This is a genomic window from Trichocoleus sp. ST-U2 (assembly GCF_039961875.1).
In the GTDB taxonomy this organism is placed as follows: Bacteria; Cyanobacteriota; Cyanobacteriia; order Cyanobacteriales; family FACHB-T130; genus FACHB-T130.
Genome location: NZ_JAMPJY010000043.1, coordinates 1 through 51,325 on the forward strand (window position 1 = coordinate 1; position 51,325 = coordinate 51,325).

Sequence of the window (51,325 nt, forward strand, 5' to 3'; positions counted from 1 at the left end):
ACATCATTTGCCAAAATTTCGTAAGGAATATCACCAAGCGCTTCCTTGACTCCAGATAAGACAGCTTCAACGTCAAAAGGTGCTAATTGAAACTTACCGATATTAGAGGGACTTGCTACTAGCACAAGGGCATGTAAGTCACGCCGTCCAATCGGGGGGAAGCGGCGATCGATAATAGTAGGAATGTACAGGGAAAAGGGAACGCGCTGATCGCGAGCTAAGAGATGCCAACTTCCGTCAGTATCAATCGGGGCGCACAGCCTTTCCCAATGCAATATTTTGAGTTCGTCATTTTCAGCCGCTTCAATCGATAGCAGAATTCGCAAGGGGGAGTCCTGGCTGCTTTTGGATAAAGCACGAATAAATGTTTCGCGCACCTCCCCTTGAAACAGGGCTTTGCCTAGTAAGGTACCGTATTCTTTCTCGTTTTCTTGCTGTTGGGTGAGTTGGTGAAAGTTATCCTGACTTAGCTGTAGGGTTTCTTTTGAATGGATAGTTAGTCCGTCCGGTTGCTTACACCTGACAACAATAGGCCAGCTACTAACACCTGACTTGCTCTGAATGGTAATCTCGAACTCAAAGGCGTTCATGCGTCATTTCCTTGTGATTATTTCTCGCTCTCCAGATGTCGGAAAACAAATATTCTGCGGGTATTATGAGACTATAAGTACAGTGAGTAGTTCTTTTGTGTCACTTTAGATAAAAGAAAAATAATATAGCAGTTCTCATTTGTATACAGTACACTTTTGCTCTTTGTTTGGAATCAGAGATAGGCTTAGAAATTAGCCCCTTGCTCGATTCCGGGAACTCTGTTGGAAGTTAGGCATTGAGTGTAGTTGACTCAATCGAGAAGCACTATAACGCTTTTTTGCCACTATCAGCAGAGCAAAATTTTAACCCCCTTGCAACGAGATACTTTTACTATATTTTGGTCTGGGTTTGTCTCAGTTTCCCCTCGCTTAAATAATTTTTAATAATAGTTTTTGTTAATCAGATGGATTGTTGGCTTTTCAACTTCATTAAAAATAATAACAGACAAGTTGATAATCGCTTAATTATTAAAGGTTAGGCTTATAAAAAATGGGTTTATTAAAACCGAAACCAGTTGAAAATCATGTCAATTGTCTGATCATAATTCCCCTCATGGCTATATAGATAAAAACCTCCGAGGTTTCGGGTAGTCTTTGATAATCGCCAGCTAAACACACGTTAGGTTGCGCTTAGTATGCTTTAGTCATTCGCGTGCGCGTGGTACTGATATTTGCAATTTCAGCTTCAGCCTTGTGAGCTTTTTTACAACTACCCCTACCTTTTAAAGCATCCTTTAAAAAGAGAGGGGAGTTCAATTCTTCTCCCTTCCCTTATCGAGAATCACACATCTTGCACCAGTTGCATTGCAATAACCCGCCGAGAAATAAATTTCTGGGTGGGTTTTGAGGCTGACCCTTGAAGAGTGCAAGAGGTCAGGAACTTTAATATGGGGTTAGATTTGTCCGCTCGGAGAAAGTATTGAGCTATGATCGACTTTACAGTTTGGGATGAGCTACTGCGCCGATACGTGGATCTAGAAGGTCGCGTCGATTATCATGCTTGGTCTTCAGAGCGATCGCAAGCGCTTTCACAATGGCTGAATTCCTTGCAGGAAGTAGATTTGGGGGATTATCCCAACCTAGATGAACGGTTAGCGCTGTGGCTGAATTTATATAATGCGATCGCGATCGATCAAGTTCTAGCACGCTATCCCATCCCATCCATCCGACCGAAGATTTTAGGAATTCCCAACTGGCTTATCTTCCTGTTGTTCTTCATCCGTCCCGTCTATTCCTTTGCAGGTAAACGCTACAGCCTCAACCAAATCGAACATGGCATCCTCCGCCGCGAATTTGACGAACCCCGCATCCACTTCGCCCTTGTTTGTGCATCCATCGGTTGTCCGTTGTTGCGAAACGGTGCATATTTTCCTGAATCGGTGCGGACTCAGTTAGAGGATGACGCCAGTCGTTTTATCAATAATCCCGATAAAGTTCGCTACGATTTCCAAACGGGAACGCTTTACTGTAGCAAAATTTTCAAGTGGTACAAGAGCGATTTACTGAAAGTCGCACCTTCAATTCCTGAATACATCCGCTTGTATTTAAAAACCGACGTGCCTCTTGACGCTTCAACGCCGATTTCCTATCTCTATTACGACTGGAATCTGAATGAAAAAAAGAGTTATTAGTTGTTAGTTGAGCGACAGCAGATGCACTTTGATATCAAATTCAGTAATTACCCACTCCCCGGAACCCCACCCCGCCAACGCCTGCGGCTCTGGCTCCCCTCCCCGCTTGCGGGGAGGGGTTGGGGGGTGGGGTTCTTTTATTATGGAAAATTAAACAGATTCTATAACTAATAACGAATTAGCGAATTTCCTCATAAAACTTTTTCAGGTAAGTTGCTTCAACGCCGATACCCCAAAGAAAGCCGATGTAGAGATATATCGCGGTAGCCTTCAGCGAACCCCATTTTGCCACACGGCGATCGCTACTTTGCACAACTCGATTCACTTGACGAATCCGACCTCGTTGCACTAGCTTCAGGCACAAATCTGCTTCCTCCATAATCGGCAATGCTGGATCGAATCCGCCACATTCCCAGAAATCAGCGCGACGACAAAACATCACCTGATCGCCAAATAACAATCGCAACCCCTGAAAAAACAAACGAGGTCGGAAAAGCAGCGGCGCGTAGTAAGTTTTGAGGTAATTGTGCAGCGAAACTCCCCAGCGCGTTGTCTGGGAACCTGTCATCAAAGAAATAAACCCGCCGCCAGCAACGGCTGGATCGGTTAAAGTTTGCTCAACCACTGCCACAAAATCATCTGGAACCGAAGTATCTGCGTGTAAGAAGCACAGGATATCCCCCGTCGCCGCCTCTGCGCCTCGGTTCATCTGCACTGAACGTCCGCGAACATCACAACAGAGGACACGCGCTTGAGATGACGGGGCGATCGCTTGTAAGATCCGCTGGGCGATCGCAACTGTCTCATCGTCACTTCCCCCATCTACCACCAGCACTTCCCAAGCTGGAGGATCTAGCAAATTCAACTGGCGCAGCGTGCGTTCCAAGCACGTCGCCTCATTCAGCGTGGGAATAATAATCGAAACGCGAGACATCTCCGGTTTAACATCCTCATTCAATAAAAAACCGGCGTTACCACCGGCTAAAATCAAGCATCACCAGCACTGCTTGCACATTATGCGATCGCTGGAGTCATTTGCTTTTGTTGCTTTTGTTGCTGAGCCAATTCTACGAGACGACGAATCCGATCCTCAGTCGGGGGATGGGTACGGAAAAGAGATTGCAACCCTTTTGTCGAGATAGGATTGACAATCAGTAGCGGTGACATCGTGGGATTGCCGTTCATCGGAATCTGATGACCCATTGCCTCAAGCTTCTCTAACGCACTGGCAAGCGCCAAAGGATTCCCCGTGATTTCAGCCGAACCCAAGTCAGCAGAATACTCCCTGGTGCGGGAAATCGCAAACTGGATTAGCGCCGCAGTAATAGGAGCCAAAACGATTAGAAACAAGGCACCCAAAGCGTTTCCACCTCGGCGGTCATCGCGGGTGACAGGGCCGTAGAGCGCTCCCAAAGTGAGAATCCGTCCGACAAAAGTAATCGCTCCAGCGATGGTGCCTACAACTGCCTGAGTTAAAGTGTCGCGGTTTTTGACGTGGGTAAGTTCGTGAGCCAAAACACCTTCAAGTTCTTCGCGGGAGAGTAATTCTATAATCCCTTGAGTCACTGCCACAGAAGCATGATCCGGATCTCGTCCGGTTGCAAAAGCATTGGGGGATTTGGTTGGCACTAAAAACAGTTTCGGCATGGGAATCCCCGCCTTTTGGCTCAAAGAAGCTACCATATCGTAGAGTTCTGGAGCCTCCTGACGCTCTAGTGGTTGGGCGCGATACGCCATCAAGGCGGCTTGGTCAGAATAGTACCAGGAGCTAAAACTACTGAATGCAGCAAAAGCCAGACCTAAATATAGCCCCTGCTCGTTGCCGACCAGATAATAGCCACCCAGAACCAGAAGACCGCTGAGGAGTCCCAGCAATGCTGCTGTCTTGATTTGATTTCCAATCATGATTATTAGAAAGCAGTTGTTGAGAATTTTCTTTATTTGTTCTTAAGTTCTCAGATTCTGGAGTGTCTAGGCTCTATCTCATGTATGAAACTTGCCTCTTCCGGCTGGTAGGGAAATGTGTAAAGGGCTTTAGGAGACGCTTATAGTTATCTGCTAGTGCATTGATGGCGATCGCTTCTACCCTGGTTGTCTTCATCTCTTTTCAGGTGAAAGCGATCGCGATTACCAAACGAGCCTTTTTATACCCCGCATCATTGCTTGCAATGGAACTTCCCATAAATGTTCTAAACCCCAGATATATTGTAGATATCTGGGAAAACCTAAAAATTCTAATTTAGAATTATCCGTATTTACTGCTCTTGAATATTGTATATATCTCATTATCAAACCCTCGGAAAATGATTTTCTTTTTCTACTCGTGAGCTGATATTCGCTGCACTCAAATTTAGAAACGGGTATACTCTGTACTTCTTGTAAAATCGACAGAGGGATTGGGGAATATAGGATTTTATGTAATTTTGTCAGTATATTTTGTATGGGCAAAATTAAGCGATATTTTTGTGCCAGAGTTACCAGTCGGTTCCAATCAATTTCTGCTTGGTATGAGTTGAGAAGTATTGCGGCATCAGCTAGCCGACTAATTGGAAAAACAAAATTACTCATTCCTCCATATACACAAACGTACAATAGCTGATCGGTAGGATTTAAAACATAAGTTGATAAGTCATCCAGCTTGGTTAATATCGCACTATCCCAAAAATATTTTTCAGCATCTTCTTGAAAACCATCTGCGAACAGATGCCAGCGAAGATTAAACTGTTGTTTTAATTCATTGTCAAATCCTAGAGTATGAGAGAAGGGCGTAATTGTAACTGGTATTTTTCCTTTGGCTCTCCAGCCAATTTTTTGTAACAGACTTACGGCTGCTAAAGCATCTCCTGGATGAACTAAAAAATCAAAATTATGTATCATTCGTGAGCCATAATCTTTGTAATAATGTATATTCAAAGCTGCATCCTTGAGCAGCATTGTTGTGATACCATCATTCTGAAAACAACTGATAATAGCTGCGACTTGTTGCAACAAAACTTGGGTTTCACACCATGTGCGTCGGTAAACTCCCTTTAGTCTTGCCATATGCAGATCCGTCACGCCATGTGCGGATAAGTTGCGATAAAGTAAAGGCAGCAATCGATAGGATTCTACATCGAGATTCTCAATATCGGCAGATGCTTTCCATTGATTCCAAGAATCAATTGCCTCTTCTCCCTGCAACAGTGCTGCCCGCAAAAGCAATTTTTGCTCGGAATTAAGCCAGTCACAGCTATCCTTATTATATAGATTCATTTTACGCATCTTTTGTAATTTAAAATTTTAAACGATGGTAATCAATTAAGGCACTTTGATGCCTGGAATATTGACTCGAATTTTGTAAACAGAAGTGCCAGCAGTAATATAAAGACTCTGCAAATCATCATCTCCCCAAGCACAATTCGCTGGCACCTCCGGGGTAAGAATTGTTCCTAAATGATTCCCTTCTGGATCGAAAACCCACACGCCTCCTGCACCTGTGCAGTAGAGATGTCCTTGCACATCTACTTTCATCCCATCGGGTAAACCAGGTTTCTTACCATTCATCTTGTAAAAGATGCGGCTGTTAGCAAGTTTACCGTCAGCTTGAACGTCGAACACGCGAATATGACGGCGTTCAGAATCGTCGATATAAAGCTTTTTTTCATCCGGTGAAAATGCTAGTCCATTAGGTTTATCAAAATCATCGGCTACGACTATAATTTCTTTGCCATCAGGCGAGAGGCGGTAAACCCCCTGGATTGGTTGTTCCTGCTGTTCGGGTTTGATGCCATAAGGCGGATCTGTGAAGTAGATAGAACCGTCACTTTTCACGACAATATCATTAGGACTATTCAGTGTATTACCTTGAAATTTATCAGCTAAGACGGTAATCGAACCATCTTTTTCGGTGCGGGTGACGCGGCGCGTTCCGTGTTCACAAGTAATGAGTCGTCCTTGCTTATCTCTAGTCAAACCATTGGAGTTATGGCTAGGCTCTCTAAAGACTTTTACCTCACTATTGGAAGTCAGTTTAAAAATTTTGTTACCCGGAATATCACTAAAGAGGAGATACTTTTCTTCAGCAAACCAAATAGGGCCTTCTGTAAATTCAAATCCCGTAGCCACACGCTCAAAAGTTGCATTTTTAGGGAAAAGACTTTTAACTGCTTGACATTTCGCCTCCAAGTGCCCTGAAAATAATTGCTTTTCTACTTTTCTTTTTACCCATTTTATGATATGAAACATTTGGCTTTCTTTAAAATAACAAGCTTTTTTATTGATTCAGATATTCGGCATAACGATGATTATATAATGACAACCCAGCATCGATTTTGAGAACGGTTCCAGTCGTAAATTTTGAAAAATAGTCGGAGGCTAGGTAAACAGCAGCCCGACCAATATAACAAGGATTGATTGAACTGTTATGCAGTGGAGTATAGCTGTGACGGAGGGAGTTTCCTTGCTCATCTTCCGCTACCCAGCCGGGAGCGATTCCGTTAACTTTTACCCCAGAAGTTGCCAATTCTAGAGCCAATTCTTTGATAATCATTCCTAATGCAGCTTTTGAGGAGCTGTAACTAGGCCAACGTACAAGTTCCCATTGGTGAATAGACGTGATATATATAATCGAGCCATGAATGCGATGATTAACCATCATTTGAGAAATAAGCTTTGTGAGATACATTGGCCCGAAAACATTGGTATTAAAGGTTTTATGCCATTCTCCTAAATCAAGGTTTTTTATCTGGCTCGTCTCAAATTGGATTCCCACATTGTTGACAAGAACATCAATATTTATTTTGTTTTCTAATAAATAATTACATAAATAATCGTTATCTTCAGTCTTAGAAATATCTGACACAAAGGCTCTTGACTTAACTGGATAGCACCTTAATTCTTTTTCTAAATTTTCACATCCTTCCCGAACTAGGTCAGTGAAGAAAATGTTTGCGCCTTGTTTTGCCATTTCAAGAGCAATACTTCTGCCAATATTTCTGGCTGCTCCAGTTATCAGAACATTTTTTCCAGCTAAAAGCTGATTATCGATAACTACCGAAGGCTCTGTTGCTGGTTTTGTAACTACCAACTTTGGAGCTGTGGGCGGATTCACGAAGGCTGTTAAGGCAGCTTTAAGGCGAGTTTTCAAACTCATATTTATTGAGAAAATGAAGAATTATTTTCTGGCAAAGTTGCGGCGCGGCGTCGGTCGAGTGAAGCTTTAATCAGCCGGACATAATCAGTCCGCGCTTCACGCTGGCGAATGCTCAGATTGGTTTCGTGCAACCGCCTTGACATCAAGAGGTCTGGTAACATCTTTTCACGCAATCCCAGCTCTGTTGCACGCGCATACCAACTGATAAATTCTCCCATTTGTAAGTTGGTTTCAAATTTTCCTACCCGAAGAAAAGCTTCCCGTTTAAGCAGCATGGTTCCAGGGTGATATCCCGCCATTAATTCAGGAGGACAGTATATTTTATTCTTGATGCTTTCATCTAATTCGGGACTGTGAAACTGTTGAACGTATCCGAAGACTATATCAATATCGGGTTCGCTCTCAAAAACCTGCATTTGACAAGTCAATTTATCTTTGACCCAAAAATCATCTGCATCGAGAAAAGCAAAGAAATTTCCTTGCGCTAATTCTGTGCCATAATTTCGGGCAGCACCCGCACCGCTTTGGGCTTGGGAATAGTACCGCACTGATGACGCAAAGTGCTTTGCTACTTCTGCACTGTTATCCGTTGAACCATCATCTACTACAATGATTTCCAGTGGCTGATAAGTTTGAGCTAGTACGCTTTCAATCGCTTCAGCCAGATAGCGATCGCAATTATAGACAGGGATAATAACGCTAACTAAAAAAGAATTATTCATTCTTAATCAAAGTCTTTCTTTCTAATTTAAGTTGCAATATCTTTAAATAAATCCATTGAATTGAATCTTTTTGATGTTTTTCATTTGCAAAAGTTTAAGCAGATTCTAGTAAATCTACACTTTTGAAAAAAGTATTTGGGTTTTATAAAACTCTGTTGGCTCTAAATAATGCGATCGCTTCATTGTTGAATTGCATCTTTTTTAATTTTGGCACGACGTTGACGATTAACAGATTGCTTAAGTATCTGCAATAATTCTTGATTGTTTATCTCAGCATTGGATGAGAGATTTTGGGTGTGGACTCGTTTATATAGAAAAACTTCGGGGATAACAGCCATAGGTATATTTTCATCTTTGGCTCTAGCAAACCAATCGACATCGCTAGCAATCACCAGGTTAGTGTTAAATTTACCAACTGAATTTAATAGGGATTTCCGCACTATTAAAGTTCCAGGAATAGGCCCAACAATATCTTTGTCTAATAGATCTTTCTTGAAACCTAAGGGGATAGGACATTCTGGCTCTAAAATAAACCTAAATTTAGCGATCGCATATTGAATTGTTGGATTGTTGATAAGGTAATCAACCTGAAGACTTAATTTATTGGGTGTCCATACATCATCGTGGTCAAGAAAAGCAATAAATTCTCCTTTCGCAGCCTCAATCCCAAGATTCCAAGCGTCAGCAAGGCCCTGACCAGCTTGCCAAATATAGCGAACTCGTTCATAAGACTTGGCAATTTTTTCAGTATTATCTGTTGATTTACCATCAACAACAATAATTTCATAGTCTTCATAAGTTTGCGATAGAACGCTTTCGATAGCATCTGCTAATCGATGTTCTCCATTCTTGACAGCAATAATTACACTGACTAGCGGTAAATATTCCATTGTATTATTTTTTTGAGGATTTTACATTATTTTAGGAATTTCAGGAGAAGTGCCAAGGTACTCATTAATTGGCATATCTAATAAAGAAGCCTTTTGATAATTCCCTCGTTTTCGGCACCGATCTAAATGTTTTTTGAAAATCCTTACAAATCCAAGCTCGACTAAGTTTTTTCCAACGGTCATGTTATCTTCGTGCTTGCGATAAAACAAACTAACCCGTTCTAATACAACTTTTGAAATCCCATTTTCCCACGCTCGGATAAACCAATCGACATCTTCAGCATAGTTAAGTGTTTCATCAAATAAGCCAATTTTATCAAAAACTAACCTCCGATAAATTGCGCTTCCTAAATTTATATAGCTATAAGGATTGTAAGCAGGTTCAAAAAGGGGCTGATTGTTCGTTGTAATTTGACATAGCTTCATTTGTTGAATTAATCCCTGGACAATCTCTACTGAGGGGTTATCTACTAAATAACCTACTTGCAGTTTCAGTTTATCTTCTGACCATAAATCGTCAACATCTAAAAAAGCGATCGCATCCCCTTTTGCCATCTTTAAACCACGGTTACGAGCTGCTGATGGCCCGCTATTAGGCTGATAAACATAGTGAATACTATCTTTATAGCGAGCAGCAACTTCCGCCGTTTTATCTGTTGAGCCATCGTCAACAACAATGATTTCTAGAGGCTGATAGTTTTGATTGAGGATATTTTGAATAGCTTCTGCTAGAAACTGTTCTCCGTTATAGACAGGGATGATCGCACTAACGAAGAATTCCTTATTATTCATGGGCTATTGCTTTGAAAGTAAGCTTAAAATGACTTCAGGAATTTGCTTCAGGTCAGTGCCGAGTTCTAGATAATAACAAGGTAGCTGGCTAACAGTTTTTGTCATCAGCTCACAAGCTTCCTTACCTGCACCGGGCAATTGCAGGATTGTACTAGGAACAAGTGCTGCCAATCCTGCCGCTGATGAGGTAGCTTTCAAGGTGGTATTGCTTCCCCCAGTAATGCGGGGGATTAAGATAGCTTGAAGCGGAAAACTGGGCAAGATTTTTTCGGGAAAATGGTCGTTGATGAAATAAAGCGCTTTTTCCGAATCTAAGCGATCGCTATTGCTAATTGCCTTAGCGAGAAACGGCAATCTTTGAACATCATCGGCATTTTTTTTGCCAGTGCTGTAAATGCTAAAAACAGTTGGAGTGGGGTCGGAAGTAATCAAACTATAGTCGTCGCTGGCATAGAAAAGCTCAGAGTTAAGGCAGGTTAAAGCTGTAGTTGATTTACCAGACCCCCCTTTTCCCACTAGCAACACGCCGCCCCTTGGCATTCCAACTGCACCCGCATGAACCAGTTGCAGTCCCCGCTTACTCATCCAGACGTTAAAAATTGTCCGTAGGGGAGAACCTGCTTCCCAGTAAGGAAGTTGTTCAGTTGTCTCAACCCAATAGATTCCCAGGTTGCGATCGCTATCTAAAATACTTAACGCAAACGCTCCCCATTGGAAACTGGTATGAATGCGCTCATTAGTAAACCCGATAATTTCCCCACGCTTTGGATGATGATGATTTATTTGCCAAGGTGGAGGTGGCATTACGGTGTTTGTCGAGGCGCTATCCCACAAACAAACTGTCAGCGCTGGATCTGAAACGGGTTCTGTAGCTAAATGTCCTAAAGCAGGTGTCATGTAGGAAATTAAAGCTGAACCAGCAAAACGCAACCGAATTTTAAACCCGCCTAAGCAATAAAAACGGTCAATAGAACCAGATGCAGCCTCAGCTTTTTCGTATAATTCATAAACTGTATTAAAAAAAGCTAAAGAGTCTTTCCGTTCTGTTTTGGTAGCAATCTCAGATGCCAACTCGTTAGTCATCATGTTGAAAAAACTTAAGGAATTAGCTGAAACCTAGGGGCAAATCCTGACGACTGCCCCTTCCCAATACACCTTGAAGCTGCTGATAATGATGCCAAATGCTGATTCAATCAGGCTTCAACTTTAACATTAGGCCAGCCCACCACCTCATTCACTTCGTGAATGGGGTCTAAAGCTAGCAATTCTTCCATATCTGTATATTTTTCTAAAGTTGGGGGTGAAAAACTCAGCTTTTCAGGATTGTCGTTTGTGGTGCTTGGTGCGCTGTCTATATTTAAATTTTTAGGATCTTCGGTGCCATCAAGAGTAATGAGTTCTTCTTGCTGCAATCTGGCAATAAAATCATTGACAGTATTTTCAATATTTTGGCGATCGCCATCGTAGCACTGGATTATTTTTTGGATAATATTGCTTTTGGAAGTACCTTTAATAATTTCTTCCCAAATATCAGCCCCAACTTTTACTAAGCTATAATAATCTCCCTTATCCAAGTTGACGATTACAACTTCACCATCAATCGTTTCGTGGACAACTTTAGGAGCATTCGCCTTAAATATCTCTGAATGATTCATGATTTTTTTGCTATACTATCAAGCTTTGTTTCGCTTTTCTTAACCCTAAGCTAACCTTGAGATATTCTAATGTCAAGGTATAACCAATTAGGTTTATTACTAAATTTATAGACTTTATAATGATTCCGCTTATATTATAAACTAACGCTTTTAAATAATATTAATTATCAAACAATACATATTATGAGCTTTTGATTTAGTTTGAATTTAAAGCTCATAATATGTATCCGGTTTAAAATTGAAAAAGATTTATTCCTTACTTACTACCATTTTGATTAAGGAATAAATTTTATAGTTTAAGCATGAAAATCATAAGTTTTTTTTACTCAGCTTGAATCTTTTTAATATTTGCTCTCCTATTAGCCTGAGTGGTCGCAGCAAATAGTAAAGGAAAGCTGGAAATTCCGCCAAAGGTAGTAGCAACCAGTCGGTAGTAGTCGGAGTGATTGCTAATTTCAGAGAGTACCGCAGCCTGTCAATCAGGCGTTCTCTGGCTTTTAAATGGAAGCGGGTGGTTGTCCCGTCTTTAACAGATCCGTCCGACGAACGGAAAAGCTGTTCGCATACTTCAGCCGCCAGCAATTCTACCGTTGGGTCAGCCTGAATCTTTTGCCAAACATCATCTGGCAGGGCAGTTCCCTGAAGACGATGTGCCAGCATTAAACCTAGAAACAACATTCGCTGACCGCCCTTAGCGCTAGCTTGCTGCATCAGTTTGACCCAATCTAGCTGCGGATGGCTGCGGATAAGTTCGGCTACGTCGCAGATTCTTGCCAGTTGCGTCCAACAGTCTTTGGTTCCGTGTCCGCAAATCGTTAGCAACGAATTCTCTGGCGAGAGGTTGGGAACTGTCGTTCCAGCAATGGAGACTGGCTCCAGGTCATCCCACAATTCTTTAGAATCGATGGGAAAAGAAAAATACTTTGGCATTACTCCCCAGTGCAGTTCCACCAACACTCCTTTCTGGTGGTTTCTAAATGGATAGGCGGCTTCGCGTACAAATTGATGAATATGAGGCGATCGCACAAAAGCCGCTTCCTGTTCTTGAGTCACTTCGATGCGCTCGATTTTCATCTGGTATCCTTGAGACAAAAACAGCGCCTTTGCCCTTTCGATGTCTCTTTCTTGCACCAGAATGTCTAAATCCCAGAACTGTCTTCTCAACAAATTACCGTAGGCAGAAGCGGCTAATACTGGCCCTTTGAAAGGTAGAACCGGAATTCCTTGTGCTTCAAATAGATTTACGAGTCTAACCAGTTCGCCGCTCAAAAATAGGCTGCGTCGAGTGAGGATTTGAAAATCAGCCCGCAACTTAGTGAGAATATTCTTGGGAACCGCTTCCGGACAGGTGCTGTTTAGGTTCCAATACAAAAGTGGCATCACCCTATGCTCAGTCGCCATTTGCATCAGTTCTGCCCAATCTATATGATTTTCCTGGAGTAAAGTGACTAGCCGCTCAACTCTTTCCAATTCCATCCGAGTGCTGGCACAGATTAGCAGCACTTCGATTTCAGGGCGAGTACCTACCGATGAAGCTTTAGCAAGTAATGTTTGCAATATCTGGCTCCACTAAATTTAGCTAAGTCTGGTAGTAATATTCACAATTCATCAATTTTTATATACAACTACGGCATTATTTGTATAGTTCTGATAAAAATATAGGAAATTTTAGTAAAGATTTAGTAATTTCTAGTTTTTGTCAGTATTTGTACGATGCTAGCGTCACGAAATTTTCACGAGACGAGAAACTCCAAATTTTAGAACCCTGACGAATCAAGGGTTTAAGAAATTACCTTTAGGGTGAGGTGAAAAACGAACACCATTAACCACTTGTAAGAGAGAGGTTTTCTCCGGTTTAAAGGGAAAGTGAGTCTTATTCAAAAAATATTGCTAAAAAAACCCATTTTCTTGAAGAAAACGGGTTGTAACAGCAGCTATGATTTTGGACGCTCTCTTGCAGGCAGTCTTTCTACTCAGCAGGCGCTGCTTACGCGCCTTTCGCTAACAGATGTTTCCACTACCTGCGTACTATCGGCTGTTCGACAGCATCTCGGAACTGTTGCACGTCTTCAGTGAAGCCAATTGGCAGTACACTCACGACATTTTCATGGGGACGGGGAATGATCACCCAGGATTCTACAACGCCACCATAAACTTTTTCTACTGCGGCAATTCCCGCCTCCATTGAGGTTTTCACTTCTGAAACATCGCCCCGAATATTGACATTAAAACGGGCGCTACCAACTCGGATATATCCGACTAGGGTAACTCTTCCAGCTTTAACCATCGCATCTGCCGCTGCTAGGACAGCAGGAAAGCCTTTCGTTTCTATCGATCCAACTGCCTGTGGCATTGGCTATCTCCTGAATTTGAATTTAATTGAGTTACGTAGAGCTAAGAACTAATTGTACGAATTTTCGATGCACCTTTGGATGGAAATGCCCCTTGCCTTTACTTTCCCACTTTTTGACTTGACAAAAGACCAAACAATCGAGTAAACAAAATCCCAATAATTGCTGGGATAGCTGGCAATGTCTACTCGCAATTAAGTTCCGATTGTTAACCAACTACGACATACGGAACTGTTCAACTTTTTGGGTGAAATGAATGGGCATAACAGTTTCAACATTTTCCGTAGGATTGGGGATGATGTAGTGGGAGATCACTTGACCTCCGTAGACTGTCTCTGCGGCTTTAATCCCTGCCTCAACAGCGATGTTGACTTCAGAAACTTTTCCCCGAACGGAGACCATAAAGTTCCCTTTTTCTACAAGTGCATAATGAACCAGCGTGACTGCACCAGCTTTAACCATTGCGTCTGCTGCTGCTAGTACAGCTGGGAACCCTAACGTTTCAATCGTTCCCACTGCCTGTGGCATAAAATCAGCTCCTTGAGTCCCAGCAATATTCCCAGCAATATTTCATTGTACGAGGCTTGTGATAATATTTTTGATTTTAGATTATAAGATTTATGCTTCTGGAGACAAAGCGAGAAGCGTGGCTGCGGGCAGTATACGCTAGCTATTATCGCTCAGATGCAGCGAAGATAGCGATCGCTACCTTTCATAAAGGACATCCTACTAGATGCCGATAGGCTAGAAGTGGAATGATTGAGTTCGCAATGTCAGCATAATTTTCCTACTGAAGCAGCGACTAAAATTACCTTAGATGCGTTTGTCCTATCAACCTTCCCACATACAGGATGCAAAGCAAACACTTGAAAAAAAACGACTTAAAATTTTATGATTTGAGTGCAGATAGGTGGTGGCAGGAAGATGAGAAAATCTATGCTCTCTATCATCTCAATCAACCCCGATTTGATTTTTTTGACCGCTATGTTTCAAATTGGCAGGGATTGCAAGCCTTAGATGTTGGATGTGGCGGCGGATTTACCTGCGAATTTATGGCGAAAAGAGGAGTAAAAGTCTCAGGAATCGACCAATCTGCTAAATGTATTCAACAAGCTCAAGATCACGCATCTCTAAGCGGACTTCACATTGACTATCAACACGGATATTCTGAAAACCTCCCTTATGGTGCTAATACTTTTGATATTGTTGTTTGTGTTGATGTTTTGGAGCATATTGCAGATTTACGTCAGACACTTTCTGAAATCTATAGAATTTTAAAGCCAAACGGCTTGTTTCTTTTTGACACAATTAATAAAACTTTCGCCTCCAAATTAATAATGATTTGGCTATTAGAAAATATTTTGCAGGAAATTCCTCGTGGTATTCACGATTGGAATAAGTTTATTAAGCCGCAAGAATTGACAAGCTTAATGCATAGCCAGGGATTTAACAGTATAGAAATTAAAGGATTTAATATATTTGGTGAAAGCATTTACCAAAACGTGCTTGCTTATATTCACTACAAAAAAACGGAAAAATTTCAAGTAGAAATTAGTAACAATACTTCAGTTATGTATATTGGTAAAGCAATAAAATCGCCTAAATAATTACTGTTTATTATTGAATTCATGAGCAATTAAAAGAAGCTTGATTGTTTGTAAAATAGTTACTGATTTTGTTTAATTTATTTTCCTACTTAGGTTCAGATTCTAGAGGATAATGATTTTCTGGCGAAGCTGACCATTCCCACATCGAACCTGCATAGTTTTTTACATGATTAAATCCTAAATCAACAAGTACAGCCGTGAAGAAAGCTGAGCGGATGCCGCCTGTACAATAAGTAATAATGGGAGTATGATGCTGAATTCCTAATCTTTCCAACTTATCAATAATCTGGTCACGAGGCAGCAAGTTCCCCTTGGCATCTTTCAAATCTTGGAAGTAGAAATGCACCGCACCAGGGAGATGTCCTCCCCGATGTTCGCCGTAAGCGGGAGTTCCTGCATATTCCCTCGCTTCGCGGGTATCAATGACAATCAAATCTTGGGATATCTCTTTAGCGGAAAGATTGGCTTTGAGTTCATCGCGCTGAATTTCCCATAAGGAAGTTCGCTGTACAAGAAAATCACCAGGTTTGGGTTGAGTCACTCCCCAAACAATCGGGACACCTGCTTTAACAAGTGCTGAATGTCCCCCATCGACAAAGACTGCTTGTGAATGTCCTAGCGTGCGTAACATCCAAACAATGCGCCCTTCTTCACCAAAATTGTGCGCTGGATTGCCAAGGACAACGACAGGTTGATTGTTACAAATGCCGACAGCGCGAAGTTTTTCTTGCAAAATTTCTGTATTCTCAATCAACTTTCCCTTATTCGGAGATTGTTGTTGCGAGAATTGCTGCCAAGTGACATGAACAGCACCAGAAATATGCCCAAGCAACCAGGAAATTGAATTGCGAACATCCAGAAGTGTCGCATCCAGCTTAATCAATTCCTTCGCTTCTTCTGCACTGACTACCCATCGATGGGCAAGAGAATCCTGATTCATAACTTTAACGCTACCCTGAAAACTCCTTTGCGTACCTTTGCGCTAACCTTTGCGTACCTTTGCGTTAACAATAAATCCTACAATTACCTAAAAGCCAAAATATGCTTAGCAGTAATCTCTGGCTGTTCAAATTGAGGAACGTGCCCGCAATTGGCGATCCAAATGAGTTGAGAATGAGCGATCGCTCTCTTAAACCTCTCGGCATCGTCCGTACCCAACATATCATCCGCCTCTCCCCACAGAATCAGCGTCCGCTTATCGATTTGAGGAATTCTATCTGCCAAATTCCAGTAACCACCACTTTTCATAAACGCGATGATTGCTTCGTGCCAACCGGGCATTTCCATGTGCAGCGCCGCACACCGAATCGCCTCAATAGCAGTCGGTTCCAAGTTGCCAAAAGTGCTGCCCCATAACAGCGCTTGGAGTTTGCGCTGACGCCAATATTCGACTGCCAGAAAATCTAAGGGAGGAAAGAGATAGGAGGCAAGCGGGAAGCTACCGCTGAAACCTACACTGTCAATTAACACCAGCTTTTTGACAGCGTGCGGGTAAGTGAGGGTGAAGTCAATTGCCGCTGCACCTCCCATCGAAGCGCCTACCAACATGACTGGCACTTGGATGTAAGTTTTCCAGAAGTAATACAGGTGCGTCTTGATGGCGTCGGGGTTATACAAAATTCCCTGCACTCGATCTGTAAAGCCAAATCCCAACAGATCTACCGTCCACGTTTCATTTTGGGCGGCGAGTAGTGGTAGCAAGCAGCGAAACTCCAGCACCGAACTATCAAAACCGGGTAGTAATAGAATTGGGGTGCCACCGTTCCCCTGATGGACGTAAGCTGTAGCTATCGGTTGTGGCGAGAGAGGAGTTTTAATCGCCTGACGTTCAATTTTTTGAGCAAGGGCGATGGATGCGGACTCGCGCAACTGCTGAACTTGGGAGGGTAAAAAATCGGCAAACATCAGCGTTAGTGTTTCTCCACACTTTGTAGTATGCGAACTCAGTAACTTATTCAGTACACTGCAAAGTAAATAAGTTATTTTCTCCCCTCTTAAAAAAGGAAGGTAAGCCTAACCCCTCTCCCTGCAAGGGAAGCGGGAGCAAAACAGGGGAGAAGCGAACCGAACAGTATTGCCTACAATTCCACTCAACCACTCCCCATGACAGACTCTCTGCCTTTGCGCGATCGCTATCTACAATTAATCGACCAAATTGTACAAACCACCCTCAAAGGGCAGATTCGCTCGAAAGAGCAGGTGTATAAAATGCTCGTCAAGGATGTGACTCCGGGTACGGGCGAAATTTTCGAGCGAGTTTTGGAAGAAACCTTAAGCGCCACCCAGCAACAGGTGGACACTCAAAAGGATGAAATGAAGCTTGCCAAGGCGACTCGTACCTTGAGGGCAATGCAGACGATTCGGGGAGAATGGGAACGGGCGCAGGAAAAAAATCGGGCGACGGATGCGATCGCTACCGCTGTTCAACAAATTATCGCTTCCCCACCAGACGACAAGCTAGCGGCTTTATTACGGGTGATCGACCCTAATTTAGCGCAAGTTTTGAACTTACCGCAGTTGGCATCTGCACTGAAGCAACAAGCGCCAGAAATTACCCATCCCGAACAAGATCGAGATGTGCAGCAACTTGCTGAAGGTCTTACCCGTGGCTTGGAATCTTGGCAACGCCTGGAAGGGCACCTGGTAAGCTGGATCTACGACCAAAATCGCTCCTTAGGATTTGAAGGCACACCGGCGCAAAGTGGCCCTTGGGGAGTTTGGGAAAAACAAGTCAATAGCCCTTATCCTCAGGGATTATTCCACGCACTTGCCTTCAACGAATCATTAACCGAATTGGTCGCAAAACAACCGCCTGACTTGATTTCCTTCGTTGAGTTAGCGGTAATTTTGCAATACTTGCAGCGGGGGTTGGTGAACTGGTTTGACAAACTGGTTTACGACTCCAAAGTGGGCGCAAGGCTGTCGATTTCCACTTTTCTGACTTTTGCCGTGATTTGGTCGCAGTTAGCGAATGGCTTGAATCAGGCGACAACTCTCAATTCTACTTCGCGCGATCGCTTAGTGAATGGCTGTTTTCAAATTACCCTACAAATCCTCAGAACCTTTTCCCAGCGCCAGTATTTCCCCCTCTACGGTGGCATTTTCGCCTCATTTTCCGGCGCATATCTCCGCACGACCCTTGACTATCTAGATGCACCGCTGCGACAAGTGGAAGGCACGCAAGAAAAAGCTCGGATTTTGACATTAATGGGTTATTCCCAGCGGGCGCAAGGTCGATATGCAGACGCGATCGCATTTCACGAGCAAGCCTTAGAAATCGCCAGAAATGCAGGCGATCGCCCTTGTGAAATTGCCAATTTTAATCACCTCAGCCGCACCTGCGTCGCGCAAAAGAACTATGCCGAAGCCATCAGCTATAGCCAACGGGCATTAATTCTCTCTCGTCAGACAGGAGATAGATTAGGAGAAGCCAACGCCCTCGCCAATCTCGGCTACAGTGAAGTCTTCCAAGCTCAACAATTAGAACAAATAGAACCGGAAATTTACGAGACAGCCATCAACTATTTGCAACAAGGATTGCAGTTATCAGAACGATTAGGCGACGGTCAAAGTAAAGCCCTTTGTTGCAGTAGTTTGGGAATTGCTTTGTTGATAGTAGAACAACCCCAAGAAGCAATTAAATACCTAGAATCTGGCTTACAAGCCGCTCAATTTTCCGGCGATTTATACCTGCAAGGACGAAACTTAGCTTACTTATCCGAAGCTCACCATAGTCTGCAAAACATCGATAAAACAATCCTTACAGGTAGCCTGGGAATGTATCTTCTAGAGCAAATTTCTGCGGAAGAGTGGCGGAAAACCGCAGGCTTACTCACCATCTTACAGGGACAACTGGGAGCAGAAGCCTTCCAGAAAAAATTGCAACAATCGCGCCCACAAATCATCGCCCTTATCGGTGTTGATGGCTACGATTATATTCCCCAAATTTTAGAACAATACAAACAATCCATGTAACCATCTCCCCCGTCTTCCTTTGCGTACCTCTGCGCTAACCTTTGCGTATCTTTGCGTTAAAAAAACACCTATGAACTTCTTCGATAAGCTACTTAAAGCAATCGAGCGCAATCAAAGCTTACTGTACGCAGGACTCGACCCAGACATCGAGAATCTCGCCAAGCGCGATGGGGCTAGCGCCATTGTCCCTTTGGTCGATCGCACTCTTCATGGCGATCGCCTACAATTTGCGATCGCTCAAACCGCCCATTTAGTCTGCGCCTACAAACTCACGCTTGGCTTTTATCAAGCACTGGGGGCAACAGGTTTAGAACTCCTTCAGCAAACCCTAGCCGCTATCCCCGCCGACATTCCAGTAATTTTAGACGCCAAGCACAGCGACCTCAACACCAGCACCCTCTTTGCCCAAACCGTCTTTGAAGACTGGAAAGTGGATGCTGTCACCTTGAGTCCTTACCCAGGACTTGATTTAGCGGCTCCCTTTTTGGTCTATCCTGGCAAAGCCGTCTTTGTGGTCTGTACCACTGACAACCCATCAGCCGCCGTGTTGCAAGAATATCCAGGCACCGGGCTACCCTTTTACATCCATTTGATAAAAGAAGCGCAAACTTGGGGCACCCAAGAACAACTAGGGCTAGAAGTAGGCGCTGCAATTCCGGAAACTCTGACTCGCATCCGCAATATCGCACCAGAACGCCTCATATTCGTGCAGGGATGGTCAGAAAACCAAAACTTAACTGAAATGCTAGAGGCTGGCTTAAACACCTATGGAGAAGGGCTACTCCTGCCAGTTCCTCTAGATTTATTAACTGCCGAACACCCCGCTGAGGCTGTCCAAGCCTTACGCGACAGTGTTAATGAAGAACGGCTCAGAATTGTCCAGGAAAGCCCCACCTGTGACTTGTGGCTTCCGGATGTCTGCTTCTTGCAACATTCTCCCAACCGAGATTTGATTTTGCAACTTTACGACCTGGGTTGCATTATGTTTGGCGATCGCGTGCAAGCCTCTGGAGCGATTTTTCCCTACTACATCGACCTGCGCGTCATCATCTCCCAACCGCAAATCTTCCATCAAATCTTGAGTGCTTACGCCGAGATTCTCAAAAATTTGCACTTTGACCGAATAGCTGGAATCCCTTACGGTTCCTTACCCACCGCTACAGGGTTAGCGCTGCGCCTAGACCGTCCGATGATTTTCCCGCGCAAGGAGGTAAAATCTCACGGCACCCAACGAGTCATCGAAGGTCATTTCCAACCGGGAGAAACCATTGTCGTTGTCGATGATATTCTCATCAGCGGCAAGAGCGCTATGCAAGGGGCAATGAAACTCAAAGATGCTGGATTAAATGTCGAAGATATTGTGGTGTTGATCGACCATGAAAAAGGAGTCAAAGATCGGCTTCAGGAAAACGGCTATCGGGGTCATTCAGTGCTACGGATGGGGGAAGTTGCCGAAACGCTGTACGAGGCAGGGCGGATAAATTCTGAGCAATTCCAAATTTTGAGCCATTAGCCCCGCCCATTGGAGGTCATCATATAAATGCGTCTACGCATCGTTTAACAGTCTCAAGTACCGATGAAGAAAGGCTCTCCAATTCATAGCCGCCTTCTAAACCAAATAATATTTTGGGTGTAATCTCTAAACAATAATCAGTGATGATGCTGTAATCTTGGGGCTGTAAATTGATTTTAGAAAGCAAGTCTGTTTCATTCGCATCATACCCAGCACTGATGATTAAGATATCAGGACAAAAATCTTTGAAAAAGGGAATGACGCTCTCCTCGAATAACTTACAGTAATTCTGTATATTGCTGCCTGGAGCAATCGGAAGATTCAATACATTGTTATACTTACCCCGTTCATCAGGCTTTCCAGTATGGGGATAGCCAGGTGATTGATGAATGGAACAGAAAGCCATGTTAGGGATATTTTCTACGGCTGTTTGGGTTCCATTCCCGTGATGTACATCCCAATCAAGAATTCCAACTCGCTGAATTCCTATGGATTGAGCGTAAATGGCAGCGATCGCTGCATTGCAGAAAATACAAAAACCCATTCCTTCATCTTTGAGGGCATGATGTCCAGGTGGTCTTGCCAGAACAAAAGCTGGACGTTTTAACTGCGAAACCACATCAATACCATCTAACCAAGCACTGGCTGCAAGGCAAGCAACATCAAAGCTTTGAGGCGAGATTTGAGTTGATTCAAAACACCCCCAACCCCGCTCAGAATAACTACGAACTTCCTGAATGTAATCAGAGGAATGAATTTGTTCGATCGCAGCGATAACATTTCTTGAGTTAGAAGGATTCAGCCATCGGATTTGATCGGCTACAGTTGAGCTTCGCAATTTATCGACAATAGCAGTGAGTCGCTCTGGCTGTTCAGGATGCATATATCCTGTTTCATGCTGAAGAAATTTATCTGAATAGAAGATGGTAATCATTCAGTTGTTTCCACAATTTTGAAATTACCGCTAGACCCTTCAGGTTGGGGTTGAACGACCGCCTGCATACCAAATCTATGAGAGGCTAGCTGATTGGCAATCCCACTACTTGTTATACACGGTGTTGAGGCTTAGTCAAGCTCACCGTCTCTCAAACTTTCTCATTTGACTTGTACTTCACCTTTCTTCCGGTATGCACATCGAATAACTTGCCAGAAGAATTAGTCCCTTCTCAAATTTTGAAAGCTTTTAAATTAGGACTAACGCAGAGATCCCACTAACTCCCCGATAAATTGGGGGTGAGTGAGGATATAGGTTTCAAGCTTTCAGTATATAAGTCCTGTAAATAATTTTCTCATCCGTAATCCTACTGAAATCCAATCGAATGAGGTGCGCGTATTAACTGTAAGTTACTGATTTATGAATGAGGAGACACCAACATGGAGAGGGAAAATACCTTCGCCAAAAGATTCTTGCGTCCCAGCAAAACATTCTCACGGCGTGGGATTATGGTGGCGGGGACTGTAACTGGCGTAGCGAGTGCCTTAGGGTTGACCGCGATCGCTGACCGTGCCAGTGCTGCCTCTAGAGACGATAAAAGAAATGATGCTGCCATCCTCAACAAAGCGCTATTTTTCGAGCATCAAGCCATCTGGGCGTATGGTTTTGCGGCAACGAAGCTGAGTGATACAGATGTGGGCAAAGCTGTTTTGGCGTTGGCACTCCGCAACCAAGCCGATCACAAAACGCATCGGGATACTCTAGCATCGGTGGTGAAAAGTTTGGGTGCTACCCCAGTGACGGCAAAATCTAGCTACGATCTCTCGTCCTACATTAAGGCAGGAGAAGGCAACATCGACTCAGATGTGAATATTGCCAAGCTAGCACTCGCTCTGGAGACTGACGCAGCGATCGCTTATACCAGGGAAATTGCAAAGCTAAAAACCCCAGCCTTAATTACCGCAGGCGCAAGCATTGGTTCCGATGAATCTGCCCACGCGACAGCAATTCGCGCCGCTTTCAAGTCACTAGGCGTTGATATCGAAATCGTTCCCGCATCCTTCGTCAGTGCTGATACTCGCAAAGACTGGGTGCTGAAAGTCTAATTCAACCGTAGCCTCATGAAGCCTGTAGGCTTCATCTGTTAGCCTGAGTGCGATTCCACAATCCGCACTCAGGCTATATAGGAAGCGGTTTGATATTCAACTTAAGAAATTCCCAGAGTAATATAAACCCTTAAAAAAATCTCTTTAATTTTAATTTTCTAGTAAAAAGCATCAAAAACGTCTTGTAATTGATAAAATTTCAAAGCAAGCAGATTCCGAAGCGTCAATTGCGAAAAAAAATTTACCAACGAGCAAATGACTTGGGTGGTGAAGAGAATTGGAACACTTTGAGGTTAGCGAAACCGTCTCCCTCCCCATAGAAACCGTCTGGGAAGCTCACGAGGATGTACATCTGCTAGAACGCATCTCTCCACCGTTTCCAGTCGTCAGGGTATTGGATTCAAACATTATTTGTGGTTTAGGGACGCGCTTTACAATCCGAGTAGAACTTTTCGAGCAGATAGGAATCGACTGGCAAGTGCAAATTACTCGCTGGGAACCTCCGAGAAGATTTATTGATAAACAATTGCGCGGCCCGTTCCAATTCTGGGAACATATCCATCAGTTCATTCCCATTTCTGACACAGAGACACGCCTAGTTGATGTCATTAATTTTGAACTGAACCCGTTTCTGGACAGTACCGCAATCCGCTGGGGTTTAGAGACAATGTTTCAGATGCGGATGAACAACCTCAAACAAACGTTGTTAAACGAAAATTTTCGGACAAATTTGAAGAACTCTGATGAAAGATAAACTCCTCAATTGGCTCAATCTGATTTTAGTCGCGGATGTGTTCCTGGTCTTCCTCAGTTTTGGGTGGCTAGCGATCGCTGTTGTCGGTCACTCAGTCGGCATTCCCCTCGGTCTTGATTTATGGTACAAGCTCTGGCAACCCTTGTTTACCCCAGCGCTTGGGGTTCTCATGGGAGGGGCAATCTTGAGTGGGATAATCAGCCAAATTTCCAAGCGCCTGAACTCTAAAACCGAGTCTTTAGACTTATAAGGACTGGAAACACAAACTTATTGAGTTGGGTGGTTTAAAACACCCCGGATTAACCACAAAGGCACTAAGGAAACACAAAGTTACTTCCCTGTTATTTCTCTTAGTGTCTTTATGGTTCAAAAAAGTGCTTTCCACGGATACCTAGACGGTGACAAGTTAGACGATGACGACGACTCCCCCACTTTCATTTGCCATCTTATCTACCGCGCACACAGCATAAGTTCCCGGCTCAACTGTGGCAAACGTTGTCTCTCTTGAAAGGATTCTTTGCAGCGTCCAAGTTGTGCCAGTTTGCTTATAAAGCGTCCAGGAACGAATATCGGGAGTGCTAGCAAGATTCCATGTCAGCTTGCCATTTCTCAACCCCAGTGCTGTTGGGGGCGGGGGTGGTGTCGTATCTCGCCAGGGCATCGGGGGTGCTAGTGCGGGTTTGGTATAAGTCGAGGTTTTGAATTTCTCATAGATGCCCTGACGATTTTCAACGAAGGCTTCCATACTGAAAAAGATATTCCCCACAGACAAATTCCCGCTCAAGTTGCGAGTAATGTCAACTTGCTTTTCTATCTCCGCAAGCGTCCAAGCCTTGCCATCCAACTGTCCTAAATTATTACCGGCGTAAATATGTCGATCTTTAGGGTTATTCTCCGTCCACCACTTCAGCAATACGGGATAACTTTGTGCGGTTTGGTCGATGCGCCAGTAGAGTTGCGGGGCGAGATAATCAACCCAGCCTTGCTCTAGCCATTTTTTGGAATCGGCATAAAGTACGCTGTAGGCATCTAGTCCCCGAATTTGAGATGGTTGTCCGGGACGATAAATGCCAAAAGGACTAATGCCAAACTTGACGTGTGGCTTGGTTGCCTGAATTCCCCGCGATAGGCGCTGAACCATTTGATTTACATTGTCCCGCCGCCACTCACCTAAAGAAAGTTTCCCGCCAGCCGCCGTATAAGCGGCGTAGGTTTTATTGTCGGGAAAAGATTTGCCTTCGATGGGATAGGGATAGAAATAGTCATCCAAATGGATGCCATCTACGTCATAGCGACGCACCACATCGAGAATGACATTGTATGCCCTGTCCTGAACCACTTTCAATCCGGGGTCCATCCACATCTGATTACCCCATACATAAACTGCTTCGGGGTTAGTGACGGCGATGTGAGGACGGACTGGCGGGGAATTGTTGATAGAGACTCTGGCGCGGTAAGGGTTGAACCAAGCATGAAGTTCAATATTGCGCTTGTGGCATTGGGCGATCGCATACTCCAGCGGATCGTAAAATGGCTCTGGTGCTTTTCCCTGGCTTCCGGTCAGCCAATAACTCCAAGGTTCTAATTGCGAAGCATAAAAAGCATCCCCTTCCGGTCGTACTTGCAAGACTAGCGCATTCATTTTCATCGCTAGCATCCGGTCAAGGATACCGATAAGTTCGGCTTGCTGTTGTGCAGCCGTCAGCCCCGGTTTAGAAGGCCAATCACTGTTCCAAACCGTTGTCACCCAGGCACCCCGAAACTCCCGCTGATGATTGACTTTGACAGTTTGAGGCTGACTGGGTGGAATGGTTTTTGGAGGCACTACGAGGTAGGGAGATTCAATCCGAGGCGCTTCGTCTAGATACACTAAAGCTTGATAAATAAAAGCTGCAACATCGCCACGAGTTGCTGCCAGATTGGGATTGAATAATTTTAGATTCGGGTAGTTTGCTACCAGCCCTGCTTTCGTCGCGACTGCGATTTCGTCGGTGGCATAGCTAGGAATTCCAGCGGCATCTTGATATATCTGTGGCAGTGCCGTTTTTAGGTCAGATTTTACGTTCGCGGCAATTTGCAAGCCGCTGACTAGAGAAACCAAAACTTGCGTTCGGGTAATCCTGTCTGCTGGACGGAAGCGGTTATCGGGAAAACCACTAATAAATAGTGCTTCGTAAGCTTTTTGAATGGCACTCGCCGCCCAGTAAGTAGAAGGAACATCAATAAAGGGGATATACGGTCGTTTTGCCGGTCTGGAAAATGCTGTACTGATGAGGGCTGCAAATTCAGTGCGGGTGATGGATTGATTTGGGCGAAAAGTCCCATCGGGAAACCCGTTAATAATGCGACGCTGAGCTAAAGCTTGAATGAATAAGCGTGCCCAATGACTTTGAATATCAGAAAACTGAGTAGGGGAATTTACCATAGTTGTTGGTAATTGGTAATTGGTAATTGGTAATTGGTAATTGGTAATTGGTAATTGGTCACTAGCAACAGACCAAGGATTCAGGACTACTGGCGATTAACCATTACCGCTTGATAAGTTGTTCCAATGCCTCAGAGAGAACCTGCCGTTGTTCGGAATCGTAACCACGGCGTTCTAAAAATGCTTTGTAGCTACCTTCGCCAGTGACGGCACTTTCCAATAACTTTTGAGACACTTCGTAGACAGAAGGAAGTTCCACCTGTTCGATAATTCGAGTGGTACGCGATCGCACTCTTTGGGATGATTGTGCCATCTCTTCGTTACCATTGCGATGATGGGCAACTGCCATCACCGCAGACATGGCTACATTTTTGACTAATAATTCGGAAACGGTGTCTGGATTTGCCTGCAATGCCCGTATAACAGCAGCAGAGGGATTATCTGCGATTGTCCCCTCTGATGTCAGGTAGGTGACGAAAAAGCCTCTCGCACCATTTTCAGTTTTCACTAATTCTGCAATGGCTGTTTCTATTTCTGCTTCGGATAATTCCCCCGCTTGCATCTGGGAAAGCAAAGATTGAGTCAGCGCGATCGCACTCTCAAAGCTTACTTTTTCTGGAACTGTAAACGCAGATCCACTCATGATTGTGCCTGAAAATCGTTCTCATGCGATGATAGCCAATTTAGAGTTGTACCAGGTTAAGCGATCGCATTCACAATTTACAGATTTGCCGAATATCTACATTCCCCCCGGTGATAATCACACCAATTCGGGCACCCGGTTCTTTCACGACTCCCGACAGCAAAGCGGCGGCGGCTAAGGCACCCGTCGGTTCCACTACGATTTTCAGACGTTCCCACAAGAAAAACATCGTGGTGCGGATGGCTTCTTCCGATACCGTCACCATATCATCGACGTAGTGCAATACGAGTGGGAAGGTAATGTTTCCCAGGCAAGGAGTGCGTGCCCCATCAGCAATCGTGTCAGGATTGTTCGTAGTATGCAGCGTTTTACTGTGAAAAGAGCGTGTCGCATCGTCGGCGCGTTCTGGTTCTACCCCAATCACTCGGCAATTCAGTGAAAGGGTTTTGGCAGCGAGGGCGCATCCTGATAGTAAACCACCGCCTCCGCAGCAAACTAGAAGTAAATCGAGGGAACCGACTTCTTGAAAGAGTTCTAAAGCAGATGTACCTTGTCCGGCGATGACATGAGGATGATCGTAAGGGGGAATTAAAGTTAAACCGCGCCGATCTACCAGACTTTGCGCCAAAGCTTCCCGCGTGGTTTCCTGACGATTGTACAAAATCACCTCAGCACCATAACCGCGAGTTGCCGCTTGCTTCACGACTGGGGCATCATCCGGCATGATAATCGTGGTGTGGATGCCCAGCAATTGCCCGGAGAGTGCGATCGCTTGAGCATGATTCCCTGATGAATACGTCAGAACCCCGCGTGATGCTTGTTCCTCAGATAGCTGTGCCAGTGCATTGTAAGCACCCCGAAACTTAAACGAACCCGTGCGTTGAAAGTTTTCGCACTTAAAGAATACTTGAGCATTGGTGCGCTCGTTGACCGTTCTGGAGGTCACAACCGGCGTGCAGCGGGCAATTCCAGCCAACCGCACCGCCGCAGCTTCCACATCGGCGCTCGTAACAGGTAGGGCAGTGAAATGAATCGCAGACGGGTTGTGTTCTGCCATAACAAAATCCTATCGCCTGTAAAGATGCTTCAGGACAGTCTTCATTGGATTCGATAAACACTTTGCATCATCCAACATCCTTGCATCCCACCGATACCAATCCTAAATGGATTGTAAAACTCTCTCCCTTGTGTCTCTGGAGCGTTCTCTTTGATTCGTGAAGGCAAGATATCCAATTTCTCTCTCGAAATTGGATATCTTGCCTACAACTCAAATAGAACTGTTATAGTAGCCTAAGTAGAATTGCTTATAGATGTTTATCTATAGATGCCACATAAAGCCTTGATGGTAATTTCTAAAATACACTTAAAAATCAAAAAACTTATTTGTTAAAAAATATTTTTACCTATAGACATTTATCTATTAATACCATATGAATTCTTGATGACAACTGCTCTAGGCATAAAAACCTATGATAGCAAAGAGTTATATAAGTTTTTTTTAGATGATTTATCGCTTAATTCTCTAAATCAATTATTCCCTTTTGGTTACTTGAACCATTAAGATAAGCAGAACGCTTAAGAAATTATTAATTCGGCATTCGCCTTACTGCATAGGTTGGTTAGGGAAATTACGGGTTGGCTGAAAGCAACCCTAGCTTTGCTGCAAGTTTGGAGGGAATTCAGTGGTTCAGGCTCTCATCGATACTATTTGGTTAGTCCCTTGCTATGCCTTAATTGGTGCTATTTCCGGGCTATTATGGTCGCCCGGTGTCATCCGCCGCACAGGGCCGCGCCCCGCTGGTTACATTAACTTGCTGATGACCTTTTTGGCATTCGTTCATAGCTTAGTGACTCTGCAAGCGATTTGGAACCAGCCGTCTCAAGAAATAACGTTTACATGGCTGTCGGCAGCGGGTTTGGATTTAAATTTCCCCCTAGAAATCTCAGTAATTAACGTTGCAGCGATCGCTTTGGTAACCGGGTTAAACCTGCTAGCGCAGATATACGCGATCGGCTACATGGAGATGGACTGGGGCTGGGCACGCTTTTATGCCTTGCTGGGGCTTTTTGAGGCAGGGATGTGTGCTTTAGCTTTGTGCAACTCCTTGTTCTTTAGCTATGTAATCCTGGAAATCCTCACCTTGGGGACTTATTTGCTGGTAGGACTTTGGTTTAGCCAGCCGCTAGTGGTGACGGGGGCGCGGGATGCTTTCTTAACCAAGCGGGTTGGGGATTTAATCATGCTGATGCCAGTCATTGCCTTGTATCCCCTGGCAGGAAGTTGGAATTTTAACGATCTAGCAGAATGGGCAAAAACCGCTGATTTAGACCCTACACTAGCCGCGCTATTAGGTTTAGGTTTAATTGCTGGCCCGATGGGTAAATGCGCTCAATTTCCGTTGCATTTGTGGTTGGATGAGGCAATGGAAGGGCCGCTTCCCAGCACGATTTTGCGGAACTCGGTCGTCGTGGCAACAGGTGCCTGGGTGTTGATTAAGTTGCAACCTGTGTTAGCCCTTTCTCCGATAGTGTCGTTGGCGCTGATATCGATCGGTGGTGTGACGGCGGTTGGCGCTTCCTTGATTGCGATCGCGCAAATTGATATCAAACGCGCTTTATCCTATTCCGTCAGCGCCTACATGGGATTGGTATTTATCGCTGTAGGCACTCAACAAGATGATGCAGCTTTGTTGTTGATCTTGACTCATGCGATCGCAATGGCGCTGTTGGTAATGAGTGTTGGTGGAATTATTTGGAACAACATCACCCAAGACTTAACCCAACTCGGCGGTTTATGGTCGCGCCGTCCCATATCCGGGTTAGCCTTTCTGGTTGGGACGCTGGGGTTAATCGCTTTTCCGCCTTTAGGCAGCTTCTGGGCATTGCTGAAATTGGCAGATGGTTTGTGGGCAACTCAATCTTGGCTAGTCGGGTTATTGCTGGTGGTCAATGGTTTGACAGCCTTCAGTTTAACGAGAGTGTTTGGGCTGATTTTTGGCGGAGAACCCAAGCCAATGACTGTACGATCGCCAGAAGCATTTTGGCCTTTAACTTTCCCCATGATAGTTTTGGCCGCCTTCACCCTCCACCTCCCCTTAGTGTTACAAAGCTTGTCGCTACTGCCGAGTTGGGCAACTCTCAATAAAGATATGGCGCTGCTGTTGATTTGGTCTAGTATTTTTGGTTGCAGCCTTGGCGGGATAATTTATCTGAATAAAATGTGGAAAAAACCCGTCCAACTTCCTTGGAAACCCCTGCAAGATTTGTTGGCTTATGACTTTTACACCGCCAAAATTTACCGCGTGAGTATTGTTTTCAGCGTTGCTTTAGTTTCCCGCTTCATCTCTGCCTTTGACCGCTACTTAGTGGATGGCTTCGTTAATTTTGTCGGAGTTGCTTCCCTTTTCGGCGGACAAAGTTTGAAATACAGCACTTCCGGACAATCCCAAGCTTATGCGATGACGATAGTAATGGGAATAATTGTCTTAGGAATGCTATTATACTGGCGCTTCTTTCATGCCGCTTCACCACTCTTTGTAGCACTCGCTCAATAGGTCAAGAGTGGGCGAGCGGTGCCCTACAAAACTAACTGAAAACCCGGTTGGTTTAGAACTTTTTGTCATTAGTCCTTTTTAAATTGCAAAGGATACATAACTAATGACAAAATACAAAGAGATCAAGTCTTTAACCCTTAGGAAGGAAGCTACGAACCAATGAATTCAAAAAAGCAGAAAGGACAATTCTCCAGACGGAATTTGCTGAAATTTAGCGCAGGCGCAGTAGGAGCAGGGGTCGTAACTGCCGGACTCGGAACCAAGTTGGTTTTCCCCGACCAAGCCGTTGCAGAGAATGACATGACCCCCGATCAAGCGCTGCAAAGTTTAATGGAGGGGAATCAACGGTTTATTACCAGAAAAACTAAAAATATCAACCGAGATTTTCAACGTTTGACCGCCGTTGCGAAAACTCAGAAGCCATTTGCGGCGATTCTCAGTTGCGCGGATTCGCGGGTTCCTTCTGAGATTATCTTTGACCGGGGATTTGGAGATTTGTTTGTATGCCGCGTGGCAGGAAATATCGCAACTCCGGAGGAAACCGGGAGCCTAGAATTTGGGGGTTTAATATTAGGAACCAAGGTAATCATGGTCATGGGGCACAAAAGATGTGGGGCGGTAGATGCCACCATTAAAGGTGCCCAAGTACCCGGTCAAATTGGTAGCTTAATTGAGGCAATAAAACCTGGTGTAGAAAATTCAAAAGGCAAACCCGGCGATCGGCTAGAGAATGCTAGCAAAGCGAATGTTTTGGTTCAAGTAGAAAAATTGAAAACCTCTCCTGTCATTTCTCAGTTAATTCAGGAAAATAAACTGAAAGTTGTAGGTGGTTATTACGATTTGGACACTGGCAAAGTCACCTTACTGAGTTAGGTAGAGCTATAGCAATCCTATTTAAGTGGTGAGATGTCTTCGATTAACGAAGCGCGATCGCGTGTTAACGGAGGGAAAAAAGAGAGAAGAATATCTCCTACATAAATTGGGATTGCTATATAGCCAAACCGCCGTTTCTATGATTCTCATTCAGCCGGTCAACAGAAATCAGCAATCAGGAATCAGCAAATAACAAACCATGCTCAGCACTTTTATTTGGCTACCCTTTTTAGGTGCCGCTCTCGTCGGATTCTTACCTAACTTATCTGCTAGTCAACTCCGTTTACTTGCATTAGCGATTATCAGTGGAATTTTATTAGAGACAGGATTTCTTTTAACCCAATTCGACCTGAACAATGCCGGGATGCAATTCTCTGAATTTATGCCCTGGATTGAAAAATTGGGATTGAATTACAGCCTTGGTGTTGATGGTTTGTCTTTACCGCTGTTGGCTTTGAATAGCCTGCTGACATGGATTGTTATTTACAGCACCTCAAAGCAGATTACTCGTCCTCAGCTTTACTATTCTTTAGTGCTGCTGGTCAATGCTGGAATTGCGGGTGCCTTCCTGTCGCAGAATTTGATGCTGTTTGTGTTGTTCTACGAACTAGAACTGATTCCGCTGTACTTGTTAATTGCCATCTGGGGCGGAACTGAAAAGCGTGGCTACGCAGCGATGAAGTTTCTCATTTATACAGCGCTTTCTGGAATTTTAATTCTGGCGGCATTTTTGGGTATAACTTGGCTGGGTAACGCTCCTAATTTTGATTACAATGCCAACATTGCTCAAGGTTTACCGTTACAAGCGCAGCTAATCCTGCTAACAATGCTGGTAGTGGGTTTCGGAATCAAAATTCCCCTAGTTCCGTTGCATACTTGGTTGCCAGATGCTTATGTCGAGGCTTCACCACCCGTAGCCATTCTTTTAGGTGGCATCCTGGCAAAGTTAGGAACCTATGGTTTAGTACGGTTTGGTTTAGGAATGTTTCCCGAAACCTGGACAATTGTGGCACCAGGGTTAGCGATTATCGGAGCGTTTAGTGCCGCTTACGGGGCGCTGAGTGCGATCGCTCAAAAAGATATCAAACGCATGGTCGCTTACAGCTCTATCGGTCACATGGGCTATGTTCTGTTAGCCGCCGCCGCTGCTACACCGCTTAGTTTACTCGGTGCCGTCATGCAAATGGTTAGTCACGGCATCATCTTAGCCATCCTTTTCCATTTGGTGGGTGTTATCGAAAGCAAAGTTGGCACCCGCGATTTAGATGTCTTGAATGGTTTGTTGAGTCCCCAACGCGGCTTACCGCTTACCACTGCTTTGCTAGTTCTAGGCGGAATGGCGAGTGCTGGTATCCCCGGTATGGTAGGCTTTATCGCTGAATTTTTAGTGCTGCAAGGTAGTTTCATCGTATTTCCAATTCCAACCCTAGTTTGTGTGGTTTGTAGCGGTTTAACGGCAGTTTATTTTGTGATCCTCATTAACCGCACCTGTTTTGGCAAACTGAACAATGCCGCAGCCTACTATCCCAAAGTTGAATGGGTTGAGCGTACCCCAGCTTTAGTTTTAGCAGCCTTAATCTTCTTCTTGGGAATCTTCCCCAATTGGCTGGTGCGTTGGAGTGAACCGACAACAGCTGCAATGGTTGCTACCATGCCCGCGACTACTACTCAGCAAGTTGCTATCCACTACCAGTCTTCAGTTCAGCAATAGAAATTACTTTCATTCCTCTCGTTACGGCGCTCAGCCTGGAAACGAGAAACCTAAGCCCCCAGCTCCCTTAAGCGCTAGGGAAGGGGTTGGGGGACAGCTAAAAATACCGTCCTCACAACAAAATAACGACTCATTAAAAAACATTCAGCAATTCACCTAAAAGAACTAAAAATGGTACAAACTCCTCCTAAGCCTTCAACAAAATTACCTCCTTCTAATCATGAATTTGCCGAAATCATTCACCGCTTAGAAGCTGGTGGTGCCATGCTGCCAGATACGCCGGAAAATCTCATGCAAATTATCGGTATTTATAAAGCGTATGCAGTACCGATGGATTTCTACTGGCGCGACCTGCTTTATATTGCCGAGCATGTCTTTTTAAATCCCTTTCCCTTCTTTAAATACTTCCTGCCCAAGGAGTATTTAGAGTTACATAATCATTACGCTGGAGATGATGCAGATTTGCGAATCTGGCGTGGAGAAGCCACTGCTCATCCCGAACTTCTAGAGTTTATGGAGAAGGGCGAAACTTCTAAAATGCCCAAGTTATTCCATCACTTAGGGCATGACCGAATTAATATGGAATTTGCCGAAGCTTGTATGCAAGCAATGCTTTGGCACGGCAGAGATATGGGCTGGGGTAAATTCGATGCCTATCTGGATACTGATGAATATAAAGCGAATGCAGATAGAGCAATTAAGGCTTACTTCAAAGGCAATCCGGCGATGCTGGGATTGTATAAACTGTTCCCTGATATGTTCTTAGAACAGGTGCGCCAACTGTCTTACTACAGTAATTTAGGCTTGTTCTGGGAAGTGATGGCTCCAGTTTTCTTTGAGATGTCCGACCTCTACGATGAGGGGAAAATTACCAGTGTGCCGGAAGCGATGAATTTTCTGGTAAATGGAATTTTTGCGATCGCGGGTCGTCCAATTTATCATCACGTTTACATTCGGGGTGAAAAGTATGAAATTATCCCCAAATCTTGCGGTTTCACATGGCTGTACGAAGCAGCATTACCGTATGTGGAAGCTGTGTTCTACCGCACGGCTCCCTTCCGGGGTACAAAATCTTACAATGCTCAGGCAAAGCAAGTTCCGGAAAATCAGAAAGATTTCCACTATGGAATTCTCTATGCTGATGTATTTCCGGTGGGAACTGCTGGCATTCCGCCGACATTGTTAATGCAGGATATGCTGCATTTCCTCCCACCCTATCTCGTGGATTACTATCGCCAACACTGCCGCGGTGAAGATGATATGTTAATCCAATTAGGGATTACTTTCCAACGCTCGATGTACTGCGTTACTTCTGCTGTTATCCAAGCATTGCGGACGGCACTTCTCTATCCTTTAGATGACTCCAATCCGAAGCATTTACAAGCAAATCGGGAGTTTTTTGAAGCTCAGATGGATCGCTTTAAGCGTCCTGAAGCTCGTTTGCGGGATATTCAGCAGTCGGATTATCGATAGGAGATCCCCCAACCCCCGCGCTAACGTGCCGCTTCGCTAGAAAAAAGGCGGGCTTTTAAAAGGAGCGATCGCACTCCGATTCCTTGATTCCTCCAACACACCTCAAATAGGGTTTTTAAAAAGGGAGCGATCGCTCCCTTTTTTTTATTTAACCCATTAAAATTACCGTGTCGATAACGTGAATCACGCCGTTATCCGCTTCGATATCTGGTGCGAGAACTGTAGCATTTTTCACCTCAAAACCATCAGAACAATCAATTCTGATAGGTGAACCTTCAACTGAGGTGACAGAACTTACTTTCTCTAAATCGGCTTTCATTAACTTGCCAGGAACGACATGATAGGTGAGAATTCGGGCAAGCTGGGGAATATTTTGCACCAAGGTTTGAATCGTTCCGGGTGGAAGTTTGGCAAAGGCATCATCATTCGGTGCAAAGACAGTAAAAGGGCCAGGACTTTTCAGCGTGTCCACCAACCCTGCCGCTTGGACAGCAGTTACTAAAGTTTTGAAAGAACCCGCACCAACGGCAATATCAACAATGTCAGCCATCTGTTCTCACTTAATAGATTGTATGGAAAAGCTCTGATAACAGTGTAGGGTGAGCCTTGCCAATATTATTGGATTGGCTATTTGCGATCGCTTTAAATCTTTAATGTTCGTTAAAAGCAGTTGTAATCTCTTGATCGCAGAGATTTGTTCACGTAGACAGAACCACCTGATTGCGTCCCCGTCGTTTGGCTTCATAGAGAGCTTTATCTGCGGCTTCATTGAGTTGGGTCGCTTCATCTACGTTGGGAAAGACAGCGATGCCACAGCTAAAAGTAACCGAAAACTCAGCGCCGTCAGACTGCTGCCGAACTTGTGCAAAACCTTCGCGGATTCGGTTGAGAACTTGCACGGCTGTTGCACCATCTGTATTCGGGAGGATAGCCGCAAACTCTTCCCCGCCATAACGACCCGTGATATCAGTTTTTCGCAAACGCTGCTGCAACAGACGGGATAAACTTTTCAGTACGCGATCGCCTGTGAGATGACCATAAGTATCGTTCACTGACTTAAAATCATCAATATCAATCATGGCAAAGGCAAGGTTCGTCTTTTCCCGCCGACCTCGTTGCACCTCAATACTGAGTTGCTCTTTAATCGTCGTATGATTGAGCAGCCCAGTCAGACTATCGCGCACCATCACCGAACGTAAAAGACGCGATCGCTGCACTCGCGGCATCACCGACGCAATCAGATGATTTGGCTGAATCGGCTTGGTTAAAAAATCATCCCCGCCTAGCTGAATCGCCGCTAGCTGCTTATTCAGATCCGTCTCCATCGACAGAAACACAATCGGAATGCCCACATAAGCCGGTTGCTGACGGATCACCGCTGCCAGTTCCACTCCATCGCATCCCGGCATATACATATCCATCAAAATTAGATCCGGTCTGAACTCAATTAACGGCGGCATCACCTGCAACGGATCTGTCACCACCAGCGCCGTCATTCCCGCCTGTTCCAAAGTCCAACCATAGAAGGATGCCAAAGGCGCATCATCGTCAACAATTAAAATGCGATACGGCTCTGGTGCTTGCGGCACTGTCAGCAAATCCAGCGCGTCAATCAATTCTCCAATGTTAATTGGCTTGGGAAAATACGCCTTTCCACCCGCTCTCACCGCCTGTAAACGAGCCATGAGATCGTTTCTGGCAGAAATAAACAAAACTGGCAGCGGTTGCTCTCGGTGCTGCTGGATGGCAGTAATTGTTTTGGGGCCAGCGAGACTGTCTTGGGGGAAAACAACATCTACAATTGCAGCCGCAGGTGGTGTTTGCGCGATCGCCTCCTCCAGTTCAGCAATTTTGTCAAAAGTGCGAACCTGATAACCAAAACAACTGATTTGCAACGCCAAATCCTGCGATAGATGCGGATCGTCTTCCACCAAAAAAATCAGCCGATTCTCTGTCCAAGGCTCTTGAGACTGCAACGGGGGGAGGTTTAGATCCAGTACACAAGTGTCCTCCACAGCGATCGCCTGTTTCAATCCTCCTACCAGCACGCAGATTTGTGCTTGCTCTTCTGCGGTTGGCAACTTTCCACTATCCAAAATCGCTTTGAATACCAGTTCCAAGGTTCGTGCCGCATTCCCTAACGCCAGCAAGCCAAACGTGGCACTAGAACCCGCCAAACGGTGCATCAGGTGGTGTAGCGTTTCCAAAGGTGAGGCAGCGGCTTCTAGCAGGGACTGAGGCGGATTTGGAGAATGCGAAAGGGGCTGAACCTTTGAGGTGCTGAGGGGTTGATGTTCTTGATTCTCTCCTGCTCCAGGCAGGGTTTCCCCGCCCCTACATCCTGACTCCCCAGCTACGGTCCCTCTTTCCTCAAGGCTTCCCAGCAGCTGATTCCAAATTGTTTCAATCTGCTCAATTCGACTCGGCAGTTGTTGCCTATAGGCAAGGCGTAAGGCATTGAGTTGTTCTTGCGGATCTTGAAGCGCATCAATCATGGTACTGAAACCACATACGATTGAGAGTTGCAGAAAGGGTCATGGGATCGAACGGCTTCGCAATCACATCCAATACACCAAGTTGCTTATAATAAGCTACTTCATGGGTTTGCACTTTGGCTGTCAAGAAAATTACCGGAGTGCTTAAAGTTTGCGGGAGTTCCCGCAGTGCCTTTAGGGTGGTCATCCCATCCATCCCAGGCATCATCACATCCAGCAAAATCAAATCTGGGGCAAATATCGGTGCTTTCTGAATCGCTTCGCTCCCAGAACTACAGACTTCTACCGTGAAACCGCCGACTACTTTCAAACCCAAGCAGGCAACGGTCTGAATGTCCGGATCATCTTCCACCAACAAGATACGAGTTAAAGATGGAGTTGTCATATTGCTTTTGATTGATTACTCATTAATTTAAACTGAGTCGGAAGAAAAAGCATATCTATAAAAAAAGAGAAGATTCTACAATTCATTTGGGATTGCGATAGTTTAGGGTTTATTGTTCTTACCTCTACGAATAACGAACTCATTCCCTATCTCCAGAAAGTAGTAAGACTAAATTATTAGTAAGCTCGGAAAAGCGCTTTTTACTCCCCGTCTTACCCTTGCCATGTTGAGTTCCTTACCTCAAACTCCACGCCTCTCAACGCGGAGAACCAAGCAGGATGGGAATGGCTCCCCAGTCTACAATATGACATGGTTTAATTCGGTCATCTTACTAAATATTTTGATTTTTAGTTTATAAACTAAAAATTTAATAACAACTATTTAAACTCAATAAAATTTAAGTTTCAATAAACATTTAATTTATTGAAACTTAAAAAAACAGAATTAAGAAGCGGAATTACCGCGTCCAATTAGGGATTTAATCGTTTCCAGCAACTGCTGATTGGAGGTGCGGGACTTGACGAGTGCCGCAGCTACGTGATGTGCCGCCTCCATGCCAACGGTATTGGCGGAGAAAATGACTGCGGGGATGGAGGAAAAAATCTGATTGTTGAGATCCGCTAGCAATTCTAGACCAGAACCATCCGGTAAACTGAGGTCAAGAATCACTAAGTCAAAAGTTTTAGAAGACAGCTTGTGTCTTGCCTCATGAAGATTTTTAGCTGAATCAATTTCGGCGATATTCTGCAAAATTGTTGAGACCACCTGAGTTAAATCCGGATCGTCCTCAACATACAAAATATGAGGCTTACTGTCTGAGTTCTGCCGAACTGCTTGGCGGACAGATGCCATCAATCGCGCCTGATCGATTGGTTTATCCAGCCAGTCTATCACCGGCAATCCACCGCCACTGAGTTGTTCGCGCCCCTGTTGGGCTTTGGCAGAAACGACCACAATCGGGAGACTCTGAGTATTTTCATCTTCCCGCAGTTCGCGGATCAAAGAGATGCCATCTTGACCGGGTAGCGCCAAATCTACAGTCATCGCTGCATAGCAATTTTCTGACAAAAGCTGCTTGGCTTGGGCTGCATTGTAGGCGATATCTGCACTTAAACCTTCTTGTTTCAGCATCAGCGACAGCAGCGTGGCAATATCGGGATCGTCTTCACAGATAAGGATGGGGAGACTTTCCGGCGAGTGGGAAGTCATAATCTTTGAGAGCCGTGCTTCTTGCCATTCTGGTAAATCGAAGTAGAAAGTCGTCCCGACATTCGTTTGAGTTTCAAAACTAATGTGTCCTCCGAGTTTTTCTACGATCGCTTTGCAGATACTTAAACCTAAGCCAGTTCCTCCCTTTTGACGGGTATCTGAGGAATCTGCTTGAGCAAATTTCTGAAAAATCCGGGGGCGAAAGTCTTCGGGAATCCCACAACCGCAGTCGGTAACGGCAACTCGGATGGTATTTGGCGATTGAGTTGGACGGGAAACGGAGAGGGTGACGGTACCATTGGGGGGAGAGAATTTGGCGGCGTTGGAGAGTAGATTCGTTAGTACCTGCATCAGGCGATCGCGATCGACATTTACCTGAACACCGGACAACTCAGACTCCAGTACCAACTGCACCCCAAACTGTTCGCCATAGCCCCGGTTCGCCTCCAGCGCCTGCTCTACGAGTGGCATTAGTTCCAGCGGCTGGAGATGAAAATCCATTTTGCCGGATTCAATCTTTTCAATATCTAAAATGTCGTTAATCAGGAGAATCAGACGCTCGGTATTTTTATAAGCAATATTCACTAGCGCCTTTGCCTCATTGGGAATTTCACCCGTCACACCTCCAGCAATTAAACTCAAGGAGCCTCGCACCGAAGTGAGCGGCGTCCTCAATTCATGGCTGACGATGGAGACAAATTCGTTTTTCAGTCGCTCCATCTCCTTGCGCTCGGTAATATCGCGCACGATTGCCAGCACTTCATCCGCTCCGTTGACAACAACGCGAGCTTCATAATCGCGCACAGAGCCTATCTCTCCGGTTGGGTAAGCGGGATTCAAGGGAGCGAGCAGTTGATATTCAAAAACTTGGATCTCGTTAGCAGACAGCGCTTTGGCTACATAATGCAGCATTTGCTGTGCTACCTCGGTTGGCAAAAGCTCCTGCACACTTTGACCGATGACTTGAGCAGGAGCGATCGCCCGAACGTCATTTTTAGCGGCTCTGAAGTCTAGAAAGGTGCCATCTTCACGGATGCGAAACATCGAATCTGGGATTGCATCGAGGAGGGCGCGAGTTTTGGCTTCACTTTGGCGCAGCACTTCGCTTTGGCGGAGGGTTTCCTCTACTTGGATGCGTTCGGTGATGTCGGTGGCGACGCCAATTGCGCCCATGACTTCGTTGTTGGCGTTTCGCAGGGGCGAATAGCGAACCTCGAAGGTCAATTTGCCCATTTTTACCAGGGATGTTAAGGCTTTGCCGGATAGCGCTTGCCGAACCTCTTCGAGAATCTGTGGGAAGCGGCGGTACACCTCAAAGATGGATTGACCAACCACCTTACCCGCTTCCAGTCCCAAAGTATCCAGACCGCTCCCTTCGGAAAAGGTAATGACACCCCGATCGTCTAAGGCAAATAGAACGATGGGCGCACTTTTCACCACAGTCCGCAGACGTTCCTCGCTATCGCGCAATGCAGTCTGAGCGGCTTGCGATCGCGCTAGTTCCGCTTCTACTTGCTCGAACAAAGCGGCTTGTTGAATGGCGATCGCTATCTGCACGCTCAGTGCCTCTAGCAGTTCGACTTCCTCATATTGCCACTGCCGCGACGAGCGACAGTGATGGGCAATCAGCAACCCCCACAAGTGGTCTCCTTGCAAAATCGGCACGACTAGATTCGCTCGCACCTGAAATTGCTCTAGCAATTCAATATGGCAGGGGTTGAGCTGAGCCGTGTAGATATCTTCAATGACACGGATACGACCTTGTTGATAAGCCGCAGCGTAGGTTTTGCCAAAGCACGGATCTTTGATATTGCTTCCCAGCACCGCCAACCACTGGGTACTCACGGACTCTACAACGACGGTGCCACTTCCATCCGGCTCAAAGCGGTACAAGATCGTTCGGTCTGTCTGAAGAAACTGCCGCACTTCCGCCACGGCAGTGTTGAGAACATCCTCCAGCTTCAAGGATTGGCGGATACGCTCTTGCATCGCTCCTAAGAGCTGCTCCCGTCGCAGAAGCTGCCGTAAAACGGCTTCAGCCTGCTTGCGGGCGGTAATGTCGGTGTGAATCCCAATCAACCCGACTACATTACCATTGTCATCGGTGATGGCATCAGCCCGAAGCAAAATCGATATAGTGCGATCGCTACGAGTACGCATCTCGACTTCACCACTCCAGCAGGAGTTGCCTTGGGTGATGGTGCTGATGACTTCACGAGCGACATTCGGATCGCAGTAACGGATGGCTGATCCCCCAGCAGTATTGATTTCTTCTGTGGTGTATTCAAACAATTCCACAAACGCCGGATTGTGATAGAGGGACTGCCCTTTGGCGTTCGTAATGATGATGGCATCACTCGCATTTTCAACAGCTTTGCTAATCCGAATCAGATGTTCTTGGGCTTCCACTCGGTCGGTGATGTCAGTTTGGACACCCACAAAGTTTGTGAGTTTTCCTTGGGGATTCTTTACTGGCGCAACTCGCAGTTCGTTCCAGAAAAGCGTCCCATCTTTGCGGTAATTCCGCAAGGTGACATTGCACTCTTTTCCGTCCCGGATTGCCGTTCGCAATTGAGCGATCGCCGGTTGCTCTGTATCGATTCCTTGCAAGAAGCGGCAGTTGTGCCCTAAAACTTCGCTCTCGGAGTACCCGGTCATTTCCTGAAAACTGGGATTGATATAAATCAAGGGATTGTCTGGCAAGCTCGCGTCGCTAATCACAATGCCGTTATTGCTGGCAGCGATCGCCTTCTCCAACAGGTGTAGGTGTTCCTGTGATGGATGGCGCTCAGCGATCGCATCTCTCGACACGATCAATCCGCCGATTTCACCTGTGCCAGTGCGCCACGGCTGTACTTCCCACCTTACCCACTCCACAGTTCCATCAGTACGGGGTAAAGATTCTTCAACCTTCTCGATGCTTCCCGCTAAACAGCGCTGATGAATTGCCTGCCAACGGTCTGCTACTCCACGCTCAATTTCATAGTAAGAGCGCCCGATAATATCCTCACCAAGATTTTGCTCCGTCAGCCATCGATGACTGAACAGCAGGTAACGCATCTTGCGGTCGAACATGGCAACGGCTGCTGGCGCTTGCTGGATAAACAGTTGAAGCAGCTCTTGGTTATCGGTGTAATTCATGCGTAGGGCTGGGGGTGAGCGTGAAGTGAAAGTCATGCAGCTAGAGACTTCTATTTCAAGGGTGCCCAAATGCAATCTTTAGCTATCATCTGCATCACCAAATCGCTTCTTCCGGGTGCTGACAATCCGGCTCAGTGCAGGGATCGATCCCACCTTAGCCCCTTTTTTAAGCGGGAATTAGATTGGAGGATTGGGGAGATCGAAATTGAGGGCGCTGGAGCCAAAACTCATGTCACAAGTCCATGAAATTTTGAATTTTTGGTTTGGCAAACCCGATGAGGCGGGTTATGGGAAACCCCGTAAAGTCTGGTTTACCAAAAAACCGCAGTTTGATGAGGAGATCCGAACCCGCTTCTTAGGAGACTACGAACTAGCCGCAGCGGGTCAGTTAAATCCCTGGAAGGAATCGCCCCAAAGCTGTTTAGCACTGATACTGCTATTAGATCAATTTCCACGCAATTTGTTTCGCGGGAGTGCCCAAGCTTTCGCTACTGATAGCCTTGCTATGTCTGCGGCACAGCACGCAGTTGCCAATGGCTTCGATCGAGAATTGCTGCCAGTCCAGCGATGCTTTTTTTATTTACCTTTTGAACATAGTGAAAATCTCGAACATCAGCGTCAGTCAGTGGAGTTATTTCAGCAATTGGGCGACGATCCTGACTGTATTGATTACATTTCCTACGCAGTTCGACACTTCGAGGTAATTGAACGCTTTGGGCGATTTCCCCATCGCAATCAGATTCTCGGTCGAGAGACAACGACCCAGGAGGCAGAGTTTCTTCAGCAGCCTGGGTCGTCATTTTAACGATTAAGATGCAACTGCATTGACTGTCTTGTCGCGCTGTCCCCTACTTACGAGTTGCTCGTTAAAGGACAGGGCGCTTGGCTTGCACCTTCACCTGCAAACCCGCTGTATGCGGTTGATACTCTTTCAAGTCGATCTTGACTGGCTGGACGTTCCAAATTTCTTGGCAATACTCCTTAATCGTGCGGTCTGAGGAAAATTTCCCCGTGCGAGCAACGTTGAGAATTGACATTCGAGTCCAGTGCTTTGCGTCTCGATAAGCTCGGCTGACTTCTTGCTGGCAGTCAATATACGCTTGGTAGTCGGCAAAGAGCATATACTCATCCCTGTCTAGCAACGATTCCACAATTGGTTTGAAAAGGTCGCGATTGTCGGGTGAGAAGTAGCCGGAAGCGATCGCGTCGATCGTTTGTCGCAGTTCGGCATTGCTATGGTAATAGTCTCGCGGGTTGTATCCCCTTGCCTTCAGCGCATATACTTCTTGAGTTGTCAAGCCAAATAAGAAAAAGTTTTCAGGCCCGACTTCTTGGCGGATCTCGATGTTGGCACCATCCAGCGTCCCGATGGTAAGCGCCCCATTCATGGCGAACTTCATGTTGCCCGTCCCGGAAGCTTCTTTGCCCGCCGTGGAGATTTGCTCGGAAAGATCGGCGGCTGGATAAACTCGCTGACCGAGAGAGACCGAGAAATTTGCCAAGAAAACGACCTTAATGCGATCGCGCACATCCGGGTCATTATTGACGACTTTCGCCACCGAATTAATCAACTGAATGACCAGTTTGGCAATGTAGTAGCCAGGAGCGGACTTGCCTGCAAAAATAAAAGTCCGGGGCAAGATATCAACATTGGGATCTTTTTTGATCCGGTTGTACAGCGTAATAATGTACAGCACATTCAACAGCTGACGCTTGTACTCGTGAATCCGCTTCACCTGAATATCAAACAGAGAATCTGGATTTACTTCAATGTCGTTGTAGAGCAGAATGTACTCTGCCAAGGATTGCTTATTTTTGCGCTTAATCGACGAGAAGCGAGAACAAAACTCAGCATCATCAACAAACGCTTCTAGCTGCTTGAATTGATCGAGTTGTGTTACCCAATCATTGCCAATTTTCTCGGTAATCAGCTCAGACAGATGGGGATTGCTCAGCAACAACCACCGGCGCGGTGTCACCCCGTTCGTTTTGTTATTAAACTTTTCGGGCCACAATTCGTAGAAATCTCGCAAGACATCTGCTTTGAGCAAATCGGTATGCAGTGCTGCTACCCCATTGATGGAATGGCTGCCCACGCAAGCTAAATGCGCCATGCGGACGTACTTCTGGGCACCTTCCTCAATAATTGACAATCTCCCCACCCGCGCCTCATCTCCCGGATACTTGGCACGTACCTCATCGAGAAAGTGACGGTTAATTTCATAGATAATCTCTAAGTGCCGAGGCAACAGATGCTCAAACAAGCTCACAGGCCAGCGTTCTAGAGCCTCAGAGAGCAGTGTATGGTTCGTGTAGGCGAAGACGCGCCGAGTGATGTACCAAGCTCGGTTCCAGCCTAATTCGTACTCATCCACCAGCAACCGCATCAGTTCGGCAACCCCAATCGATGGGTGCGTGTCGTTGAGCTGGATAGCGACCTTGTCGTAGAACCGATCGAAAGTCCGGTGAATGCGCTGATGCGAATTGATAATGTCTCGGAGAGAACAACTGACGAAGAAATACTGCTGTTCTAGGCGCAGTTGCCGACCCTGAGAGGTGTTGTCGTTGGGATAGAGAACTTTTGAGATATTTTCTGAAAATATCTTGTTGGTAACGGCACCGGCATAGTCACCGCTGTCGAAAACTTGGAAGTCGAACTCTTCTGAAGCCCCCGCCCGCCAGAGACGCAGCGTATTCACCGTATTATTGTTGTACCCAGATACGGGTGTATCGTAGGGCGTCCCTAAGATTTTCCGATCGGGAATCCAACGCACTCGATAACGACCTTGTCCATCGCTGTAAGCTTCTGTATATCCGCCGAACTTCACTTCAACGGTTAATTCTGAGCGGCGAACTTCCCAAGGGTTGCCAAACCGGAGCCATTTGTCGGGGTGTTCGACTTGAGCGCCATCCTGAATCCATTGATCAAAGATCCCGAATTCGTAGCGAATGCCGTAGCCAACTGCCGGAATTTCTAAGGTAGCCAGGGAGTCGAGAAAACAGGCCGCCAGACGCCCTAAACCCCCATTGCCGAGTCCGGGTTCTGATTCTAATACTTTGAGGTCGTTGATGTCGAGTCCGGACTCGTGGAGAGCTTGGCGTGCCCGTTCGTACAAACCTAAATTGAGTAGGTTATTGTCCAACTGACGACCCATCAAGAACTCTGCCGATAGGTAGTATACGGTTTTGACATCTTTGTCAATGTAGGTTCTGCTGGTGTTAATCCATCGGTGCAGCAAGCGATCGCGCACAGTATAAGCGAGCGCCATGTAGTAATCATGGGGCGTCGCCCAATACTCATCTTTTGCCAGCAGGTAATACAGGTTATCTGCAAACGCCCGTTTCAGGGTCACGACCGTCATCCCAGTGCGATCGTCTTCCACCTGAACTTCAACGGGTTCAATGGGTTCAATGGGTGTCTCCAAGTGGTCGGCGTGCCCGTCATACGGTGGCTCAAAACGCCCCCCCTGCGAGGGCTGATGACTACTTTCTGTCATGTATCAATCTCCGTTTAACAGCAGTCTGTTGCTAGTCCCAATCCTGTCATAACCGGCTTTAGGCTGGCACGGCGGGAAGTATTGGCGGGAAGTATTGGCAATATGCCTCCGGCACGCTGCACGAACGCATCTTCACAAAACCCGTGCCTAAGCGAATTGTGTAAATCTTTAATTTAAACCCAAAATTATTATATTTTGGCTAATGATTTTTATAGTTTTTTATTAAGCAAACTCAGAGAAATAGACATAACTCTTTATAGCGGCTGATGGTGAATTTTCACAGGGTTCCAGCAGTACCGTGCCCTAAAAAAAACAGATATAATAACTTTTGTTACAATTCATCTGTAAATAAATGCAGACTAAGCCGTTTTTTTATTAAAAAGTAACAACTTTTTAAGGTTTAATGTCCAATTTAAAAATTTTTGGTTCAGCATCAACACAAAATCTTCACGATTTATTCCCTAAATTAGATGTAAAAGTAAAATGAAAGATTTACTAAATACTACAGGGAGAGAAAATAGCATGAGCTTGCTGTCTTGCTTTGCGTGGTTGAAAAACGGCTTTCTGGGAGTCCCACAAAAAACAACTAGGGAACTTATTGCACGACATTAACATTCGATAGGGAAAGAACAAGATTGTTAAGTGTTACCTAGGAAGAAGTAGTGAATATGAATGCTGAGACACTCAAAAGCAAGTATGCAGCAGGACAAAGAGACTTTCGGCAAGCGAATCTATACCGAGAAAAACTCACCTTTGCTTGTCTAGATGGAGCGAAGTTCAGTCAAGCTAATCTAGGCATGATCAACCTCAGGGGTGCAAATCTGCGTGGAGTAGACCTCCAACAAGCACACTTGATGAGGGCGAACTTGAAGGATGCAGATTTAACGGGAGCCAACCTGGAGGGAGCGAATTTAGCGGGAGCAAATCTCAGCGGAGCCAATCTTACGGGAGCCAATTTGAAAAAGGTAAATCTAAACCGAGCCGTATTAGGTGGAGCGAACCTGAGTCAAACTAATTTAAGGTACGCAAATCTCTGCGAAACCATTCTGTTTGGCGCAATTTTAACAGGAGCGATTCTGCTCAAAGCAAATGTAGCTGGGGCAGTTTTGCTGAAGACAAATTTGACCAATGCGGCTGTAATTGAAACCGATTTGAGCGAAGCACGCTTAGAAGAGGTCACGATGCCTGATGGTACAATCCATCAGTAATCGGTACGATACTGCTCAGTGCAAAACATTTTTTACATTCTGAAAAACCGTTTGTGAGCAGCGCTAATTAAATAACCGATATACTTTCACCTTGTCAGTTGGATTTAGCCAAAGCAAAATCTAACGCTAAATCCGGCAGTCTTGGTGGGTGCTGTGACCTCAAACGCCACTTGTTGGCATTACCGTTAGGGCATCAATCGGATTAGGCTGAGTTTCGTGCTTTCACCTAACCGATAGGCGATCGCATCTGACCTTGACACCATCTTGACACCATAGAGAAAGACACGATTAGTTCCTTGATTCGTAAGATATATTCTTGAAGGATGCCACTCCCTTGTAAGTAGGCTTAGCCTCCATCCTATTTACTCACCACCAGAAATTTTTATGGAAACCGTAGCGTCGATTTTGCATCAATCGGACGGAGAAATTAGTTTTCTCGTTGATGATGTCCAGGTATGTCAAGATATCCTTCCTGTTAACAAGGCTTGGAGGAAATTTGAGGAGCGATTAGGTTCTCCATTATTGGCATTCAGCCACAGTAACTCATTTGAAGTCATTCAGGAATCAGGGAATCATCCTCTAGTCACTGCTGTTCATATTGCCCACAGCGAACATCGACCGCTGTTGCTGACTCCAGATGTAATTTGGCTGACAATTGCCCAAGGGTTTGCACAACATATCAACAATCATGCCGAAGAGTTGCGATCGCGTTTTGTGGGTTATTCAGGCAAGCTGGAGTTAAAGGTTGAGACTCAAAAACTCGATCAACCGAATGACTGGGCTGAAGTGATTGAACAATGGTCAGAACGCATTCGTCACAATGTTAAGCCCGATATTCACTCACTCATGGTGTGCAACTTCAGCACCACTACATCCATCATCCAAACTGCAAGTCAGGTGGTGATGATGGATGCGTTGCAGCAGTATTTTGATTATATGCTCTATGCCATTTGCGGCATTCCTGGGATTACAGTGCGCGGAACAGAAGCCGACTGGCGCAGTATCCGACACCGGGTTGAAGCGATCGCTGCTTACGATCTGGGTTGGTGGACACAACGGCTGTTGCCAATTTGTGATGCTTTGATTGACACCGTTGCTGGTAGACCTCCATTGAAATTTTGGCAGCACATTTACAAACCAAAGGAGATATACGGTGGAGAGGTGATTACAGGATGGTTAGCCGATCTATTTCCCTACATTAATCATTCCGTCACTCATGCTCCTACAGACAAGAATCCGATTTTAGATATCCCTCGTGCAGAACTCACGGTCGAGGACGGAATCTCACCAACAGTATTGCCTACTGGACTCTCTAAAGCACCAATCGCACTCGTTACCGCTCAAGGAGAAGGTGATTTAGAAGTGGTTGCAGGCTTTATTGGAGTTCGACAACAAGATGGTTATCTCCAACCGGAAATCGGCTGGGCAGTACGGGAGCAAAATCGATTTCTCAAGTTCCTAAACACGCTCAAGCAAAAACCCGGTGTGCGATCGCCAATTGATTGGTCACAGAATCAAAGCCAACCGGAAATGCCAAAGGAACTGATTCAACTCCACAGCCATTTCGACGGTGGCACAATTGTTGGTCAAAGCGAATATCCTTGGCACATTCGGGCATTAGAGGACTATACTTATTACGAGTTGAAAGGTACTGACAAACCATTCACTGGTTTCATCGATATTAAGGGCGATCAGTTCACTGGTTTCATGGATATTGAGGGCGATCGCTGCATTGCCTACGGTTATGTACGCCGCCTCAACAGTAGAAATCGCCTTTGGGAATGGTGGGTCATTGTAGGCAAACTCGTTTGTGAAGGAACCGATCCAATTTTTGGGCGAGAAGTTTGGGCATTCACAACCGAAGACGTAAAGGTGATTGCCAATGGAATTCCGCAACTGTTTGAACAGATCGCGAAAGCTAAGGGACAATACTACTTTGACGATCCTGACTTCCAACCACATGATTCATTGTCGGCATCCAGATAGTTTTGGCATCCGATTCAATGGCATAACTGACTCTGATAGGTGCGATCGCGCATTCACCTAAGCAGCCCCATTCTCCACGTACAAAGGCAATTTCACAAGTGCTACCATCACCAGTAAATGCGCTCAAGTCACATACCCTGTGTCCACATCCATACCATCTGAGACACTGAATACCCAAACCATTGCGGCAGTACCAACAGAACCCGTGTGGCGTTTGAGTGTTGAGCAGTATCACCAGATGATTCGTCTTGGCATTCTGAGCGACGACGATCCGGTAGAGCTGCTGGATGGATGGTTGGTCTACAAAATGCCGAAAAATCCGCCCCATCGTGCGGCTACCAAACTCACTCGAAATGCCTTAGAAGCCGTTATTCCAGAAGGCTGGTACGTCGATACTCAAGAACCTATCACCCTAGCAGATAGTGAGCCAGAACCAGATGTGGTGGTTGTTCGGGGAAATACCCGCGATTACCTCGATCGTCATCCCGGTGCCTCTGACATCGCTCTGATTATTGAAGTTGCCGATTCTACCCTAGAGCGCGAATGTCCTGGGGACACGCTTCGCGAACGCACCTCAAAACAGCGTCTCTATGCCCGTGCTGGGATTCCGATTTACTGGATTATCAACCTCCCAGAAAAGCAGATTGAGGTCTATACCGAGCCTGTTGTGACATCCGAATCCATCTACCAGCATCGTCAAGATTATCAACTGTCTGATGAAGTGCCTGTTGCGATCGCAGGGCAAATAGTCAGCCCTTTATCTGTGTTGGACTTGCTTCCTTAAGTGCTGATGGCTGATTGGGTTTAAGTAGAAAAATGGTAGCTGACAAAGGAAAATTCGTGAACCTAATCGATAGGCGATAGGCGATCGCTTCCTAGACTATTAACTCTCTCTTTTTATTGAAGCCTTTCTCTGTCCCTAGGTGGATTAGGCAATTCGTAACTCTTCACTACGATCCCAGTAAATTGAACCGTATAAAGCACTAGAAATTAAATCAAGGTAGGAAAATAGAATGAGAATTTTCTTTTGGGTAACTTTGTCTTTTGTCACTGTTGGCGCGGTCGCGCTTCTGCTTCAACCTGTTATTGATGTTCATTAATTTAGGTTTGTTCTTCCAAAAAAAGACTAATCGATAGTTTACTTTAGCCCTTCCATTGAAAGGGCTAATTTTTATCTATTATTCCGTCCCAAAGTCTTACCTTAACTAGCTTGCTTTTGTTAATTAGTATTGCTTACGCTTGTGCTGTCCTGCACTTTTGCAGACGAGGGATGGCAGAAACGATCGCAAAGCGCGTCCCCAGGATGTTCGCGTTCGATGCAAGTGCCATTTGATTTTGGAAAAATTTGTTTTAGTTAAAATTTAGATAGGCGCTCTTTAAGAAAAAGTAGCGATCGCTGTAATCGTCGCTGTTCCGTCGGGTAAGGCTTGAAAGTGGTTTTTTACAGCTAGAACTCAACAAAACCGAGATAATAGCTACGTTTCGGCATGAGCAGCCATAAAACCATTTGATTATCCCTAAAAGCATTTTTAACCGAGTTGTTTATGCCCGCAGTACGTTTACCACCTGGCCCTAAAAGTCATTTTCTTGTAGGTAATCTTCCAGAGATAAACCGCGACCCGCTTGAGTTCCTTAGCAAATGTGCTAGAGAGTATGGCGATCTTGTTTGCTGGAGGTTTGGCCCATTTCCAGCTTTTTTAGTCAACCATCCTGACTTGATCGAGCAAGTGTTGGTTACTCAATACCCAAACTTTTTGAAAAGTAGCGTATACCGGCGCGGATTGCGCGTTGTAGGGAACGGCTTACTAACCAGTGAAGGCGACTTTTGGCAGCGTCAACGCCGTCTGGTTCAACCAGCTTTTCATCAGGAACGAGTTGTCGCCTATGGAAAGGTAATGGTTGACTATACTGAGCAATTAATTGACCAATGGCGCGATGGCGAAATCCGCGATATTCATCAAGATATGATGTTGCTGACCGAAGAAATTGTGTCAAAAACACTGTTTGATGTTGATATTAAAGATGAAGCGGAAGGAGTGCAGGCGGCGCTAAATGCAGTGATGGATTTTAATTCCAATCTTGCTAATCAATATTTTCTTCCTGGTTGGATGCCTACTCCTAGTAACTTACGCTACCAAGGAGCAATTAAACAATTAGATGCGATTGTCTATCGCATTATTAATGAGCGACGAGCTAGCGGTAAGGACACAGGCGATTTGCTTTCCCTATTGCTTCAAGTGCGGGATGAATCTGATGGAACTGGGATGAGCGATCGCCAAGTGCGAGATGAGGCAATGACTCTATTTTTAGCGGGTCACGAAACGACTGCTAACGCCATGACATGGACATGGTTTCTACTTGCACAACACCCAGAAGTAGAAGCGAAATTGCAAGAAGAATTGACGACAGTGTTGGGCGATCGCGCACCCACGGTTGCAGATTTACGTCAATTGCCTTACACAGAGCGAGTGGTGTTGGAATCAATGCGACTGTATCCGCCGGTGTGGGGAATGAGCCGACGTGCTGTAGAAGACTGCGTTCTCGGCGGGTATGAGGTAAAAGCGGGTACAACTGTGTTTATCAATCAGTGGGCGATGCACCGAGATCCTCGCTTCTTTGAAAATCCCGAAGTTTTTAACCCCGATCGTTGGGCAGATAATTTCATCAAGAAGTTGCCCACCTTTGCCTATTTTCCTTTTGGTGGCGGGTCGCGAATCTGCATTGGCAAGGCTTTTGCCATGATGGAGGCAAGTTTACTGCTGGCAGCGATCGCGCAAAAGTTTCGCCTGACGCTACAACCAGAGTATCCGGTGGTGCTGCAACCCTCGTTAACACTCCGCCCAAAACATGGGATGAAGATGTTGGTGACTCAGCGATAAGCGATCGCGCACTACATTTTAGAGTTTTGGTGAGAAAGTGTTTAGCCCGATTTAATATCACTACCTTGCGTTAGCAACCTTAAGAGCTGATTTATAAAGTTGATATTAAGAGGCGAGACGGCTGAGCATCAGTCGTACCATAGCGCCATAAATCATGGCTTCACTGACCTCTGGCAGTAGTTCATAATCCTTACT

40 protein-coding genes and 2 pseudogenes are annotated in these 51,325 nt (G+C 45.4%); 16 read left to right on the top strand and 26 right to left on the bottom strand.

Annotation, left to right across the window (positions count from 1 at the left end; genetic code table 11):
- A pseudogene (locus NC996_RS22250) lies at window positions 1-590 on the bottom strand (hypothetical protein); the annotation flags it as partial.
- Window positions 591-1,516: 926 nt separating this feature from the next.
- Here NC996_RS22250 and NC996_RS22255 point away from each other — a divergent pair.
- Entirely contained in the window at window positions 1,517-2,221 is a 705-nt protein-coding gene (locus NC996_RS22255; protein WP_190688683.1) for a DUF547 domain-containing protein, read from the top strand.
- A 178-nt stretch (window positions 2,222-2,399) separates the two neighbouring features.
- On the opposite strand, the gene NC996_RS22260 is transcribed toward NC996_RS22255, so the two are convergent.
- The 13 genes from NC996_RS22260 to NC996_RS22320 all read right to left on the bottom strand — a co-directional run bounded on the left by NC996_RS22260 (window position 2,400) and on the right by NC996_RS22320 (window position 14,290).
- Window positions 2,400-3,155 carry a TIGR04283 family arsenosugar biosynthesis glycosyltransferase gene (locus NC996_RS22260; protein ID WP_190688686.1) on the bottom strand — a complete coding sequence of 252 codons (756 nt, stop codon included), beginning with the start codon at window positions 3,153-3,155 and terminating at the stop codon, window positions 2,400-2,402.
- A gap of 80 nt (window positions 3,156-3,235) precedes the next feature.
- Window positions 3,236-4,126, bottom strand: a complete 891-nt coding sequence (locus NC996_RS22265; protein WP_190531990.1) for a M48 family metalloprotease — start codon at window positions 4,124-4,126, stop codon at window positions 3,236-3,238.
- Window positions 4,127-4,348: 222 nt separating this feature from the next.
- Window positions 4,349-5,473 carry a nucleotidyltransferase family protein gene (locus tag NC996_RS22270; RefSeq protein ID WP_348260022.1) on the bottom strand — a complete coding sequence of 375 codons (1,125 nt, stop codon included), beginning with the start codon at window positions 5,471-5,473 and terminating at the stop codon, window positions 4,349-4,351.
- Window positions 5,474-5,518: 45 nt separating this feature from the next.
- Window positions 5,519-6,445, bottom strand: coding sequence for an SMP-30/gluconolactonase/LRE family protein (locus NC996_RS22275; RefSeq protein WP_190688692.1), 927 nt, complete (start codon window positions 6,443-6,445; stop codon window positions 5,519-5,521).
- 28 nt (window positions 6,446-6,473) lie between these two features.
- Window positions 6,474-7,352: an SDR family oxidoreductase gene (locus NC996_RS22280; RefSeq protein ID WP_190688695.1), complete on the bottom strand. Its 879-nt coding sequence runs from the start codon at window positions 7,350-7,352 to the stop codon at window positions 6,474-6,476.
- Between the two features lie 2 nt (window positions 7,353-7,354).
- Window positions 7,355-8,074 (bottom strand): glycosyltransferase family A protein, encoded by a 720-nt coding sequence (locus NC996_RS22285; protein ID WP_190688698.1) that lies wholly within the window; start codon window positions 8,072-8,074, stop codon window positions 7,355-7,357.
- Window positions 8,075-8,253: 179 nt separating this feature from the next.
- Window positions 8,254-8,964 (bottom strand): glycosyltransferase, encoded by a 711-nt coding sequence (locus tag NC996_RS22290; RefSeq protein ID WP_190688700.1) that lies wholly within the window; start codon window positions 8,962-8,964, stop codon window positions 8,254-8,256.
- Between the two features lie 21 nt (window positions 8,965-8,985).
- Entirely contained in the window at window positions 8,986-9,756 is a 771-nt protein-coding gene (locus NC996_RS22295) for a glycosyltransferase (protein WP_190688703.1), read from the bottom strand.
- A gap of 3 nt (window positions 9,757-9,759) precedes the next feature.
- On the bottom strand, window positions 9,760-10,842 hold the full coding sequence (locus NC996_RS22300) for a serine kinase (protein WP_190688706.1): 1,083 nt from the start codon (window positions 10,840-10,842) through the stop codon (window positions 9,760-9,762).
- Between the two features lie 107 nt (window positions 10,843-10,949).
- Window positions 10,950-11,411 carry a PqqD family protein gene (locus NC996_RS22305; protein ID WP_190411527.1) on the bottom strand — a complete coding sequence of 154 codons (462 nt, stop codon included), beginning with the start codon at window positions 11,409-11,411 and terminating at the stop codon, window positions 10,950-10,952.
- Between the two features lie 309 nt (window positions 11,412-11,720).
- Window positions 11,721-12,968 (bottom strand): nucleotidyltransferase family protein, encoded by a 1,248-nt coding sequence (locus NC996_RS22310; protein WP_190688711.1) that lies wholly within the window; start codon window positions 12,966-12,968, stop codon window positions 11,721-11,723.
- A gap of 460 nt (window positions 12,969-13,428) precedes the next feature.
- A complete protein-coding gene (locus NC996_RS22315) occupies window positions 13,429-13,764 on the bottom strand; it encodes a carbon dioxide-concentrating mechanism protein CcmK (RefSeq protein WP_190411529.1) in 336 nt (111 codons plus the stop codon).
- A 214-nt stretch (window positions 13,765-13,978) separates the two neighbouring features.
- Window positions 13,979-14,290 carry a carbon dioxide-concentrating mechanism protein CcmK gene (locus NC996_RS22320; protein WP_190411530.1) on the bottom strand — a complete coding sequence of 104 codons (312 nt, stop codon included), beginning with the start codon at window positions 14,288-14,290 and terminating at the stop codon, window positions 13,979-13,981.
- A 338-nt stretch (window positions 14,291-14,628) separates the two neighbouring features.
- Here NC996_RS22320 and ubiG point away from each other — a divergent pair, with 338 nt between their 5' ends.
- Complete coding sequence (gene ubiG, locus NC996_RS22325) at window positions 14,629-15,369, top strand: bifunctional 2-polyprenyl-6-hydroxyphenol methylase/3-demethylubiquinol 3-O-methyltransferase UbiG (RefSeq protein ID WP_190688765.1); 741 nt, start codon at window positions 14,629-14,631, stop codon at window positions 15,367-15,369.
- 85 nt (window positions 15,370-15,454) lie between these two features.
- Here ubiG and NC996_RS22330 read toward each other — a convergent pair whose 3' ends face one another.
- The gene (locus NC996_RS22330; protein ID WP_190411531.1) at window positions 15,455-16,309 is read right to left on the bottom strand and encodes a rhodanese-like domain-containing protein; all 855 of its coding nucleotides are present in this window, start codon (window positions 16,307-16,309) and stop codon (window positions 15,455-15,457) included.
- Window positions 16,310-16,392: 83 nt separating this feature from the next.
- Window positions 16,393-17,274, bottom strand: coding sequence for an alpha/beta hydrolase (locus NC996_RS22335; RefSeq protein WP_190675001.1), 882 nt, complete (start codon window positions 17,272-17,274; stop codon window positions 16,393-16,395).
- A gap of 198 nt (window positions 17,275-17,472) precedes the next feature.
- Between NC996_RS22335 and NC996_RS22340 the strand changes: the two genes are divergently transcribed.
- Together NC996_RS22340 and NC996_RS22345 are read left to right on the top strand one after the other, a co-directional pair.
- A complete protein-coding gene (locus tag NC996_RS22340) occupies window positions 17,473-19,344 on the top strand; it encodes a tetratricopeptide repeat protein (RefSeq protein ID WP_190688714.1) in 1,872 nt (623 codons plus the stop codon).
- Window positions 19,345-19,414: 70 nt separating this feature from the next.
- Window positions 19,415-20,857 (top strand): bifunctional orotidine-5'-phosphate decarboxylase/orotate phosphoribosyltransferase, encoded by a 1,443-nt coding sequence (locus NC996_RS22345; RefSeq protein WP_190688717.1) that lies wholly within the window; start codon window positions 19,415-19,417, stop codon window positions 20,855-20,857.
- Window positions 20,858-20,876: 19 nt separating this feature from the next.
- Here NC996_RS22345 and NC996_RS22350 read toward each other — a convergent pair whose 3' ends face one another.
- Window positions 20,877-21,791, bottom strand: a complete 915-nt coding sequence (locus tag NC996_RS22350) for a histone deacetylase (protein WP_190688720.1) — start codon at window positions 21,789-21,791, stop codon at window positions 20,877-20,879.
- A gap of 440 nt (window positions 21,792-22,231) precedes the next feature.
- On the opposite strand from NC996_RS22350, the gene NC996_RS22355 reads away from it, so the two are divergent.
- The 3 genes from NC996_RS22355 (at window position 22,232) to NC996_RS22365 (ending at window position 23,901) form a co-directional block, all read left to right on the top strand.
- Window positions 22,232-22,897: a ferritin-like domain-containing protein gene (locus NC996_RS22355; RefSeq protein ID WP_190688723.1), complete on the top strand. Its 666-nt coding sequence runs from the start codon at window positions 22,232-22,234 to the stop codon at window positions 22,895-22,897.
- Window positions 22,898-23,174: 277 nt separating this feature from the next.
- Entirely contained in the window at window positions 23,175-23,651 is a 477-nt protein-coding gene (locus NC996_RS22360; RefSeq protein WP_190688726.1) for an SRPBCC family protein, read from the top strand.
- Complete coding sequence (locus NC996_RS22365) at window positions 23,641-23,901, top strand: hypothetical protein (RefSeq protein WP_190688729.1); 261 nt, start codon at window positions 23,641-23,643, stop codon at window positions 23,899-23,901. Before NC996_RS22360 ends, NC996_RS22365 begins: the two co-directional genes overlap by 11 nt.
- Before the next feature lie 156 nt (window positions 23,902-24,057).
- On the opposite strand, the gene NC996_RS22370 is transcribed toward NC996_RS22365, so the two are convergent.
- The 3 genes from NC996_RS22370 to NC996_RS22380 all read right to left on the bottom strand — a co-directional run bounded on the left by NC996_RS22370 (window position 24,058) and on the right by NC996_RS22380 (window position 27,776).
- Window positions 24,058-26,076 (bottom strand): family 10 glycosylhydrolase, encoded by a 2,019-nt coding sequence (locus NC996_RS22370; protein WP_190688733.1) that lies wholly within the window; start codon window positions 26,074-26,076, stop codon window positions 24,058-24,060.
- A 103-nt stretch (window positions 26,077-26,179) separates the two neighbouring features.
- Complete coding sequence (locus NC996_RS22375; RefSeq protein WP_190688736.1) at window positions 26,180-26,719, bottom strand: hypothetical protein; 540 nt, start codon at window positions 26,717-26,719, stop codon at window positions 26,180-26,182.
- Between the two features lie 70 nt (window positions 26,720-26,789).
- Complete coding sequence (locus NC996_RS22380) at window positions 26,790-27,776, bottom strand: threo-3-hydroxy-L-aspartate ammonia-lyase (protein WP_190688739.1); 987 nt, start codon at window positions 27,774-27,776, stop codon at window positions 26,790-26,792.
- 625 nt (window positions 27,777-28,401) lie between these two features.
- Here NC996_RS22380 and NC996_RS22385 point away from each other — a divergent pair.
- The 4 genes from NC996_RS22385 to NC996_RS22400 all read left to right on the top strand — a co-directional run bounded on the left by NC996_RS22385 (window position 28,402) and on the right by NC996_RS22400 (window position 34,330).
- Window positions 28,402-30,273 (top strand): NAD(P)H-quinone oxidoreductase subunit F, encoded by a 1,872-nt coding sequence (locus tag NC996_RS22385; protein WP_190688743.1) that lies wholly within the window; start codon window positions 28,402-28,404, stop codon window positions 30,271-30,273.
- Between the two features lie 159 nt (window positions 30,274-30,432).
- On the top strand, window positions 30,433-31,146 hold the full coding sequence (locus NC996_RS22390; protein ID WP_190426520.1) for a carbonic anhydrase: 714 nt from the start codon (window positions 30,433-30,435) through the stop codon (window positions 31,144-31,146).
- Window positions 31,147-31,345: 199 nt separating this feature from the next.
- Window positions 31,346-32,857, top strand: a complete 1,512-nt coding sequence (locus NC996_RS22395; protein WP_190523790.1) for an NADH-quinone oxidoreductase subunit M — start codon at window positions 31,346-31,348, stop codon at window positions 32,855-32,857.
- Window positions 32,858-33,028: 171 nt separating this feature from the next.
- Entirely contained in the window at window positions 33,029-34,330 is a 1,302-nt protein-coding gene (locus NC996_RS22400) for a CO2 hydration protein (protein WP_190688746.1), read from the top strand.
- A gap of 148 nt (window positions 34,331-34,478) precedes the next feature.
- Here the strand turns inward: NC996_RS22400 and NC996_RS22405 are convergent, their stop codons facing one another.
- The 4 genes from NC996_RS22405 to NC996_RS22420 form a co-directional block, all read right to left on the bottom strand.
- The gene (locus NC996_RS22405) at window positions 34,479-34,880 is read right to left on the bottom strand and encodes a fasciclin domain-containing protein (RefSeq protein ID WP_190411546.1); all 402 of its coding nucleotides are present in this window, start codon (window positions 34,878-34,880) and stop codon (window positions 34,479-34,481) included.
- A gap of 148 nt (window positions 34,881-35,028) precedes the next feature.
- Window positions 35,029-36,825, bottom strand: coding sequence for a diguanylate cyclase (locus NC996_RS22410; RefSeq protein WP_190688749.1), 1,797 nt, complete (start codon window positions 36,823-36,825; stop codon window positions 35,029-35,031).
- Window positions 36,818-37,210 carry a response regulator gene (locus NC996_RS22415; protein ID WP_190427114.1) on the bottom strand — a complete coding sequence of 131 codons (393 nt, stop codon included), beginning with the start codon at window positions 37,208-37,210 and terminating at the stop codon, window positions 36,818-36,820. The genes NC996_RS22410 and NC996_RS22415 overlap by 8 nt, the downstream gene beginning before the upstream one ends.
- Window positions 37,211-37,654: 444 nt before the next feature.
- Window positions 37,655-41,596, bottom strand: coding sequence for a PAS domain S-box protein (locus NC996_RS22420; RefSeq protein ID WP_190688752.1), 3,942 nt, complete (start codon window positions 41,594-41,596; stop codon window positions 37,655-37,657).
- A 193-nt stretch (window positions 41,597-41,789) separates the two neighbouring features.
- On the opposite strand from NC996_RS22420, the gene NC996_RS22425 reads away from it, so the two are divergent.
- Window positions 41,790-42,365: a DUF924 family protein gene (locus tag NC996_RS22425; protein WP_190688755.1), complete on the top strand. Its 576-nt coding sequence runs from the start codon at window positions 41,790-41,792 to the stop codon at window positions 42,363-42,365.
- A 61-nt stretch (window positions 42,366-42,426) separates the two neighbouring features.
- Here the strand turns inward: NC996_RS22425 and NC996_RS22430 are convergent, their stop codons facing one another.
- Window positions 42,427-44,922, bottom strand: coding sequence for a glycogen/starch/alpha-glucan phosphorylase (locus NC996_RS22430; protein WP_242033094.1), 2,496 nt, complete (start codon window positions 44,920-44,922; stop codon window positions 42,427-42,429).
- Window positions 44,923-45,725: 803 nt separating this feature from the next.
- Between NC996_RS22430 and NC996_RS22435 the strand changes: the two genes are divergently transcribed.
- The 4 genes from NC996_RS22435 (at window position 45,726) to NC996_RS22450 (ending at window position 51,130) form a co-directional block, all read left to right on the top strand.
- Complete coding sequence (locus NC996_RS22435; RefSeq protein ID WP_190411552.1) at window positions 45,726-46,265, top strand: pentapeptide repeat-containing protein; 540 nt, start codon at window positions 45,726-45,728, stop codon at window positions 46,263-46,265.
- A 384-nt stretch (window positions 46,266-46,649) separates the two neighbouring features.
- The gene (locus NC996_RS22440) at window positions 46,650-48,251 is read left to right on the top strand and encodes a DUF4419 domain-containing protein (protein ID WP_190688758.1); all 1,602 of its coding nucleotides are present in this window, start codon (window positions 46,650-46,652) and stop codon (window positions 48,249-48,251) included.
- Between the two features lie 139 nt (window positions 48,252-48,390).
- Window positions 48,391-49,035, top strand: a complete 645-nt coding sequence (locus NC996_RS22445; protein ID WP_339380456.1) for a Uma2 family endonuclease — start codon at window positions 48,391-48,393, stop codon at window positions 49,033-49,035.
- A gap of 760 nt (window positions 49,036-49,795) precedes the next feature.
- Window positions 49,796-51,130, top strand: coding sequence for a cytochrome P450 (locus NC996_RS22450; RefSeq protein WP_190688761.1), 1,335 nt, complete (start codon window positions 49,796-49,798; stop codon window positions 51,128-51,130).
- A 105-nt stretch (window positions 51,131-51,235) separates the two neighbouring features.
- Here the strand turns inward: NC996_RS22450 and NC996_RS22455 are convergent.
- Window positions 51,236-51,325, bottom strand: a pseudogene (locus tag NC996_RS22455) (IS5/IS1182 family transposase); the annotation flags it as partial.

Excerpts from the sequence above, each read along its gene's own strand:
- NC996_RS22435 (WP_190411552.1), top strand. The coding sequence starts at position 45,726 with ATGAATGCTGAGACACTCAAAAGCAAGTATGCAGCAGGACAAAGAGAC.
- NC996_RS22390 (WP_190426520.1), top strand. The coding sequence starts at position 30,433 with ATGAATTCAAAAAAGCAGAAAGGACAATTCTCCAGACGGAATTTGCTG.
- NC996_RS22330 (WP_190411531.1), bottom strand. The coding sequence starts at position 16,309 with ATGAATCAGGATTCTCTTGCCCATCGATGGGTAGTCAGTGCAGAAGAA.
- NC996_RS22420 (WP_190688752.1), bottom strand. The coding sequence starts at position 41,596 with ATGACTTTCACTTCACGCTCACCCCCAGCCCTACGCATGAATTACACC.
- NC996_RS22275 (WP_190688692.1), bottom strand. The coding sequence starts at position 6,445 with ATGTTTCATATCATAAAATGGGTAAAAAGAAAAGTAGAAAAGCAATTA.
- NC996_RS22265 (WP_190531990.1), bottom strand. The coding sequence starts at position 4,126 with ATGATTGGAAATCAAATCAAGACAGCAGCATTGCTGGGACTCCTCAGC.
- NC996_RS22280 (WP_190688695.1), bottom strand. The coding sequence starts at position 7,352 with ATGAGTTTGAAAACTCGCCTTAAAGCTGCCTTAACAGCCTTCGTGAAT.
- NC996_RS22370 (WP_190688733.1), bottom strand. The coding sequence starts at position 26,076 with ATGGTAAATTCCCCTACTCAGTTTTCTGATATTCAAAGTCATTGGGCA.
- NC996_RS22295 (WP_190688703.1), bottom strand. The coding sequence starts at position 9,756 with ATGAATAATAAGGAATTCTTCGTTAGTGCGATCATCCCTGTCTATAAC.
- NC996_RS22440 (WP_190688758.1), top strand. The coding sequence starts at position 46,650 with ATGGAAACCGTAGCGTCGATTTTGCATCAATCGGACGGAGAAATTAGT.
- NC996_RS22305 (WP_190411527.1), bottom strand. The coding sequence starts at position 11,411 with ATGAATCATTCAGAGATATTTAAGGCGAATGCTCCTAAAGTTGTCCAC.
- NC996_RS22395 (WP_190523790.1), top strand. The coding sequence starts at position 31,346 with ATGCTCAGCACTTTTATTTGGCTACCCTTTTTAGGTGCCGCTCTCGTC.
- NC996_RS22380 (WP_190688739.1), bottom strand. The coding sequence starts at position 27,776 with ATGGCAGAACACAACCCGTCTGCGATTCATTTCACTGCCCTACCTGTT.
- NC996_RS22255 (WP_190688683.1), top strand. The coding sequence starts at position 1,517 with ATGATCGACTTTACAGTTTGGGATGAGCTACTGCGCCGATACGTGGAT.
- NC996_RS22340 (WP_190688714.1), top strand. The coding sequence starts at position 17,473 with ATGACAGACTCTCTGCCTTTGCGCGATCGCTATCTACAATTAATCGAC.
- NC996_RS22430 (WP_242033094.1), bottom strand. The coding sequence starts at position 44,922 with ATGACGGTCGTGACCCTGAAACGGGCGTTTGCAGATAACCTGTATTAC.
- NC996_RS22355 (WP_190688723.1), top strand. The coding sequence starts at position 22,232 with ATGGAGAGGGAAAATACCTTCGCCAAAAGATTCTTGCGTCCCAGCAAA.
- NC996_RS22425 (WP_190688755.1), top strand. The coding sequence starts at position 41,790 with ATGTCACAAGTCCATGAAATTTTGAATTTTTGGTTTGGCAAACCCGAT.
- NC996_RS22320 (WP_190411530.1), bottom strand. The coding sequence starts at position 14,290 with ATGCCACAGGCAGTGGGAACGATTGAAACGTTAGGGTTCCCAGCTGTA.
- NC996_RS22285 (WP_190688698.1), bottom strand. The coding sequence starts at position 8,074 with ATGAATAATTCTTTTTTAGTTAGCGTTATTATCCCTGTCTATAATTGC.
- NC996_RS22290 (WP_190688700.1), bottom strand. The coding sequence starts at position 8,964 with ATGGAATATTTACCGCTAGTCAGTGTAATTATTGCTGTCAAGAATGGA.
- NC996_RS22400 (WP_190688746.1), top strand. The coding sequence starts at position 33,029 with ATGGTACAAACTCCTCCTAAGCCTTCAACAAAATTACCTCCTTCTAAT.
- NC996_RS22410 (WP_190688749.1), bottom strand. The coding sequence starts at position 36,825 with ATGATTGATGCGCTTCAAGATCCGCAAGAACAACTCAATGCCTTACGC.
- NC996_RS22345 (WP_190688717.1), top strand. The coding sequence starts at position 19,415 with ATGAACTTCTTCGATAAGCTACTTAAAGCAATCGAGCGCAATCAAAGC.
- NC996_RS22415 (WP_190427114.1), bottom strand. The coding sequence starts at position 37,210 with ATGACAACTCCATCTTTAACTCGTATCTTGTTGGTGGAAGATGATCCG.
- NC996_RS22270 (WP_348260022.1), bottom strand. The coding sequence starts at position 5,473 with ATGAATCTATATAATAAGGATAGCTGTGACTGGCTTAATTCCGAGCAA.
- NC996_RS22335 (WP_190675001.1), bottom strand. The coding sequence starts at position 17,274 with ATGTTTGCCGATTTTTTACCCTCCCAAGTTCAGCAGTTGCGCGAGTCC.
- NC996_RS22260 (WP_190688686.1), bottom strand. The coding sequence starts at position 3,155 with ATGTCTCGCGTTTCGATTATTATTCCCACGCTGAATGAGGCGACGTGC.
- NC996_RS22300 (WP_190688706.1), bottom strand. The coding sequence starts at position 10,842 with ATGATGACTAACGAGTTGGCATCTGAGATTGCTACCAAAACAGAACGG.
- NC996_RS22405 (WP_190411546.1), bottom strand. The coding sequence starts at position 34,880 with ATGGCTGACATTGTTGATATTGCCGTTGGTGCGGGTTCTTTCAAAACT.
- NC996_RS22375 (WP_190688736.1), bottom strand. The coding sequence starts at position 26,719 with ATGAGTGGATCTGCGTTTACAGTTCCAGAAAAAGTAAGCTTTGAGAGT.
- NC996_RS22450 (WP_190688761.1), top strand. The coding sequence starts at position 49,796 with ATGCCCGCAGTACGTTTACCACCTGGCCCTAAAAGTCATTTTCTTGTA.
- NC996_RS22365 (WP_190688729.1), top strand. The coding sequence starts at position 23,641 with ATGAAAGATAAACTCCTCAATTGGCTCAATCTGATTTTAGTCGCGGAT.
- NC996_RS22315 (WP_190411529.1), bottom strand. The coding sequence starts at position 13,764 with ATGCCACAGGCAGTTGGATCGATAGAAACGAAAGGCTTTCCTGCTGTC.
- NC996_RS22350 (WP_190688720.1), bottom strand. The coding sequence starts at position 21,791 with ATGATTACCATCTTCTATTCAGATAAATTTCTTCAGCATGAAACAGGA.